This is a genomic window from Heliomarina sp. (assembly GCF_052826185.1).
Genome location: NZ_JBRBUI010000044.1, coordinates 1 through 52,342, shown reverse-complemented (window position 1 = coordinate 52,342; position 52,342 = coordinate 1). Strand labels below are relative to the sequence as shown.

The 52,342-nt window shown below is 59.5% G+C and carries 67 protein-coding genes, 1 tRNA gene and 2 pseudogenes; 50 read left to right on the top strand and 20 right to left on the bottom strand.

The window, feature by feature from the left end; genetic code table 11:
* Positions 1–153: 153 nt before the first annotated feature.
* From ACU0FH_RS12270 to ACU0FH_RS12230, 9 genes are all read left to right on the top strand, one after another.
* Positions 154–690 (top strand): hypothetical protein, encoded by a 537-nt coding sequence (locus ACU0FH_RS12270; RefSeq protein ID WP_446194872.1) that lies wholly within the window; start codon positions 154–156, stop codon positions 688–690.
* A gap of 8 nt (positions 691–698) precedes the next feature.
* On the top strand, positions 699–1,052 hold the full coding sequence (locus ACU0FH_RS12265; protein ID WP_446194871.1) for a hypothetical protein: 354 nt from the start codon (positions 699–701) through the stop codon (positions 1,050–1,052).
* A 267-nt stretch (positions 1,053–1,319) separates the two neighbouring features.
* Positions 1,320–2,162, top strand: coding sequence for a 50S ribosomal protein L2 (rplB, locus tag ACU0FH_RS12260; RefSeq protein ID WP_088635284.1), 843 nt, complete (start codon positions 1,320–1,322; stop codon positions 2,160–2,162).
* Between the two features lie 3 nt (positions 2,163–2,165).
* On the top strand, positions 2,166–2,444 hold the full coding sequence (rpsS, locus tag ACU0FH_RS12255; protein WP_238373050.1) for a 30S ribosomal protein S19: 279 nt from the start codon (positions 2,166–2,168) through the stop codon (positions 2,442–2,444).
* Between the two features lie 3 nt (positions 2,445–2,447).
* Positions 2,448–2,828, top strand: coding sequence for a 50S ribosomal protein L22 (gene rplV / locus ACU0FH_RS12250; RefSeq protein ID WP_088635286.1), 381 nt, complete (start codon positions 2,448–2,450; stop codon positions 2,826–2,828).
* Positions 2,828–3,535, top strand: a complete 708-nt coding sequence (rpsC, locus tag ACU0FH_RS12245; protein WP_088635287.1) for a 30S ribosomal protein S3 — start codon at positions 2,828–2,830, stop codon at positions 3,533–3,535. Before rplV ends, rpsC begins: the two co-directional genes overlap by 1 nt.
* Positions 3,536–3,547: 12 nt before the next feature.
* Positions 3,548–3,961 carry a 50S ribosomal protein L16 gene (gene rplP, locus ACU0FH_RS12240; protein ID WP_238373049.1) on the top strand — a complete coding sequence of 138 codons (414 nt, stop codon included), beginning with the start codon at positions 3,548–3,550 and terminating at the stop codon, positions 3,959–3,961.
* 269 nt (positions 3,962–4,230) lie between these two features.
* Positions 4,231–4,749, top strand: coding sequence for a DUF421 domain-containing protein (locus tag ACU0FH_RS12235; protein WP_446194869.1), 519 nt, complete (start codon positions 4,231–4,233; stop codon positions 4,747–4,749).
* Positions 4,750–5,051: 302 nt separating this feature from the next.
* Positions 5,052–5,936: a DMT family transporter gene (locus ACU0FH_RS12230; protein ID WP_238373047.1), complete on the top strand. Its 885-nt coding sequence runs from the start codon at positions 5,052–5,054 to the stop codon at positions 5,934–5,936.
* Here ACU0FH_RS12230 and ACU0FH_RS12225 read toward each other — a convergent pair.
* Positions 5,917–6,537, bottom strand: coding sequence for a 2OG-Fe(II) oxygenase family protein (locus tag ACU0FH_RS12225; RefSeq protein ID WP_446194868.1), 621 nt, complete (start codon positions 6,535–6,537; stop codon positions 5,917–5,919). The two genes, ACU0FH_RS12230 and ACU0FH_RS12225, sit on opposite strands and share 20 nt — an antisense overlap.
* Before the next feature lie 226 nt (positions 6,538–6,763).
* Here ACU0FH_RS12225 and rpmC point away from each other — a divergent pair, with 226 nt between their 5' ends.
* The 14 genes from rpmC to ACU0FH_RS12155 all read left to right on the top strand — a co-directional run bounded on the left by rpmC (position 6,764) and on the right by ACU0FH_RS12155 (position 12,779).
* Positions 6,764–6,970 carry a 50S ribosomal protein L29 gene (rpmC, locus tag ACU0FH_RS12220; protein ID WP_238373045.1) on the top strand — a complete coding sequence of 69 codons (207 nt, stop codon included), beginning with the start codon at positions 6,764–6,766 and terminating at the stop codon, positions 6,968–6,970.
* An 11-nt stretch (positions 6,971–6,981) separates the two neighbouring features.
* On the top strand, positions 6,982–7,212 hold the full coding sequence (gene rpsQ, locus ACU0FH_RS12215; RefSeq protein WP_088635292.1) for a 30S ribosomal protein S17: 231 nt from the start codon (positions 6,982–6,984) through the stop codon (positions 7,210–7,212).
* 81 nt (positions 7,213–7,293) lie between these two features.
* Positions 7,294–7,662 carry a 50S ribosomal protein L14 gene (gene rplN, locus ACU0FH_RS12210; protein ID WP_088635293.1) on the top strand — a complete coding sequence of 123 codons (369 nt, stop codon included), beginning with the start codon at positions 7,294–7,296 and terminating at the stop codon, positions 7,660–7,662.
* Complete coding sequence (rplX, locus tag ACU0FH_RS12205; protein WP_446194867.1) at positions 7,662–7,973, top strand: 50S ribosomal protein L24; 312 nt, start codon at positions 7,662–7,664, stop codon at positions 7,971–7,973. The genes rplN and rplX overlap by 1 nt, the downstream gene beginning before the upstream one ends.
* The gene (gene rplE / locus ACU0FH_RS12200) at positions 7,966–8,529 is read left to right on the top strand and encodes a 50S ribosomal protein L5 (protein ID WP_088635295.1); all 564 of its coding nucleotides are present in this window, start codon (positions 7,966–7,968) and stop codon (positions 8,527–8,529) included. Before rplX ends, rplE begins: the two co-directional genes overlap by 8 nt.
* Before the next feature lie 18 nt (positions 8,530–8,547).
* Entirely contained in the window at positions 8,548–8,853 is a 306-nt protein-coding gene (gene rpsN, locus ACU0FH_RS12195; protein ID WP_238373043.1) for a 30S ribosomal protein S14, read from the top strand.
* 13 nt (positions 8,854–8,866) lie between these two features.
* Positions 8,867–9,259 (top strand): 30S ribosomal protein S8, encoded by a 393-nt coding sequence (rpsH, locus tag ACU0FH_RS12190; protein ID WP_238373042.1) that lies wholly within the window; start codon positions 8,867–8,869, stop codon positions 9,257–9,259.
* Between the two features lie 10 nt (positions 9,260–9,269).
* Entirely contained in the window at positions 9,270–9,803 is a 534-nt protein-coding gene (gene rplF, locus ACU0FH_RS12185) for a 50S ribosomal protein L6 (protein ID WP_238373041.1), read from the top strand.
* Between the two features lie 11 nt (positions 9,804–9,814).
* Positions 9,815–10,174 carry a 50S ribosomal protein L18 gene (rplR, locus tag ACU0FH_RS12180; protein WP_088635299.1) on the top strand — a complete coding sequence of 120 codons (360 nt, stop codon included), beginning with the start codon at positions 9,815–9,817 and terminating at the stop codon, positions 10,172–10,174.
* A 119-nt stretch (positions 10,175–10,293) separates the two neighbouring features.
* Positions 10,294–10,875: a 30S ribosomal protein S5 gene (gene rpsE / locus ACU0FH_RS12175; protein ID WP_088635300.1), complete on the top strand. Its 582-nt coding sequence runs from the start codon at positions 10,294–10,296 to the stop codon at positions 10,873–10,875.
* Between the two features lie 5 nt (positions 10,876–10,880).
* Positions 10,881–11,069, top strand: coding sequence for a 50S ribosomal protein L30 (gene rpmD / locus ACU0FH_RS12170; protein ID WP_088635301.1), 189 nt, complete (start codon positions 10,881–10,883; stop codon positions 11,067–11,069).
* A gap of 235 nt (positions 11,070–11,304) precedes the next feature.
* Positions 11,305–11,520 (top strand): DUF1127 domain-containing protein, encoded by a 216-nt coding sequence (locus ACU0FH_RS12165; protein WP_446194865.1) that lies wholly within the window; start codon positions 11,305–11,307, stop codon positions 11,518–11,520.
* Between the two features lie 275 nt (positions 11,521–11,795).
* The gene (locus ACU0FH_RS12160; protein WP_446194864.1) at positions 11,796–12,035 is read left to right on the top strand and encodes a DUF1127 domain-containing protein; all 240 of its coding nucleotides are present in this window, start codon (positions 11,796–11,798) and stop codon (positions 12,033–12,035) included.
* Positions 12,036–12,233: 198 nt separating this feature from the next.
* Positions 12,234–12,779, top strand: coding sequence for a chloramphenicol phosphotransferase CPT family protein (locus tag ACU0FH_RS12155; RefSeq protein ID WP_446194863.1), 546 nt, complete (start codon positions 12,234–12,236; stop codon positions 12,777–12,779).
* Positions 12,780–12,874: 95 nt separating this feature from the next.
* Here the strand turns inward: ACU0FH_RS12155 and ACU0FH_RS12150 are convergent, their stop codons facing one another.
* Positions 12,875–13,072 (bottom strand): hypothetical protein, encoded by a 198-nt coding sequence (locus ACU0FH_RS12150; protein WP_446194862.1) that lies wholly within the window; start codon positions 13,070–13,072, stop codon positions 12,875–12,877.
* A 78-nt stretch (positions 13,073–13,150) separates the two neighbouring features.
* Here ACU0FH_RS12150 and ACU0FH_RS12145 point away from each other — a divergent pair, with 78 nt between their 5' ends.
* The 8 genes from ACU0FH_RS12145 (at position 13,151) to rplQ (ending at position 19,550) form a co-directional block, all read left to right on the top strand.
* Positions 13,151–13,750, top strand: a complete 600-nt coding sequence (locus ACU0FH_RS12145) for a TetR/AcrR family transcriptional regulator (protein ID WP_446194861.1) — start codon at positions 13,151–13,153, stop codon at positions 13,748–13,750.
* A 403-nt stretch (positions 13,751–14,153) separates the two neighbouring features.
* A complete protein-coding gene (gene rplO, locus ACU0FH_RS12140) occupies positions 14,154–14,627 on the top strand; it encodes a 50S ribosomal protein L15 (RefSeq protein WP_238373022.1) in 474 nt (157 codons plus the stop codon).
* A 109-nt stretch (positions 14,628–14,736) separates the two neighbouring features.
* Complete coding sequence (gene secY, locus ACU0FH_RS12135) at positions 14,737–16,101, top strand: preprotein translocase subunit SecY (protein WP_238373021.1); 1,365 nt, start codon at positions 14,737–14,739, stop codon at positions 16,099–16,101.
* Positions 16,098–16,760 (top strand): adenylate kinase, encoded by a 663-nt coding sequence (locus tag ACU0FH_RS12130; protein ID WP_238373020.1) that lies wholly within the window; start codon positions 16,098–16,100, stop codon positions 16,758–16,760. Before secY ends, ACU0FH_RS12130 begins: the two co-directional genes overlap by 4 nt.
* Positions 16,761–17,061: 301 nt before the next feature.
* A complete protein-coding gene (gene rpsM, locus ACU0FH_RS12125) occupies positions 17,062–17,430 on the top strand; it encodes a 30S ribosomal protein S13 (RefSeq protein WP_238373019.1) in 369 nt (122 codons plus the stop codon).
* Between the two features lie 12 nt (positions 17,431–17,442).
* Positions 17,443–17,832: a 30S ribosomal protein S11 gene (rpsK, locus tag ACU0FH_RS12120; protein WP_088635308.1), complete on the top strand. Its 390-nt coding sequence runs from the start codon at positions 17,443–17,445 to the stop codon at positions 17,830–17,832.
* A 116-nt stretch (positions 17,833–17,948) separates the two neighbouring features.
* The gene (locus ACU0FH_RS12115; protein ID WP_238373018.1) at positions 17,949–18,965 is read left to right on the top strand and encodes a DNA-directed RNA polymerase subunit alpha; all 1,017 of its coding nucleotides are present in this window, start codon (positions 17,949–17,951) and stop codon (positions 18,963–18,965) included.
* Between the two features lie 165 nt (positions 18,966–19,130).
* Entirely contained in the window at positions 19,131–19,550 is a 420-nt protein-coding gene (rplQ, locus tag ACU0FH_RS12110; RefSeq protein WP_446194859.1) for a 50S ribosomal protein L17, read from the top strand.
* Positions 19,551–19,620: 70 nt separating this feature from the next.
* Here the strand turns inward: rplQ and ACU0FH_RS12105 are convergent, their stop codons facing one another.
* Both ACU0FH_RS12105 and ACU0FH_RS12100 read right to left on the bottom strand, forming a co-directional pair.
* A complete protein-coding gene (locus ACU0FH_RS12105) occupies positions 19,621–20,091 on the bottom strand; it encodes a host attachment family protein (protein WP_446194857.1) in 471 nt (156 codons plus the stop codon).
* Between the two features lie 42 nt (positions 20,092–20,133).
* Positions 20,134–20,367, bottom strand: coding sequence for a hypothetical protein (locus ACU0FH_RS12100; RefSeq protein WP_446194855.1), 234 nt, complete (start codon positions 20,365–20,367; stop codon positions 20,134–20,136).
* Positions 20,368–20,486: 119 nt separating this feature from the next.
* Here ACU0FH_RS12100 and ACU0FH_RS12095 point away from each other — a divergent pair, with 119 nt between their 5' ends.
* The 11 genes from ACU0FH_RS12095 to ACU0FH_RS12045 all read left to right on the top strand — a co-directional run bounded on the left by ACU0FH_RS12095 (position 20,487) and on the right by ACU0FH_RS12045 (position 31,162).
* A complete protein-coding gene (locus ACU0FH_RS12095) occupies positions 20,487–21,881 on the top strand; it encodes a trypsin-like peptidase domain-containing protein (RefSeq protein ID WP_446194854.1) in 1,395 nt (464 codons plus the stop codon).
* A gap of 3 nt (positions 21,882–21,884) precedes the next feature.
* Complete coding sequence (locus tag ACU0FH_RS12090; protein WP_446194852.1) at positions 21,885–23,207, top strand: replication-associated recombination protein A; 1,323 nt, start codon at positions 21,885–21,887, stop codon at positions 23,205–23,207.
* A gap of 4 nt (positions 23,208–23,211) precedes the next feature.
* Entirely contained in the window at positions 23,212–23,553 is a 342-nt protein-coding gene (locus tag ACU0FH_RS12085; protein WP_446194850.1) for a RidA family protein, read from the top strand.
* A gap of 54 nt (positions 23,554–23,607) precedes the next feature.
* Positions 23,608–23,988, top strand: coding sequence for a fluoride efflux transporter CrcB (crcB, locus tag ACU0FH_RS12080; protein WP_446194848.1), 381 nt, complete (start codon positions 23,608–23,610; stop codon positions 23,986–23,988).
* Positions 23,985–25,040 carry an RluA family pseudouridine synthase gene (locus ACU0FH_RS12075; RefSeq protein ID WP_446194846.1) on the top strand — a complete coding sequence of 352 codons (1,056 nt, stop codon included), beginning with the start codon at positions 23,985–23,987 and terminating at the stop codon, positions 25,038–25,040. Before crcB ends, ACU0FH_RS12075 begins: the two co-directional genes overlap by 4 nt.
* Positions 25,034–25,711 (top strand): HAD-IA family hydrolase, encoded by a 678-nt coding sequence (locus ACU0FH_RS12070; RefSeq protein WP_446194844.1) that lies wholly within the window; start codon positions 25,034–25,036, stop codon positions 25,709–25,711. The genes ACU0FH_RS12075 and ACU0FH_RS12070 overlap by 7 nt, the downstream gene beginning before the upstream one ends.
* A complete protein-coding gene (locus ACU0FH_RS12065; protein WP_446194842.1) occupies positions 25,708–26,427 on the top strand; it encodes an ATP12 family chaperone protein in 720 nt (239 codons plus the stop codon). Before ACU0FH_RS12070 ends, ACU0FH_RS12065 begins: the two co-directional genes overlap by 4 nt.
* Before the next feature lie 237 nt (positions 26,428–26,664).
* On the top strand, positions 26,665–27,681 hold the full coding sequence (locus ACU0FH_RS12060) for an amino acid ABC transporter substrate-binding protein (protein WP_238373007.1): 1,017 nt from the start codon (positions 26,665–26,667) through the stop codon (positions 27,679–27,681).
* Positions 27,682–27,820: 139 nt separating this feature from the next.
* Positions 27,821–29,059, top strand: a complete 1,239-nt coding sequence (locus ACU0FH_RS12055) for an amino acid ABC transporter permease (RefSeq protein ID WP_446194839.1) — start codon at positions 27,821–27,823, stop codon at positions 29,057–29,059.
* 1 nt (position 29,060) lies between these two features.
* Complete coding sequence (locus ACU0FH_RS12050; protein WP_446194837.1) at positions 29,061–30,359, top strand: amino acid ABC transporter permease; 1,299 nt, start codon at positions 29,061–29,063, stop codon at positions 30,357–30,359.
* Between the two features lie 11 nt (positions 30,360–30,370).
* Positions 30,371–31,162, top strand: a complete 792-nt coding sequence (locus ACU0FH_RS12045) for an amino acid ABC transporter ATP-binding protein (RefSeq protein WP_446194836.1) — start codon at positions 30,371–30,373, stop codon at positions 31,160–31,162.
* Between the two features lie 161 nt (positions 31,163–31,323).
* Here ACU0FH_RS12045 and ACU0FH_RS12040 read toward each other — a convergent pair whose 3' ends face one another.
* The 11 genes from ACU0FH_RS12040 to rpmH all read right to left on the bottom strand — a co-directional run bounded on the left by ACU0FH_RS12040 (position 31,324) and on the right by rpmH (position 40,331).
* Positions 31,324–31,827, bottom strand: coding sequence for a SixA phosphatase family protein (locus tag ACU0FH_RS12040; protein WP_446194835.1), 504 nt, complete (start codon positions 31,825–31,827; stop codon positions 31,324–31,326).
* The gene (locus ACU0FH_RS12035; protein WP_446194834.1) at positions 31,824–32,471 is read right to left on the bottom strand and encodes a ferredoxin; all 648 of its coding nucleotides are present in this window, start codon (positions 32,469–32,471) and stop codon (positions 31,824–31,826) included. The genes ACU0FH_RS12040 and ACU0FH_RS12035 overlap by 4 nt, the downstream gene beginning before the upstream one ends.
* A complete protein-coding gene (gene argB / locus ACU0FH_RS12030) occupies positions 32,472–33,335 on the bottom strand; it encodes an acetylglutamate kinase (protein WP_088635325.1) in 864 nt (287 codons plus the stop codon).
* An 88-nt stretch (positions 33,336–33,423) separates the two neighbouring features.
* Complete coding sequence (gene yihA, locus ACU0FH_RS12025; protein WP_446194833.1) at positions 33,424–34,074, bottom strand: ribosome biogenesis GTP-binding protein YihA/YsxC; 651 nt, start codon at positions 34,072–34,074, stop codon at positions 33,424–33,426.
* Positions 34,074–34,817 (bottom strand): MOSC domain-containing protein, encoded by a 744-nt coding sequence (locus tag ACU0FH_RS12020; RefSeq protein ID WP_446194832.1) that lies wholly within the window; start codon positions 34,815–34,817, stop codon positions 34,074–34,076. Before ACU0FH_RS12020 ends, yihA begins: the two co-directional genes overlap by 1 nt.
* Positions 34,814–36,631 carry a membrane protein insertase YidC gene (gene yidC, locus ACU0FH_RS12015; RefSeq protein ID WP_446194830.1) on the bottom strand — a complete coding sequence of 606 codons (1,818 nt, stop codon included), beginning with the start codon at positions 36,629–36,631 and terminating at the stop codon, positions 34,814–34,816. The genes ACU0FH_RS12020 and yidC overlap by 4 nt, the downstream gene beginning before the upstream one ends.
* Positions 36,632–36,944: 313 nt before the next feature.
* Positions 36,945–38,486 carry a putative bifunctional diguanylate cyclase/phosphodiesterase gene (locus tag ACU0FH_RS12010; RefSeq protein WP_446194828.1) on the bottom strand — a complete coding sequence of 514 codons (1,542 nt, stop codon included), beginning with the start codon at positions 38,484–38,486 and terminating at the stop codon, positions 36,945–36,947.
* A gap of 90 nt (positions 38,487–38,576) precedes the next feature.
* Entirely contained in the window at positions 38,577–39,419 is an 843-nt protein-coding gene (gene ttcA / locus ACU0FH_RS12005) for a tRNA 2-thiocytidine(32) synthetase TtcA (RefSeq protein ID WP_446194826.1), read from the bottom strand.
* A 51-nt stretch (positions 39,420–39,470) separates the two neighbouring features.
* A complete protein-coding gene (gene yidD, locus ACU0FH_RS12000) occupies positions 39,471–39,689 on the bottom strand; it encodes a membrane protein insertion efficiency factor YidD (protein WP_446194825.1) in 219 nt (72 codons plus the stop codon).
* The gene (gene rnpA, locus ACU0FH_RS11995) at positions 39,686–40,033 is read right to left on the bottom strand and encodes a ribonuclease P protein component (protein ID WP_446194823.1); all 348 of its coding nucleotides are present in this window, start codon (positions 40,031–40,033) and stop codon (positions 39,686–39,688) included. Before rnpA ends, yidD begins: the two co-directional genes overlap by 4 nt.
* 163 nt (positions 40,034–40,196) lie before the next feature.
* Positions 40,197–40,331, bottom strand: coding sequence for a 50S ribosomal protein L34 (gene rpmH / locus ACU0FH_RS11990; RefSeq protein WP_027241708.1), 135 nt, complete (start codon positions 40,329–40,331; stop codon positions 40,197–40,199).
* 295 nt (positions 40,332–40,626) lie between these two features.
* Between rpmH and ACU0FH_RS11985 the strand changes: the two genes are divergently transcribed.
* The 5 genes and pseudogenes from ACU0FH_RS11985 to ACU0FH_RS11965 form a co-directional block, all read left to right on the top strand.
* Entirely contained in the window at positions 40,627–41,352 is a 726-nt protein-coding gene (locus tag ACU0FH_RS11985; protein ID WP_446194822.1) for a TVP38/TMEM64 family protein, read from the top strand.
* 2 nt (positions 41,353–41,354) lie between these two features.
* Positions 41,355–42,773, top strand: coding sequence for a dihydrolipoyl dehydrogenase family protein (locus ACU0FH_RS11980; RefSeq protein ID WP_446194821.1), 1,419 nt, complete (start codon positions 41,355–41,357; stop codon positions 42,771–42,773).
* 16 nt (positions 42,774–42,789) lie between these two features.
* Positions 42,790–44,175 (top strand): sensor histidine kinase, encoded by a 1,386-nt coding sequence (locus tag ACU0FH_RS11975; protein ID WP_446194820.1) that lies wholly within the window; start codon positions 42,790–42,792, stop codon positions 44,173–44,175.
* 54 nt (positions 44,176–44,229) lie between these two features.
* Positions 44,230–44,306 (top strand) — tRNA-Arg (locus ACU0FH_RS11970).
* A gap of 214 nt (positions 44,307–44,520) precedes the next feature.
* Positions 44,521–45,118 (top strand): annotated as a pseudogene (locus ACU0FH_RS11965) (transposase); the annotation flags it as partial.
* Positions 45,119–45,462: 344 nt separating this feature from the next.
* Here ACU0FH_RS11965 and ACU0FH_RS11960 read toward each other — a convergent pair.
* On the bottom strand, positions 45,463–45,858 hold the full coding sequence (locus tag ACU0FH_RS11960) for a RidA family protein (RefSeq protein WP_446194819.1): 396 nt from the start codon (positions 45,856–45,858) through the stop codon (positions 45,463–45,465).
* 87 nt (positions 45,859–45,945) lie between these two features.
* Here ACU0FH_RS11960 and ACU0FH_RS11955 point away from each other — a divergent pair, with 87 nt between their 5' ends.
* Positions 45,946–46,284: a helix-turn-helix transcriptional regulator gene (locus tag ACU0FH_RS11955; protein ID WP_446194818.1), complete on the top strand. Its 339-nt coding sequence runs from the start codon at positions 45,946–45,948 to the stop codon at positions 46,282–46,284.
* Positions 46,285–46,290: 6 nt separating this feature from the next.
* Positions 46,291–46,689, top strand: coding sequence for a helix-turn-helix transcriptional regulator (locus ACU0FH_RS11950; RefSeq protein ID WP_446194817.1), 399 nt, complete (start codon positions 46,291–46,293; stop codon positions 46,687–46,689).
* A gap of 1,402 nt (positions 46,690–48,091) precedes the next feature.
* On the opposite strand, the gene ACU0FH_RS11945 is transcribed toward ACU0FH_RS11950, so the two are convergent.
* The 3 genes from ACU0FH_RS11945 to ACU0FH_RS11935 all read right to left on the bottom strand — a co-directional run bounded on the left by ACU0FH_RS11945 (position 48,092) and on the right by ACU0FH_RS11935 (position 50,177).
* Positions 48,092–48,775, bottom strand: coding sequence for a glutathione S-transferase family protein (locus tag ACU0FH_RS11945; protein WP_446194816.1), 684 nt, complete (start codon positions 48,773–48,775; stop codon positions 48,092–48,094).
* Between the two features lie 63 nt (positions 48,776–48,838).
* Complete coding sequence (locus tag ACU0FH_RS11940; RefSeq protein ID WP_446194815.1) at positions 48,839–49,726, bottom strand: NAD(P)/FAD-dependent oxidoreductase; 888 nt, start codon at positions 49,724–49,726, stop codon at positions 48,839–48,841.
* Positions 49,716–50,177, bottom strand: a complete 462-nt coding sequence (locus tag ACU0FH_RS11935) for an RrF2 family transcriptional regulator (RefSeq protein ID WP_446194814.1) — start codon at positions 50,175–50,177, stop codon at positions 49,716–49,718. Before ACU0FH_RS11935 ends, ACU0FH_RS11940 begins: the two co-directional genes overlap by 11 nt.
* 522 nt (positions 50,178–50,699) lie before the next feature.
* On the opposite strand from ACU0FH_RS11935, the pseudogene ACU0FH_RS11930 reads away from it, so the two are divergent.
* Positions 50,700–52,134: pseudogene (locus ACU0FH_RS11930) on the top strand (IS1182 family transposase).
* Between the two features lie 16 nt (positions 52,135–52,150).
* Here the strand turns inward: ACU0FH_RS11930 and ACU0FH_RS11925 are convergent.
* On the bottom strand, positions 52,151–52,342 hold a 192-nt coding region (locus tag ACU0FH_RS11925; RefSeq protein WP_446194813.1), incomplete at its 5' end, for a hypothetical protein.

Genomic DNA, 52,342 nt, shown 5'->3' with positions numbered 1-52,342 from the left:
GTGAGGGCAGGGGAGACCCTGCCGAACGTTAGAAATGAGAAAGCCCCTCGCCGGATGGCGGGGGGCTTTTTTGTTGAACGATGATGTTCTATTGCGCTTCCGTATTGTTGCCAATACTAAAGGACCGTATTTGAACGAAAGTGTACAGCTTCCATGATAATTGCAATTTTTGTTATCGGCATATCGCTCGTGCTTTTGGTAACCGGTTGTGTTTTTGCTCCTAGTTTCTTCTTTGGTGATCTTGCCAAGGATATTTGGTCGTTCGTTGGGGTTTTCCTGAGCTATATGGGCGCTTTTTTTTCTACATACGCTCTTCTTGAGGTTCGGGCGCTTGGCAAAAAGTATTTTGCGAAGCAAAGGCTGCCTGAGCTGAAAAAAGAATTATCAGAAATAACCCGAAAACTTGATTCTCTGAAGGAGAGGACATTGAAAGACATATTGGGTGAGGGGTTTGCAGGGACCATAAGAGTCATTTTGAAGCAGCTGGAAAAGACAAGGGCACCTGGATTCACCGAAGTCGTAACGAAAACGAAGAACTACTGCAGTTCGGTGGAAAGTGCCGTCGCGGCTGCTCCAGATCAATCTGTACTACTCAGAGACGTCGAAAATTTTTGGCTATTATATACCGCATTGACCGAGTTGATTGATGAGATAAATGCCTATGAGAAAGAAGCGAGGGCAAGTTTATGATCTACTCAATGCAGGACTGGCGGAAGGCTATCACAAACTTGATGCAAAAGACTTCAACTGGGGACCTGAATTGGTCTTTCTCACAAATATTCATTGCAGACGCAGGGGATATTGTCGAACGTTCATTCGAAGCGAAGTTAAAAGAAAAAGTCTATGTTGTATCGAAGGTGCGTACTAAATATTATATTGATGAAGACGAATTTGTTTGGAATTTCTATTTTGATTTGAGTATTTTTGACGACTCGTTTGAACCGCGAAGGATTGCTTCAGCGCCTCCAGAACTAAGTATACTTTCAAATCTTTTTAGGGTCGTGGAAGATAGCTTCGCATTCAAGAACGATGCGCTTGGCGATTTGCTCTGATCTGCAAGAGCATGACAACTTTTGCTCAATTAAAGCCACCCCTTGCCACCCTCACCCATCCCTGCTAGACGCACCCAATCACGCGGCCCCGGGATTCGTTCCGGGGTCTCGTGCTTATTGAACCTGGGGACCTTCGGGGCCCTGTAACATAGGGTAGTCTGTCAGCGGCGGCCAATTCCAATCGTCCGGCAAGTACCCAATACATAGCTGCCCTACGTCCCCGCGCGGGAAACGACGGCAGCGTTTGCTAAACGGAAGACAGAAAGCATGGCACTCAAGTCGTATAAGCCGACGACGCCGGGCCAGCGCGGGCTGGTGCTGATCGACCGTTCGGAGCTGTGGAAAGGACGCCCCGTCAAATCCCTCACCGAGGGTCTGACGAAGTCGGGCGGCCGGAACAACACCGGACGTATTACGTCGCGTCGCCGCGGTGGTGGGGCAAAGCGCCTCTATCGCGTTGTAGATTTCAAGCGGAACAAGTTCGACGTATCGGCCGTCGTTGCACGGATCGAATATGACCCGAACCGGACCGCGTTCATTGCCCTGATCCAGTACGAAGACGGCGAGCAGGCCTATATCCTCGCGCCGCAGCGTCTGGCAGTCGGCGACAAAGTCGTCGCGGGCACCAAGGTCGACATCAAGCCGGGTAACGCGATGCCGTTCTCGGGCATGCCGATCGGTACCATCGTGCACAACATCGAGATGAAGCCCGGCAAGGGTGGTCAGATCGCACGCGCCGCGGGCACCTATGCTCAGTTCGTCGGCCGTGACGGTGGCTACGCCCAGATCCGCCTCTCCTCGGGCGAGCTGCGCATGGTCCGCCAGGAATGCATGGCAACTGTCGGTGCGGTTTCGAACCCCGACAACAGCAACCAGAACTACGGTAAAGCCGGCCGCATGCGCCACAAGGGCATCCGCCCCTCTGTGCGTGGTGTCGTGATGAACCCGATCGACCACCCTCACGGTGGTGGTGAAGGCCGTACCTCTGGTGGTCGTCACCCGGTTACCCCTTGGGGCAAACCGACCAAAGGTGCCAAGACCCGGAACAAGAACAAAGCGTCCAGCAAGCTGATCATCCGCTCGCGGCACGCCAAGAAGAAAGGGCGCTAAGACATGTCTCGCTCTGTTTGGAAAGGTCCTTTTGTCGACGCTTACGTGTTGAAAAAGGCCGAGGCGGCCCGCGAAGGCAGCCGTCACGAAGTCATCAAGATCTGGTCGCGCCGCTCGACGATCCTGCCCCAGTTTGTGGGCCTGACGTTTGGCGTCTACAACGGCAAGAAACACGTTCCTGTCAACGTCACGGAAGACATGATTGGTCAGAAGTTCGGTGAGTATTCGCCGACCCGGACCTATTACGGTCACGCCGCTGACAAAAAAGCGAAGCGGAAATAAGCCATGAGCAAGGACAAGAATCCCCGCCGCGTGGCCGATAACGAAGCAATGGCAAAACTGCGTATGCTCCGTACGTCCCCGCAAAAGCTGAACCTGGTCGCCGCGATGATCCGTGGCAAGAAAGTCGATCGCGCCCTGACCGATCTGACCTTCTCGAAAAAGCGGATCGCCGAGGATGTGCGCAAGTGCCTGCAGTCCGCCATCGCGAACGCCGAAAACAACCACAACCTGGACGTGGACGAGCTGATCGTCGCCGAAGCCTATGTTGGCAAGAACATGACCATGAAGCGCGGTCGCCCGCGTGCCCGTGGCCGGTTCGGCAAGATCGTCAAGCCGTTTTCCGAGATCACCATCAAGGTGCGTCAAGTTGAGGAGCAAGCCTAATGGGTAACAAAGTCAATCCGATTGGCATGCGCCTTCAGGTCAACCGCACCTGGGACAGCCGCTGGTATGCCGACACGAAAGATTACGGCGATCTTCTGCTCGAAGACCTGAAGATCCGTGATTTCATCAAGGATGAATGCAAGCAGGCCGGTATCGCCCGCGTGATCATCGAACGTCCGCACAAGAAGTGCCGCGTCACGATCCACACGGCCCGTCCGGGTGTCATCATTGGCAAGAAAGGCGCAGACATCGAAACGCTGCGCAAGAAGATCGCCAACATGACCGACAGCGAGCTTCACCTGAACATCGTCGAAGTGCGCAAGCCGGAACTCGACGCCGCGCTGGTGGGTGAATCCATCGCGCAGCAGCTCGAGCGTCGTGTGTCCTTCCGTCGCGCGATGAAGCGTGCGGTGCAGAACGCGATGCGCATGGGCGCCCTCGGCATCCGTGTGAACCTCGCCGGTCGTCTCGGCGGTGCGGAAATCGCGCGTACCGAATGGTACCGTGAAGGCCGCGTGCCGCTGCACACCCTGCGTGCGGACATCGATTACGCTCACGTCGAGGCGCAAACCGCCTACGGGATCATCGGGATCAAGACCTGGATCTTCAAAGGCGAGATCATGGAACATGATCCCTCCGCGCGTGAACGTAAGGCACAGGAACTCCAGGACGGTCCGGCCCCGCGTGGCGCCGGTGGCCGCCGCTAAGGAGAAAGAAAGATGCTTCAACCTAAGCGTACAAAATACCGCAAGCAGCACAAAGGCCGCATCAGCGGTCTCGCCAAGGGCGGTTCTGACCTCAACTTCGGAACGTTCGGCCTCAAGGCCCTCCAGCCCGAGCGTGTGACGGCACGTCAGATCGAAGCGGCACGCCGCGCGATGACCCGCCACATGAAACGTCAGGGCCGTGTCTGGATCCGGATCTTCCCGGATACCCCGGTGACCTCCAAGCCGACCGAAGTGCGGATGGGTAAAGGTAAGGGCTCCGTCGATTACTGGGCATGCAAGGTCAAGCCCGGTCGCGTGATGTTCGAACTGGACGGCGTAAACGAAGAAATCGCCCGCGAAGCCCTGCGCCTCGCCGCGATGAAGCTGCCGATCAAGACTCGCGTCGTCGTTCGCGAAGACTGGTAAGCGGTCCGGAGGCAACTCCGATCAGAAACAGGAAACCCCCGTCGTGCAAACGGCGGGGGTTTTGTTTTGTGCTTTCCTCAATGCGCCCGGGGACGGTGAACAAAAAATGCTTTGGTGCGTTCATTCCCTACAGGTCGAATTTGGCGCGAAGCCACGGCCTGACACATGGGGAATTGTGCCAATCGAAAACGTGATCGAAACATCCGCGCGCTTGCGCGGCAACTGGCTGCCCGTCAGCATCCTGAGAGTCGTAAAGCAGGAGCCCCGCCATGTTCTTTGATCAACCGTTTGCAGATAGCCTTGCCTCCGGTGTCATCCTCGCTACGATCGGCGTCTTCTGGGTTATCTTCGTCGTCCGGGTGGTTGGCCTGCGCGCCTTTTCCAAGATGACGGCTTTTGATTTCGTGGTCACGGTGGCCATCGGCTCGCTTTTGGCAGGGGCAAGTCAATCCTCCGAGTGGCCCGCATTTGTTCAATCGCTGGGCGCCATCGCCGCTCTCTTGGGTGTCCAGTATATAATGGCCAGGTTGCGCATTGCCTCGGACACCCTCGAAACCGTGGTCCAGAATGCGCCCGTCCTGCTGATGCGAGATGGTGAAATCTTTGACGATGCGCTGCGCGCGACACGGGTGGCCAAGGATGATCTGGTCGCCAAACTGCGCGAGGCCAATGTGCTCGATTATTCCGAAGTCCGGGCCGTGGTGCTTGAGACAACCGGAGATATCTCTGTCCTCCACGGACCGACCTTGCAGGAAAGCCTTCTCGATGGAACGCGACGCGTCCAATAGCCCCGGTCAGGTCACATGCAAAAGGCGCGCGGACGGACGGCATTTCATGCTAATAACTAGACGGGAATCGGCCAGACCCGGATTTATTACATGAAGAGGCGCGCAGGACGGGACAATTGGCCACCGTCGTTTCAGCGCCTTGATTTTCATCCGTCGAGCGCTTTGGGCGTTCATATTTAAAGCGAAGTTCTGACCGTTGCCTGAGAAGCAAACACTTGGTGTGGCAATCGTTTTATTCGGTAAGCAATTGTTGACACTCGAGCGTCCTTCTCGGCAACTTCAGATAGAAACAGGGGTAAGTGATGAGATTAGTCGGCGTTCTGGCCGTCGTTCTGGCGGCAGTTCTTTGGGGAACAACTGGCACGGTGCAAAGCCTGCTGCCCGAGGGTCGCGATCCCCTTGCCGTCGGCGCGCTGAGGCTTCTCGTCGGGTCAATCGCCCTTCTTGCCATCGCCTACGCCCAGAAATACGACATCACCAAGATGCCCGATCTGCCTTGGCCGGGGATCGTCTTTGCCGGCATCGCCATCGGCTTTTATAACCTTCTGTTCTTCTGGGGGGTGACTCTCGCCGGCGTCGGCGTCGGCACGGCTGTAACCATCGGCAGCGCACCGGTATTCGCCACGCTTTATGAATCGCTGCAAAGCAACCGGACACCGAACCGGATGCGCGTTTTCGGGCAGGGGATCTCGATCACCGGGGTCGCCATGCTCTCGACGCTCGGCAGCGGCGACCGGCCCTATCTTGGCATCGTGATCGCGCTGTTGGCCGGGGCCTGCTATGCGGCCTATTCGCTTGCCACCAGCCGGATCAGCGACAAGGCTCCGACGACCGTCATTGCGGCCAGCACCTTCAGCATCGCCGCTTTGGTAACACTGCCGATCCTCGCCTTCGTGCCACTTGGCTGGGCATTGGATGGCAGCGCGCTGATGGGCATCGCCTTCCTTGGCGTCGCCGCCACCGGTCTTGCCTATGCCTTCTATACCTGGGGTCTGAACTACGTGACCGCCTCGACCGCCGTGACCCTTGCCCTGATGGAGCCGGTCACCGCATGGGTGCTGGCGATCTATATCGTGGGCGAACCGGTCACCTATGAAAGCATGATCGGTGCGGGTCTTGTCCTTGCCGGGCTGGTGACGGTCACCCTGATCCCGGCACGGCGCAAGGTCAGTCCCATCGGTAGTTAAAGCTGACGCTGATCCGCTCGTCCTCCGAGCGGTTCATCGGCACCTCGTGACGCAGCCAGCTTTCCCAAAGCAAGACTTCGCCCGGTTCCGGCGCAACATAGATAAAGCTGCGCAATTCGCGGCGCGCATCCTTGCGGCGGGGCGGGGCGGCCATCATCATCGCATGGCGCGGGTCTTCAAATTTGATCGCGCTCGCATCCTCGGGCATCGTCACATAGGTCGTACCGCTGATGACGCTGTGCGGATGGATATGCGATCCATGGCTCCCATCCGGCGCAAGGATATTGATCCAGAGATCGTCCAGCACCAGCTTGCGCCCGTCGAGATCGAATTCGAGATCTTCGAGAAAGGCCGACACATGTTGATCCAGCGCCTTGGTCAGATCCTTGAAGATCGGGAACCGCCAGCCAAGATCGGTCAGCGAGGCATAGCTCGTATAACCGGGATAGCCGTTCTCTTCGCACCAGTCCTGCCCCGCTTCATCATCCTCGGCGATGGACCAGCAAGAGCCTTCCAGCTCGTCGCGGTCGATGGCAGGACCGAACTCCGACAGGGCGGCGCGGTAAAGGCGGGTGGCGAAAAGCGACTCGATCTGTGACATGGGGCTGTGATAGCGCAGGGTCACAGCCAAGGCGAGAGGGCAAAATCGCCAGTAAATGCGGGTTATTTCGCCGGTTTACCGGCAAATGCCCCGGCGGGGACAGACAGGGGTTGCTTTATGGGCGCCTGGCGTCTAAATGGCCCTCTCATCATGAACTCCACTGGAATCACGGTGACCCTCGCGCAGAGGCAAGGGGCCTGCCAGTGATGTTGAAAGGAAGGGCGACATGAACGCCAAGGAACTGAATGACAAGACTCCGGACCAGCTCCGCGAAGAACTTGCCAACCTGAAAAAAGAAAGCTTCAACCTGCGCTTTCAGCAGGCCACCGGCCAGCTCGAAAACCCGGCGCGGATCCGTGCGGCGCGTCGTAACGCTGCCCGCGTGAAGACCATTCTGAACCAGAAAGCCGCAGCCGCGGCGTCGCAAGAATAAGGAGCCGATAGATGCCCAAACGTATTCTGCAAGGCACCGTCACCAGCGACGCCAACGCACAGACCGTCACCGTTTCGGTCGAACGCCGCTTTACGCACCCGGTTCTCAAAAAGACCATTCGCCGGTCCAAGAAGTACCGCGCGCATGACGAGAAGAACACCTACAAGACGGGCGATACCGTGCGCATCATCGAATGTGCACCCAAGTCCAAAACGAAACGCTGGGAAGTTCTGGAAGCGTAAGCTTCCCGGACTTTTTCAGTTTGAGCGAAACCCTGGGGCAGAGCGAATGAGAGCCTGTCCCCAAAGGTCGGGAGAAACCATATGATCCAGATGCAGACCAATCTGGATGTTGCTGACAACTCCGGCGCACGCCGAGTTCAGTGCATCAAGGTCCTGGGTGGGTCCAAGCGGAAATACGCGGGTGTCGGCGACATCATCGTAGTATCCGTCAAGGAAGCCATTCCGCGCGGTCGTGTTAAAAAGGGCGATGTCCGTAAGGCCGTCGTCGTTCGCACCGCCAAGGAAGTTCGTCGCGAAGATGGCACCGCCATCCGCTTTGACCGCAACGCCGCAGTTATTCTGAACAATAACAACGAACCCGTCGGCACCCGTATCTTCGGGCCGGTTGTTCGTGAGCTGCGCGCCAAGAACTTCATGAAAATCATTTCGCTGGCGCCGGAGGTGCTCTGATGGCCGCTAAACTGAAAAAAGGTGACGAAGTCATCGTGCTTGCTGGCAAGGACAAGGGCAAGAAGGGCACTATCCAGTCCGTCGACCCCAAAGCCGGCAAAGCCGTTGTGGAAGGCATCAACGTTGCCATCCGCGCCACCCGTCAAAGCCAGACCAGCCAGGGCGGTCGTATCCCCAAGCCGATGCCGATCCAGCTCTCGAACCTGTCGCTCGTTGACGCAAACGGCAAGCCGACCCGCGTTGGCTTCAAGATCGAAGGCGACAAGAAAGTGCGCTTTGCCAAAACCACGGGGGACGTGATCGATGCTTGATTCTGAAAACTACACCCCGCGTCTGCGTACGGTCTTCAACGACACCATCAAGGCGGCGATGAAGGAAGAGTTCGGTTACTCGAACGACATGATGATCCCGCGCCTGGACAAGATCGTCCTGAACATCGGCGCTGGCGCCGAAGCTGTTCGCGACACCAAAAAGGTGAAATCGGCTCAGGAAGACCTGACCGCGATCGCCGGTCAGCAGGCCGTCGTCACCAAGGCAAAGAAATCGATCGCCGGTTTCCGCGTCCGTGAAGACATGCCGCTTGGCACCAAGGTGACCCTCCGTGGTGACCGGATGTACGAATTCCTCGATCGCCTGATCACCGTTGCAATGCCCCGTATCCGCGACTTCCGCGGCGTTTCGGGCAAGAGCTTCGATGGTCGCGGCAACTATGCCATGGGCATCAAGGAACATATCGTTTTCCCCGAAATCAACTTCGACAAGGTCGACGAAGTCTGGGGCATGGACGTCATCATCACCACCACGGCAAAGACCGACGCCGAAGCAAAGGCGCTGTTGAAGCATTTCAACATGCCCTTCAATTCGTAAGCGCGGGAAGGATTAGACATGGCTAAGAAAGCAATGATCGAACGCGAAAAGAAGCGCGAACGCCTGGTGGAGAAATACGCCGCCAAGCGCGCCGAGCTGAAAGCGATCGTGAACGACGAAAGCAAACCGATGGAAGAGCGTTTCCGCGCGTCCCTCAAGCTGGCGAAACTGCCGCGCAACAGCTCTGCTGTGCGTCTGCACAACCGCTGCCAGCTGACCGGCCGTCCGCACGCCTACTATCGCAAACTGAAAATCAGCCGTATCGCGCTTCGCGACCTCGGTTCGTCGGGGCAGATCCCCGGCCTCGTGAAATCGAGCTGGTAAGGGAGGGCATAAGATGAACGATCCTATCGCAGATATGCTCACCCGTATCCGGAACTCGCAGCTCCGCGGCAAGTCGACGGTTATGACACCGGCGTCGAAACTGCGCGCTTGGGTTCTGGACGTGCTGAAAGACGAAGGCTACATCCGCGGCTACGAAGAGACGACCGGCAAAGACGGTCATCCGGCGCTGGAAATCAGCCTCAAGTATTACGAAGGCATCCCTGTCATTCGCGAGCTCAAGCGGGTTTCGACCCCGGGCCGCCGCGTTTACATGGGCGTCAAGGACATCCCGCAGGTTCGTCAGGGCCTTGGTGTGTCGATTGTCTCCACACCCAAAGGTGTGATGTCGGATGCAGCCGCACGCGAAGCCAATGTTGGCGGCGAAGTGCTCTGCACCGTATTCTAAGGAGGTCTGAATGTCTCGTATTGGTAAAAAACCGGTCGAGCTCCCCAGCGGCGTAACTGCTTCTGTTTCGGGCCAGACCGTCGAAGTGAAAGGCCCCAAGGGCGCCCGGACCTTCAAGGCAACCGACGATATCGCGATTTCGGTCGAAGATAACGTCATCACCGTGACTCCGCGCGGCAAATCCAAGCGCGCGCGTCAGCAGTGGGGCATGTCCCGCACGATGATCGCCAACCTGGTGACCGGCGTCACCAACGGCTTCAAGCGCGAGCTTGAAATCAACGGTGTTGGTTATCGTGCCCAGATGCAGGGCAATACCCTCAAGCTGAACCTCGGCCTGTCGCATGACGTGGACTTCACGGCGCCTGATGGCGTGACCGTGACCGCGCCCAAGCAGACCGAGATCGTGGTCGAAGGTATCGATGAGCAGCTCGTCGGTCAGGTCGCAGCGAATATCCGCGCCTGGCGTGCTCCCGAGCCCTACAAGGGCAAAGGGATCAAGTACAAGGACGAGTATATCTTCCGCAAGGAAGGCAAGAAGAAGTAAGGACCAGTCAGATGGCAAACAGCAAAAGACAACTGTTTCTGAAGCGCCGCCTGCGCGTCCGGAACAAGCTTCGCAAAGTGAACGCGGGACGTCTTCGTCTTTCCGTTCACCGTTCGAGCAAGAATATCAGCGTCCAGCTGATCGACGATGTGAAAGGTGTCACGCTCGCGTCGGCATCCACGTTGGAAAAAGATCTGGGCGTTGTGGGCAAGAACAACGTGGAAGCGGCCGCCAAGGTCGGTTCCGCAATCGCCGAGCGCGCCAAGAAGGCGGGCGTGGAAGAAGCCTATTTCGACCGCGGCGGTTTCCTCTTTCATGGCAAGGTGAAGGCTCTGGCCGACGCTGCGCGTGAAGGCGGGCTGAAGATCTAAGTGCAGACGGTCCTTCGGGGCCGTCTCGATGATCCGGGAGAGGGGCGCGCTGCGCCCCAATCTCACCAGGATTGAATGCATATGGCGCGCAGGCAGCGGGCCGAATGAAAGGAAGCCTTATGGCAAGAGATGACAACCGTGGCGGTAACCGTCGCAACCAGCGTGAGGAAGCCCCTGAATTCGCGGACCGCCTCGTCGCGATCAACCGCGTGTCCAAGACCGTCAAGGGTGGTAAGCGCTTTGGCTTCGCCGCACTCGTCGTTGTAGGCGATCAGAAAGGCCGTGTCGGCTTTGGCAAAGGCAAGGCGAAAGAGGTCCCCGAGGCCATTCGCAAGGCAACCGAGCAGGCCAAGCGTCAGATGATCCGCGTGCAGCTGCGCGAAGGCCGCACCCTGCACCACGACATGGAAGGCCGTCACGGCGCCGGTAAGGTCGTCATGCGCACCGCTCCGGAAGGTACCGGTATCATCGCCGGTGGTCCGATGCGTGCCGTGTTCGAGATGCTGGGCGTCAAGGACGTCGTGTCCAAGTCGATCGGTTCGCAGAACCCCTATAACATGATCCGCGCCACCATGGACGGTCTGCAGAAAGAAGCGAGCCCGCGCTCGGTTGCGCAGCGTCGTGGCAAGAAAGTGTCCGACATCCTGCCCAAGCGTGATGACGCGCCGCAGGCGTCGGCACAGGTCGCTGAGGAGGCTTGAGAAACATGGCTAAGACCATCGTCGTAAAACAGATCGGTTCGCCGATCCGCCGTCCCGCCAAGCAGCGCCAGACGCTGATCGGGCTGGGCCTGAACAAGATGCACAAGACCCGCGAACTCGAAGACACCCCTGCCGTGCGCGGCATGGTGAACTCGATCCCGCACATGGTCGAAATCATCGAAGAGCGCGACTAAGCCTTTTCGCTTCGTGCAAGTATCTGAACGCCCCCGGAAATCTCCGGGGGCGTTTTTCGTTGTCAGATTGGGGCGCGGGGCAGGGGACATAAACCATGCTGCAGGTGCATAACGGGCCTTCGTTTCTGTCAGTTGTTAGCGCAACCAAATCTCCTTATCTCACGGTCAAGACAATGAACCAAAGCTGACAAGAGCCGCGGAAAACCGTCCCGGCTAGAGACAAGGACAGAGACACATGGCACATGCACTGACCGCCAACACGATCACCTTTCCGATCATCGCCCGCCTGCGCGGCACCATCGAGAACTTCCGTGCTGACCGCGCGCTTCGTCGCGAATACGACGCCACCTGCGCTCAGCTCATGGCGATGAGCGATCGTGATCTGAACGATATAAACATACGCCGCGGCGATATCACCGACATCGTGCGCAAGCACGTCTACGGCGCCTGATCCATCCGAATTGCCCGGCTTCCAACTCCTCCCTCTCTGGAATGCCGGTGCTTCGGGAATGCCCTCGCTCCTAATCTCCTCCCTCAACGGGGCGGGGGCATCTCCCTCCCAAATCAGACAGTATCGCTGACCCATTCATGCAGGACGCGCATAGCGGCCAGACCGAAACGGAAATTGTTAGCCATCCCGCCGCAGCCTATGCTGCATTGCAGAATATATCGACGGCCCGGTGCGACAGGTAAGACGCCGGTGCCCAGACAGACAGGAATAAGATCATGACCACCATCACCCGTACCGCCATCGCTGCCCCGTCCTTTGCTGACCGCTTCCGTGCGCTCGTTGACTCGGTCAAGGCCGCTCAGGCCCGCCGCGCCGTTTACAAGCGCACCCTGAACGAGCTGCACAGTCTCAGCGCCCGCGATCTTGGTGATCTGGGTATCTCGCGCAACAACCTGCGCGCCATCGCCTACCAGGCTGCCTATGAGGGCGAGACCCGGCTGAACGGCCGCGCCTGATCCCTCCGCCTCCAAGGGCGGTACTCTTCCTTGTTAACCAGTGAGACCTCCTGTCCGCGACAGGGGGTCTTGTTTTTGGAGGTGTCCGCAAATCTTGTTGGTCAGCACGGCGGACATTCCCGACATTCAGCGCTAGAAACGTCACTAAGGGCGATGTCTTCGTGGTAGATGCGGCACCCCAGACACAGGAGCACGTGGATGGCCCAAATCATCTTTCTGCATGGGCCGTCTAGCAGCGGCAAATCCACCATCGCGCGGGCTTTGCAGGCGCAGATCGAAGTGCCCTTCTGGCACATCTCCATCGACCACCTTCGGGATGGCGGTGTCCTGCCAATGGCGCGCTTCAAGGCAGGCGAATTCGACTGGGCAGCTGCCAAACCCGCTTTCTTTGACGGATTCCATATGTCGCTGGCTTCTTACGCGAATGCCGGGAACAACCTCATCCTCGAGCACATCTTGGACAATGACCATTGGCTTCCGGACCTTCAGCATCTGCTGACAGGGCATGACATCTACTTCGTAGGGGTTCACTGCGCCCTACCGACCCTCTCGGCCCGAGAGATCAGCCGAGGCGACCGCCCCATCGGTAGTGCACAGCTCGATTTCGAAACGGTTCATCTCGGCAAGCGATACGATCTGGAAGTGCAGTCGGAAGATGGCCCTGAACATAACGTCAATTTAATCCTCGAAGGATGGCGCACTAGAAAGCGGGTGTCCGACTTTTTCGTGTCCTGCGACCTGTGAAGGTCAGCTTCGGTCTCTTTCCAGTCCTTAGCCGCGGTCTGTCTGGTGGTCCGGATTCCGGGACACAGTGAACTTTCGCCGCAGTTGCACAGATGTCAGCTTTGGGTTCGACGGATCAGCTTCATCCAGCGCGGCTGTTGCCACATCGCAATGCCACTCAGTGCGATGATTGGAAAGACGCCAAACTGGATCAGCGCCTGAAACGCCAAATTGCTACTGAGCGTCGGACTGTAAACATACGCTCCAATCAGAAGTGCAACTGCCAAATGGGTATATCGAAATGGCTTGCGCATTTTGTTACTCCCTATTGCGTGGCCTTAGATAACTCGATATTGCCAGTGTCAATATACCTGTAACTGGACAGTGTCAATATGCCAAGAAAGAAGGACTACCATCACGGAGGCGTTAAGACGGAGTTGATCAATGCCGCAGTGAAAGCGTTAAAGACCCAGTCTCTGGAAGCCGTAAGCATGCGCAAGCTGGCGGCTGCGATTGGGGTAAGCCACAACGCGCCCTACATGCACTTCAAAGATAAGGAAGCGCTTTGGCTCGCGATCTCGGATGCCGGCTTTGAACGTTTGAGCAAGGAGATCAATCGAGAGATCGCGATGCATTCGCTTTGGAGGGAGCGGTTGGTTGCTGGCTGCAAGGCCTATGTGAGATTTGCCGAAAACAATCGCGAGTACATGCTCGTGATGTTCCGCCCATCGACTCCGGGTATTGTACGAACACTTTCACCAAAAGGAGCAGAAGCGTTGGGGCTATTGATCCGCGAGCTGACAGCCGGAGCAGCGTCAGGTGAGATTGAAAACACGGACCCTGAGAAACTTGCCGTATTGATCTGGCTCATGCTTCACGGTTTGACAATGGCAAAGCTTCAGATTGGCGGGGAGCGCGGTCCGTTGCGGCAACTCGGCAGTGAAGACCGAATTGGCTGGATGTTAGATAAGGTACTTGCAATGCATAGCTGAGAAGCTGTCATTCGTGGACTGCCCGGCATCTGTCTTTCTGGGCTCGAAGCGGTCCTTCGATGCTCGTGGCCCAAGACGACTTGCGGACACCGCATTTTTTTCGATGCCATGAAGGGGGCGCTGCCCCCATCGGCCATGGGCCGATTCCCCCGGAGTATTTTCGGCAAGAGGAAAAGACTGGAGCGGGGAGGCGATTGCGCGCGTAATCCGACGCCAGGACAGGATGCCGCGCGCGGGTTTTCGGGCCTTGAAACGGGGGCGGGCTGGGCGTATACGCCCGTGGTGGCCTCGATCGGGGCGACTCGTCTATGGCGATCCGGCGCACCGGGCGCCTTTTATCAAGAAACGCCGAGGTCGGCCGCTCCCGTCGCTGGGGGCCGCATCCGGCAAAGGAGAAGCGACAATGAAACTGCACGAACTTCACGACAATCCTGGCGCAACCAAACGTCGTCAGCGCGTTGCCCGTGGTCCCGGCTCTGGCAAGGGCAAGATGGGTGGCCGTGGTATCAAGGGTCAGAAATCCCGTTCGGGTGTGGCGATCAACGGCTACGAAGGCGGCCAGATGCCGCTTTACCAGCGTCTGCCCAAGCGGGGCTTTAACAAGCCGAACCGCAAGGAATACGCGGTTGTGAACCTGGGCCTGATCCAGAAATTCATCGAAGCCGGCAAGCTGGACGCGAAATCCGCGATCACCGAGGATGCGCTTATTGCCTCCGGACTGGTGCGCCGCAAGCGTGACGGTATCCGCGTTCTGGCCAAGGGTGACTTTACCTCCAAGGCCACGATCGAAGTGACCGGTGCTTCGAAATCCGCTGTCGAGCTCGTCGAAAAAGCCGGTGGCTCGCTCACCGTCACATCCGCAGCTGCGGCAGAGTAATGGGTTGTGAGCGGCGCCTGCGCCGCTTACATAGACCCATGTTTTCCCTTGACGCCGCCCGGACCGGAAAACGGTTTAGGGCGGCGTTCTAGCAAAAGAGACCTGTTTCATGGTATCAGCAGCAGAACAGATGGCGGCCAATACAAGCTGGGCAGCGCTCGGCAAGGCCACCGATCTGCGCAACCGCATCCTGTTTACGCTTGGGCTATTGGTCGTCTACCGGCTGGGCACCTTTTTGCCGGTTCCCGGTATCGACGGCGCCGCTCTGCGCGAGTTCATGGAATCGGCGGGGCAGGGCATTGGCGGCATGGTTTCCATGTTCACCGGCGGTGCGCTGGGGCGGATGGGCATTTTTGCCCTTGGTATCATGCCCTATATCTCGGCCTCGATCATCGTCCAGCTGTTGACCGCGATGGTTCCCCAGCTCGAGCAGCTCAAGAAAGAGGGCGAGCAGGGGCGCAAGAAGATCAACCAATACACCCGCTATGGCACGGTGGTGCTGGCGACGGCGCAGGCCTATGGTCTGGCGGTTTCGCTGGAATCCGGTGACCTTGCGACCGATCCGGGCATGTATTTCCGCATCGCCTGCATGATAACCCTTGTCGGCGGTACCATGTTCCTGATGTGGCTGGGTGAGCAGATCACCGCGCGCGGCATCGGCAACGGTATTTCGCTGATCATCTTTGTCGGCATCATCGCCGAGGTTCCCGCCGCGCTGGCGCAGTTCTTTGCCTCGGGCCGGTCGGGCGCGGTAAGCCCGGGTGTGATCGTCGGTGTCATATTGATGATCATCGTCACCATCACCTTCGTGGTCTTCATGGAACGTGCCCTGCGTAAGATCCATATCCAGTATCCGCGCCGTCAGGTCGGGATGAAGGTCTATGACGGCGGTTCCTCGCACTTGCCGGTCAAGGTCAACCCCGCTGGCGTGATCCCCGCGATCTTTGCTTCCTCGCTGCTGCTCTTGCCGACCACCATCGCCACCTTCAGCCAGGGCGCGGCGCAGGGGTCGGTGATGAGCTGGCTGCTCGCCAACTTCGGTCCTGGACAGCCGCTTTATCTGCTGTTCTTCGTGTCGATGATCGTGTTCTTTGCGTATTTCTACACGTTCAACGTCTCGTTCAAACCCGATGACGTGGCCGACAACCTCAAGAACCAGAACGGCTTTGTGCCGGGGATCCGTCCGGGCAAGCGCACCGCCGATTACCTTGAATACGTGGTCAACCGTATCCTCGTGCTCGGCTCGGCCTATCTGGCGCTGGTCTGCCTGCTGCCGGAAATCCTGCGCGGCCAGTTCTCGATCCCGTTCTACTTTGGCGGCACCTCGGTGCTGATCGTCGTGTCGGTGACGATGGATACGATCCAGCAGGTTCAGAGCCATCTTCTGGCACATCAATACGAAGGGCTGATCGAAAAGTCGCAACTGCGCGGCCGGTCCAAGAAAAAAGGCAAGCGGAGTCCGACGCGTCGATGAATATCATTCTTTTGGGGCCTCCGGGCGCAGGTAAGGGTACGCAGGCGCGTACATTGGTGGAAAAGCGCGGGATGGTGCAGCTCAGCACCGGCGACATGCTCCGCGAGGCCAAGGACTCGGGCACCGAGATGGGCAATATCGTCGCCGACGTGATGGCGCGCGGCGGTCTTGTCACCGATGAGATCGTGATCGGCCTGATCCGCGAAAAGCTTGCGACGGTGAAGGCGAACGGGTTCATCTTTGACGGCTTCCCCCGCACGCTGGGGCAGGCCGATGCGCTGGACAAGCTGCTGGCCGACGAAGGCCAGAAGCTGGATCAGGTGATCGAGATGCGCGTCGATGACGCCGCGCTTGTTGCCCGGATCACGGCCCGGTCGACCTGTGCCAATTGCGGTGAAGTCTATAACGACAACACCAAGCCGATACCGGCAGATGGCAAATGCGCCAATTGCGGTGGCACCGAATTCAAGCGCCGCGCAGACGATAACGAGGAAAGCCTCAAGACCCGTCTGATGGAGTATTACAAGCAGACCTCGCCGCTGATCGGTTACTACTACGTCAAGAAGATCATCTGCCGCGTCGACGGGCTTGCCGATATCAAGACGGTCGAAGCCGAAATCGCCGAGGTTCTGGACCGCGTCGCCAAGGTCGACGCCTGAGGTCAATCTTTCTGCAAGGGGCCCGTGCGGCCCTTTGCCCGCCAGACGATGTTTCAGATTTCGTTTGCGCAAACAGTTCCGGAGATGCTCAAAACGCATCCTGTGTCAACTGGCTCTTGACGCTTCGGCGAAAACCCCATATCGACCCACATCTCGCAAGAGAATCAATTTGTGCGCGATTCTTTAACAGACCGCACGCAGACCACCTCATACTGCTGGGCCCTCTGGCGACACTGCCAGGGTCAAGCGTTGTGAAAAAAGGTTCTGGAGCTACGGAACCGCAACGAAAGGAAAGTGACACGTGGCACGTATTGCCGGCGTAAATATCCCGACTGCCAAACGGGTACCGATCGCGCTCACCTATATCACCGGAATCGGCCAGGCATCCGCCAAAGCCATCTGCGATGCCGTCGGTATCGACCAGACCCGCCGTGTGAACGAGCTGAGCGACAGCGAAGTCCTGTCGATCCGCGAACATATCGACGCCAACTTCACCGTGGAAGGTGACCTGCGTCGTGAAACCCAGATGAACATCAAGCGTCTGATGGATCTGGGCTGCTATCGCGGTCTGCGCCACCGCCGGAATCTGCCGGTTCGTGGTCAGCGCACCCATACCAACGCACGTACCCGCAAAGGCCCCGCAAAGGCCATTGCCGGCAAGAAGAAGTAAGGGGACGCACAGATGGCTCGCGAAAAGACACGCACCAAGCGTAAGGTTTCCAAGAACATCGCCGCTGGCGTTGCTCATGTGAACTCGTCGTTCAACAACACCAAAATCCTGATCTCTGACGTGCAGGGCAACGCGATCTCTTGGTCGTCCGCCGGCACCATGGGTTTCAAAGGCTCGCGGAAATCGACACCCTACGCAGCTCAGATGGCTGCCGAGGATGCAGGCCGCAAAGCTCAGGAACATGGCGTCAAGACGCTCGAAGTCGAAGTTCAGGGCCCCGGTTCGGGTCGTGAATCGGCGCTTCGTGCCCTGGCCGCTGTCGGTTTCAACATCACGTCGATTCGTGACGTGACGCCGATGGCCCACAACGGCTGCCGCCCGCCAAAGCGTCGCCGCGTCTGATACCAGATTTATAAACTGGGGCTGCGCAGCTTTTTGCGCGGCCCCATTACGTCATTTTAAACCTCGGGCGTCGGCACCTTCGTGGACATGGGGCGCGGACAGGAATGGAGGGACACATGATCCATAAGAATTGGGCAGAACTTATCAAGCCGACCCAGCTTGACGTCAAGCCGGGCAACGATCCCGCACGTCTCGCGACGGTCGTAGCTGAACCGCTCGAGCGCGGCTTTGGTCTGACGCTTGGCAACGCGCTGCGTCGCATCCTGATGTCGTCGCTTCAGGGCGCCGCCATCACCTCGGTCCAGATCGACAACGTGCTGCACGAATTTTCGTCCGTTGCCGGAGTACGCGAAGACGTAACCGACATCATCCTGAACCTCAAGCAGGTTGCCCTGCGCATGGAAGTCGAAGGCCCCAAGCGCCTCTCGATCAATGCCAAAGGCCCGGCAGTCGTCACCGCCGGTGACATCAGCGAAAGCGCCGGGATCGAGATCCTGAACCGCGATCACGTGATCTGCCACCTCGACGACGGCGCCGACCTGTTCATGGAACTGACCGTCAACACCGGCAAAGGTTATGTCGCGGCTGACAAGAACAAGCCCGAAGACGCCCCCATCGGCCTGATCCCGATCGACGCGATCTATTCGCCGGTCAAGAAAGTGTCCTATGACGTTCAGCCGACCCGTGAAGGTCAGGTGCTCGACTATGACAAACTGACCATGAAAGTCGAAACCGATGGCTCGATCACCCCGGACGATGCCGTAGCCTTCGCTGCGCGTATCCTTCAGGACCAGCTGTCGATCTTCGTGAACTTCGACGAACCCGAATCCGCTGGCCGTCAGGACGACGACGACGGGCTCGAGTTCAACCCGCTCCTGCTCAAGAAAGTCGACGAGCTGGAACTGTCCGTACGTTCGGCCAACTGCCTCAAGAACGACAACATCGTTTACATTGGCGATCTGATCCAGAAGACCGAAGCCGAGATGCTCCGCACCCCGAACTTTGGCCGCAAGTCGCTGAACGAGATCAAGGAAGTCCTGTCCGGCATGGGTCTGCACCTTGGCATGGACGTCGAGGACTGGCCGCCCGACAACATCGAAGATCTGGCGAAAAAGTTCGAAGACGCCTTTTAATTGATGCACGCCCCGATGTACGGGGGGTGTACAGGGGGTGCACAGATGTCACCCCCTGAAAAATGCCCGGAATAGGCCGGGGAAAAGACGGGCAATCCCGCCCCAACAGAACCGCTGACACGCATCGGCGGTCGTACAAAGAATAAGCTGAGAAGGAACTAGAAAATGCGTCACGCACGTGGTTACCGCCGCCTCAACCGCACCCATGAACACCGCAAGGCGCTGTTTGCGAACATGGCCGGCTCGCTCATCGAACATGAGCAGATCAAGACGACCCTGCCCAAGGCAAAAGAACTTCGCCCGATCATCGAAAAGATGATCACGCTCGCCAAGCGCGGCGACCTGCACGCCCGCCGTCAGGCTTCGTCCAAGCTGAAGGAAGAGCAGTACGTCGCGAAACTCTTTGACGTTCTGGGCCCGCGCTACAAGGACCGTCAGGGCGGCTACGTCCGCGTCCTCAAAGCCGGTTTCCGCTATGGCGACATGGCTCCGATGGCAATTATCGAATTCGTTGACCGCGACCGCGACGCTAAAGGCGCCGCAGACAAGGCACGCGTCGCTGAAATGGCAGACGCCGACGAATAAATCCTTCGGGATCTGGAATAAGAAAAGGCGCCCGAGAGAGGGCGCCTTTTTTCTTTCTATCCGACGTATGTCAGGTCAACTCGCTTTCACGTTCGTCGAGTTCCTTTTTGACCAGTTCCTCGATCTTGTTGATCGGGTGGTTGGTCAATGTCTTAGGAATTTCTGCGACGATCTTGTCGGTCACTTCCTTATGCATGTCGTCGCGCAGATTGCCCAACACCTGAGGCGAAGCCACAATGATCAGCCTTTCGAATTCGCCCTTATGGGCTTTTTCGTACAGGATATCAGACAGGTGGCTTGCAAAGCGTTCCTTTTGGAGCTCGTGCCAATCGGTGTCGTCCATCGAAGAACGCTGCTGCACGCCAGTGTCATTCATCCGTCCCGGCCGGTTTGCCGACTGTTCCCGATCCGAAGGGTTTTCCTGCTCTTCGCTCTCCATCATGTCGAGATTGGGGTTCTCGTGATCGGTAAGGTTGCGCAGGAACAATGCCTTTTCGCTATCGGTTACCACAACCCAAGTGTTTTCTATTATTTTGGCCATGATTGCCTCCATTAATGTCGCGTCTGGTCGAAACGGGGTGAGTTAGCTGCCGGTTCCGTGGTGACCGCCAAGATTTCCTTGGCCTTTCTCATCGGATTTATGAACGCGGGTCGTGCCGGCATCGTCGCCTTTTTCGGCGCGTTTCAGCAGGTCTCTGGTGCCGACCTTTCGTTCCAGATTGCCGCCTGCGCGGCCGCCTTGATCCGGCGTCTCGGTATCGTCGATGAATTTTTCGGTTTCGCGGGTTCCATCCTTCGAACGGTGTCTCTCAGCCATGTCGAGCCTCCTTTAGTGGTTCAGGGAAACAACCACTCGGCGCAGCGATTGTTCCACTGCTGATGGCTTGCAAACCCGGTCGGGCTGCGCATATCAGGGGCTATCTCGGAGGGTTACGAATGCGAAATATTCTGCTTGCCACCCTGCTTTTGGTCACACCGGCGCTGATCGCGCCGCCGGTCACGGCGGAAACCCGGATACCGCAGAGCGAGGCCGAAATCGCTCTTGGCTTTGCGCCGCTGGTCCGACGTGCCGCTCCGGCGGTGGTCAACATCTACGCGCGCCGTGTGGTCGAGGCGCAGGCCAGCCCCTTTGCGGGCGATCCGTTTTTCGAACAGTTCTTTCAGGGCTTTGGCAAGCCGCAACCGCGGGTCCAGAACTCGCTTGGGTCCGGTGTGATCCTTTCTGCGGATGGTATCGTCGTGTCGAATTTTCACGTGGTAGGACAGGCAACAGACATCCGCGTCGTGATGACCGACCGTCGTGAATATTCGGCCCATGTTGTGCTGGCCGATCAGGAATCCGATCTGGCGATCCTGCAACTCGACGGCGCGACCAATCTGCCGCATCTGGAGTTGCGCGATTCCGATCACGTCGAGGTCGGCGAATTGGCGCTTGCAATCGGCAACCCTTTTGGCGTTGGGCAGACCGTCACCAGCGGGATCGTTTCGGGGCTGGCGCGATCCGGCATGGCAACCGGTAATGCGCGCGGCTATTTTCTGCAAACCGACGCGCCGATCAACCCGGGCAATTCGGGCGGGGCGCTGATTGACGTGAACGGGGCGCTGATCGGGATCAACACCTCGATCCTCAGCCGCTCGGGCGGGTCGAACGGGATCGGCTTTGCCATCCCGTCAAACCTTGTCGCGGAATTCGTCAAGCAGGCCCGCGATGGCGAAGAGGGTTTCCAGCGGCCCTGGGCTGGCATGGCCGGTCAGCCGGTCGATAGCGACCTTGCCGCGTCGCTGGGGCTGAGCGTACCGGATGGAATCATCATCTCGGACCTCCACGCCGACAGTCCCTTTGCCGCCGCCGGGTTCGAGGTTGGCGACGTGATCACCCATGTGGCCGGTCAGCCGGTCAATTCGCCGTCCGAGATGATCTTTCGCATGACCGTCACCGGCATTGGCAATACGGCCATGGTGACCCGTGTCCGCAAAGGTCGCGCTGGCGAGATCGAAGTGGCGATGGAACCCGCTCCCGACACGCCCCCGTCGCAGGAACTCACGCTGAGCGACGACACGGTGCTGCCGCAGTTGCAGGTTGCGCGGATCAATCCCGCGCTGATCGCGCGCTATGGTCTGCCGCTTGATATCAACGGCGTCCTGATCACCGACACCGGCTCCTATGGGGCACGGGCCGGGTTGAAACGGCTCGACATCATCCGCGCGATCAACGGCGACCCGGTCGAGACGACCGCCGAAGTCGAAGAGGAGCTCAGCGATCCGGGCCGCTGGGTGCAGCTTGATCTGGAAAGGGCCGGACGATTGCTGTCGCTCCGGTTCCGGCTGTAACCGGTGGCCGATCTGTTCGACAAGGGAGAGGCGCCCGCCGAACCTGAACGCAACCGTCCGCTGGCCGATCGGCTACGGCCGCAGTCGCTGGGCGAGGTGATCGGACAGGAGCAGGTGCTGGGGCCGGATGCGCCGCTGGGCGCGATGCTCGCGGCGGGCAGTCTGGGCAGCCTGATCCTCTGGGGGCCGCCGGGCGTGGGCAAGACCACCATCGCCCGCCTGCTGGCCGACGCGAGCGATCTGCATTTCGTCCAGATCAGCGCGATTTTCACCGGTGTGGCAGATCTCAAGAAAGTCTTCGAGTTGGCCAAGATACGGCGGGGCAATGGGCAGGGAACCCTTCTGTTCGTCGACGAAATCCACCGTTTCAACAAGGCGCAGCAGGATGGATTCCTGCCCTACATGGAAGACGGCACCATCATGCTGATTGGTGCAACGACCGAGAACCCCTCGTTCGAGCTGAACGCCGCGTTGTTGAGCCGGGCGCAGGTCCTGGTATTGGAACGGCTTTCCCCGGCCGATCTGGAACGGCTGACCCAGCGGGCAGAGAAAGAGCTTGGCCGTCCGCTGCCCCTGACCGGCGCGGCGCGGGATACGCTGCATGAGATGGCCGATGGGGATGGGCGAGCGCTTTTGAACCTGATCGAGCAGGTCACCGCGTGGAAGATCGACACGCCGTTGGACCCGACGGCGCTTGGCGCGCGGCTGATGCGACGGGCCAGCAAGTACGACAAGTCGGGGGATGAGCATTACAACCTGATCTCGGCTCTGCATAAATCGGTGCGCGGATCCGACCCGGATGCGGCGCTTTACTGGTTCGCGCGGATGCTGACCGGCGGCGAGGACCCGCGCTATCTGGCGCGGCGCATCCTGCGTATGGCGATCGAGGATATCGGTCTTGCCGATCCGCAGGCCCAGACCGTCTGCCAGCACGCATGGGAAACTTATGAGCGCCTCGGCAGCCCCGAGGGCGAGCTGGCGCTGGCGCAGGCGGTTGCCTATCTCGCGCTCGCGCCGAAATCGAACGCGGGATACGTGGCCTATAAGGCGGCGATGCAACTGGCGAAAAAGACCGGATCGGCTCCGCCACCCAAGCATATCCTCAACGCGCCCACCTCGATGATGAAGGATCAGGGCTATGGCGCGGGATATGCCTATGACCACGATGCAGAGGATGCGTTCTCCGGGCAGAACTATTTCCCGGATGACGTCAAACGCCCGGTGCTCTATGCCCCGGTCGAGCGCGGATTCGAGCGCGAATTGAAAAAGCGGGTGGACTGGTTCGCAAAAAAGCGCGCCGAACGCCAGCGACAGGACAAGGAATGACCCCATGATCGAACGTTTCGACACCAACCAGCGGATGAGCCAGATCGTCAAGCATAACGACACCGTCTATCTCGCCGGTCAGGTCTCCAAGGGCGACAGCGTCGCGGCGCAGACCCAAGGCTGCCTCGACCAGATCGACGCGCTTCTGGCGCGTGTTGGCTCGGACAAGACCAAGATCCTGCAGGCGGTGATCTGGATGGCCGACATGGCCGATTTCGCCGAAATGAACGAAGTCTGGGACGCATGGGTGCCCGAGGGCAACGCCCCCGCGCGTGCGGCTGGCGAATCCAAGCTCGCGACCGAGGAGTTCCGCGTCGAAATCATCATCACGGCCGCCTGCGACTGACCCACGGGCAGGGCCGCTTGACATCCGGCCCCGCAGGGGCGAGGGAGCGCGATCATGATCCAGACCGTATCTCTTGTCGCCCTTGGCGGGGCTATCGGCGCCTCGCTGCGCTATCTTGCTGGCGTGGCGATCCTGCGGCTTATCGGCCAGCAGGCGATGCCGCTGGGCGTGATTACGGTCAATATCGTCGGCTCGTTCCTGATGGGCGTCTTCGTGAGTGCCGCCGCGCAAAAGGGCCTGACACATTACGCGCCCTTCGTGATGACGGGCATACTGGGCGGGTTCACGACGTTTTCGTCCTTTTCCCTTGAAACGATTACCTTGTTCGAACGGGGCGAAACCGGTTTGGCCGCCCTATATGTACTGTTGTCGGTGGCCGTTTCGATCGGTGCGCTGGCGTTTGGGATGTTTCTGACGAAAGGGCTCTGGGCATGAGCGGCGTACAGATGATCACGGTAGCGGATGATGACGGCGATCAGCGGCTTGACCGCTGGCTGCGCCGTATGTTCCCGCATGTCAGCCAGGGGCGTATCGAAAAGATGTGCCGCAAGGGCGAGCTTCGCGTCGATGGCGGGCGGGTCAAGGGCGCAACGCGGTTGATGCCCGGCCAGCAGGTACGCATCCCGCCGCTGCCCGACAGCGATAACCGTCCGGCCCCTGCGCCGACCCGGGTTTCCGAGGCGGATGCCAAGATGATCCGGTCTTGCGTGATCTATCGCGACGATCAAGTGATGGCGCTGAACAAACCGCCCGGGCTGGCTGTGCAGGGCGGATCGGGCCAGACGCGTCACGTGGACGGGCTGGCCGAGGCGCTGATGTTTGACCTCGACGAGAAACCGCGTCTTGTGCACCGGATCGACAAGGATACCTCGGGCGTTCTGCTGCTGGCGCGGACGCGTTCGGTCGCGGCGGATCTGACCGCCAGCTTCCGGCATCGCGAAACGCGTAAGATCTACTGGGCCGTGGTGGGGGGCGTGCCGCATCCCAAGGCCGGAACGATCAAGACCGGTCTGGTCAAGGCGGCGGGCCACGGGGCAAAAGGCGAGGGGGAGAAGATGGTCAATGTCCATCCCCGCGATATCGACGACACGCCGGGCGCAAAACGCGCGGTCAGCGAATATATGGTGATCGAGGCGGCGGCGAAACGGGCCGCCTGGATGGCGCTGACGCCGATCACCGGGCGGACGCACCAATTGCGCGCGCATATGGCCGAGCTTGGCCACCCGATCATTGGCGACGGCAAATACGGCGGCTCGGCGCAGGAAAACCTTGGCGATGGCTGGGGCGCGCAGCTTGGCGGTGACATTTCCAAGAAACTGCACCTGCATGCACGCTCGCTGACGATTGAACATCCCGTCTCCAAGGCCAAGCTGCATATCACCGCGCCTCTGCCCGATCACATGCAGCATACATGGGACACCTTTCAGTGGGACACCCGCGAAGTGCCGGAAGACCCGTTTGACGACGAAGCGTGGGAGCAATGGTGAAACTGGTCATTTTCGATGTGGACGGCACGCTGGTCGACAGCCAGGCCACGATCCTTGGCGCGATGACGGCGTCATTTGCCAGCCTCGACATGCCCGCGCCGGACCGGGCCGCGATCCTGTCGATTGTTGGCTTGTCGCTGGATCAGGCTATGTTCCGGCTGGTGCCCGAGCGCCCGCTGGAAGAGCGCGATGCGCTCGTCGCAGGCTATCGTAACGCCTATTCAACCCACCGCGCGCAGACCGGCGCGGCGGCGGGCTCGCCTCTTTATCCCGGTGCGCTCGACGTGATCGAAACGCTTGCCGCCCGCGATGACGTGTTGCTGGGCATCGCCACGGGTAAATCGCGGCGGGGCCTGACGGCGCTGCTCGCCGATCATGGGCTGGAGAAGCGTTTCGTGACGACGCAGGTGGCGGATGACCACCCGTCCAAACCGCATCCGTCGATGATCCTGACCGCGCTGGCCGAGTCAGGCTGCGAGGCCGGGAATGCCGTAATGATCGGCGATACGAGTTATGACATGGAAATGGCCCGCAATGCCGGTGTCACCGGGATCGGTGTCGGCTGGGGCTATCACGCGCCCGCAGAGCTTGCCAAGGCGACGCCGCATGTGCTGGACGATTTCGCCGGTTTGCCGGGGGTGCTCGAACAGATCTGGAGGGACACCGCATGAGCGAATGGAAAGCGCGCCGGTTCTGGAAGGCAGCCGAGGTCGCCGAGGCCGAGGGTGGGTATACGGTTCTCCTTGACGGTCGTTCGGTCAAAACGCCGAACAAGACGCTGCTGGTCGTGCCGGGGGCGGATATGGCGGCGGAGATCGCCCGTGAATGGGACGAACAGGAAGGGGTGATCAACCCGCTTTCGATGCCTTTTACCCGGTCCGCGAATTCGGCGCTCGACAAGGTCGCGCCGCAAAAGGCCGAGGTCGCCGATATGCTTACGGGCTACGGCGACAGCGATCTGCTTTGTTACCGTGCGGACGCACCCGACGAGTTAGTCGCTCGGGAAAGCGCTGCCTGGGATCCATTGCTCGACTGGGGTGCTGAAAATTTAGGCGCGCGACTCGAGCCGCGCGTTGGCGTCATGCACGCCCCGCAGGATGAAGCGGCCATGGCCCGCCTCTCCGCCCTTGTGCATGAAATGTCCCCTTTCGAACTGACCGGTTTTCACGATCTCGTCAGCCTTTCCGGCTCGCTGGTTATCGGTTTTGCGGCGGCGCGAAATGAGCGCGGAATCGACGATCTCTGGAACTTGTCGCGTCTGGACGAGCTCTGGCAGGAGGAACAATGGGGCGCGGATGACGAGGCGACCGAGATGGCCGAGATCAAGCATCAGGCCTTTGTTCACGCCAAACGATTCTACGATTTGTCGCGTCCCGACCAGGGGTGAGCCACGCGCGGGTGACGTAAGGACAGGTGTGATCGGGACCGTAACTCCTGCGCAAACAGGTGATTTTGCCGGGCTCGTGAAATCGTTTTGTTTGATCAGTCCCTTGACGTTTGTTGATGAATCCGCCCAAACTTAGGCGCACTAAGGGGGGAGTGAACACCCTTAGAATTTTCGTTCGGCATATAAAATGCCAACTAGTCGCCCGCTACGAGGCGGAAAAATCAGGAAGAGGTAAAAATGAAGAAATCCGTATTCTTAGGCGCGCTAACCGTTGCCGGCTTGGCAGCAGGTGCAGCGGCCGCAACGACGCTGGAAGACGTCAAGGCACGCGGTAAGCTGAACTGCGGCGTGACGACCGGTCTCGTTGGCTTTGCGGCGCCTGACGCCAATGGTGAGTGGAACGGTTTTGACGTTGCCGTCTGCCGTGCCGTCGCCGCCGCCGTTCTGGGTGACGCTTCCGCCGTCGAATTCGTTCCGACCACCGGCAAGACACGCTTTACCGCTCTCGCTTCCGGCGAGATCGACATGCTGGCGCGTAACACCACCTGGACCTTCTCGCGCGATGTCGACCTCAAGTTCGAATTCGTCGGCGTGAACTACTACGACGGTCAGGGCTTCATGATCCCGAAAGAGCTGGGCGTATCCTCGGCCAAGGATCTCGACGGCGCCACCGTCTGCATCCAGACCGGTACCACCACCGAGCTGAACCTCGCGGACTTCTTCCGCGCCAACAACATCAGCTACGAGCCGGTTCCGATCGAAACCAACGCCGAAGCGCAGCAGCAGTACCTTGCCGGTGCCTGCGACGTTTATACCACGGACGCTTCCGGCCTGGCCGCAACCCGCGCCACCTTCGAAGATCCGACTGCGCACGTCCTGCTGCCGGAAATCATCTCCAAAGAGCCGCTCGGCCCGCTTGTCCGCCATGGCGACAACGAATGGGGTGATATCGTGCGCTGGACCCTGAACGCCCTGATCGCTGCTGAAGAATACGGCGTTTCCTCGGCCAACATCGGTGAACTGGCAAGCGGCACCGACAACCCGGAAATCAACCGTCTGCTCGGCACCGAGGGTACCCTCGGCGAGATGCTCGGCCTTGACCTCGAATGGGCCAAGCGCGCGATCATGGCAAACGGCAACTACGGCGAAATCTTCGCAAAGAACATCGGTGAAACCACTCCGATCGGTCTGGCCCGTGGCCTGAACGCTCAGTGGACCGATGGCGGCCTGCTCTACTCGCCGCCCTTCCGCTAAGAACTCTTCGGGAAAGGCGCAGGATAACACCTGCGCCTTTTTCGCAATAAGACCAATAAGATAAACAACACACGATCTTCATTGAGCCGGGATATACCTGGCCGGCAGAAAAGATCGCAGAGCCAGACAGGGACGTCACATGACGACAATTACTGACCCTCCCAAGGGCGAATTCCGGCTATCTATGCTCTTGTACGACACGCGCTATCGGTCGATGACCCTGCAGGTCATCGCGGCGCTCGTGCTCGCACTTGCATTGGCCTATCTCTACCGCAACCTCGCCACCAACCTGAGCGAAGCCGGTCTGAACATTTCGTTCGAGTTTCTGGGCAGCCCTGCGGGCTATGACATCAACCAGACACTGATCGAATACACCAGCCGGTCCAGTAACCTTCGTGCCGCTATCGTCGGCATTCTCAACACGCTGCTGGTCGCCTTCCTCGCTTGTGTTACGGCGACGGTGTTCGGCGTTCTCGCCGGTGTACTGCGCCTCTCGAACAACTGGCTCGTGCGCAAGCTTATGGCGGTTTATGTCGAGGTCTTCCGGAATATCCCGGTCCTGATCTGGATCATCATCATCTTCACGATCATGACCGCGGTCATGCCCAGCCCCAGCGCTTTCCGCGGCGATGATCCCGACAGTTCGATGCTGTTCAATCTATTCGCCTTCACCAACCGGGGCGTTTATGTGCCCGGACCTTTTTTCACGCAGGGCATCGGCGGCGAAGAAGGCAGCATCTTCAACTGGCTGCTGGTAATCGCGGTTCTGGTCGGGTCCTTCTTTGCGACCCGCGCCGTGACGCACCGCGCGAACAACATTCAGGAAAAGACCGGCGTCCGCCCCAAGACGCTCTGGATCAATCTCGCCATCTGGTTCGTGCCGATCATCCTGCTTTGCATTCTGCTTGGGCTGTCATGGGATGTGCCCGTCCTCAAAGGCTTCAACTTTGGCGGTGGCCTCAAGGTCGGTGGTCCGCTGATCGCGCTCTGGTTCGCTCTGTCGATCTATACCGGGGCCTTCATCGCGGAAAACGTCCGTGCGGGTATTTTGTCGGTCTCGAAGGGCCAGACCGAAGCCGCGTCGGCGCTTGGCATACGTCCGCGCCGCGTGATGAGCCTCGTCGTGCTGCCGCAGGCGCTTCGGGTGATCATTCCGCCGCTGATCTCGCAATATCTCAACATCACCAAGAACTCGTCCCTCGCCATCGCGGTGGGCTATGCCGACATTACGGCAACGCTGGGCGGGATCACCCTAAACCAGACCGGGCGCGCCATTGAATGCGTGCTGTTGCTGATGCTGTTCTACCTCGTCATCTCGCTGCTGATCTCCGCGGGGATGAACGTGTACAACAACACCATCAAGCTGAAGGAGCGCTGAGATGTCCGATACACATGCACAGTCCGTTGCCTTCGTCCGCGACACGGCAATTCCCGCCGCCCCCGCGCCGGCCAATGAAACCGGCCCGGTCAAATGGCTGCGTGAAAACCTCTTTGCCACATGGGCCAATGCGCTGCTGACCATCGCCGCGCTTTTCGTCATCTACCTCATCCTGTCCGCGACCTTGCCGTGGATTCTGGGTGGTGTCTGGACCACCTCCTCGCTGTCGGAATGCCGCGAGGTTCTGGCCGGCGAGACAGGCGCCTGTTTCTCGGTGCTGTCCGAACGCTGGAACCAGCTCCTCTTCGGGTTCAAATACCCAAGCGAGTTGTACTGGCGGCCAACTCTCGCGCTGGTGATGCTTTTCGTCGCCGCAGCCCCGGTGCTGTTCTTCGATCTGCCGCGCAAGCTGCTCATCTTCACCGCGCTTTACCCGTTCATCGCCTTCTGGCTGATCTGGGGCGGCAGCATCCTTGTGCCCATCGTGGCCCTCCTTGGCGTGGTCGGCGGCTATCTCGTCTATAGCCGTTTTGTTACGCAGAGCTTTGCAACCGGGTTCTTCGGCGGCATCGTCGCGGCGCTGATCATATGGTATATCGGCGGTTTCATCACCGAGGCGCTGGCTCCGGCCAATCCGATGCTGGCGGCGGTACCCTCGCGCGATCTGGGCGGCTTCATGCTGAACCTGATGCTGGGTGTGACCTGCGTGTCCCTGTCGATCCCCCTTGGGATCGCCCTCGCGCTGGGCCGGCAGAGTTCGATGCCGCTGATCAAGGGAATCTGCGTCATCTTCATCGAGTTCATCCGCGGTGTGCCGCTGATTACGCTGCTCTTCGTAGCGTCGGTGATGCTGGCCTATTTCTTCCCGCCTGAGGCCAATGTCGACCTGTTCCTGCGGGTGGTGATCATGATCACCATGTTCTCCTCGGCCTATATCGCCGAGGTGATCCGGGGCGGTCTCGCCGCCCTTCCCAAGGGCCAGTACGAGGCAGCCGACAGTCTGGGTCTGGAATATGCTCAGGCCATGCGGCTGATCATACTGCCACAGGCGCTCAAGATCTCGATCCCCGGCATCGTCAACATCGCCGTGGGCCTGTTCAAGGACACGACACTCGTCTCGGTGATTTCCATGTTCGACCTCGTCGGCATGATCCGCGGACCAATCCTCGCCTCGACCGAATGGAACGGCGTCTACTGGGAACTCCTCGGCTTTGCAGCCCTGCTGTTCTTCGTCGTCTGCTACGGCATCTCTCAATATTCGCAGTGGCTTGAACGCCGTCTCGCGACAGATCATCGCTAAGGAGTTCCCTCATGGCTGACACCGCTGAAACCCAGAAAATCGAGACCTCCAAGATGGAGGTCTCCGACGAGGTCGCGATCTCGATCCAGAAGATGAACAAGTGGTACGGAGCTTTCCACGTGCTGCGCGACATCGACCTGACCGTGTACCGGGGCGAGCGCATCGTGATCTGCGGGCCTTCGGGCTCGGGGAAATCGACCCTCATCCGCTGCATCAACGCGCTCGAGGAACACCAGAAAGGCTCGATCACGGTCGATGGCACGCTCTTGTCCTCGGACCTCAAGAATATCGACAAGATCCGCTCCGAGGTCGGCATGTGCTTCCAGCACTTTAATCTCTTCCCGCATCTGACCATTCTCGAAAACTGCACGCTGGCCCCGATCTGGGTGCGCAAGACGCCCCGGAAAGAGGCGGAAGCGACAGCGATGCATTTCCTCGAAAAGGTCAAGATCCCGGATCAGGCGCACAAATACCCCGGCATGCTCTCGGGCGGTCAGCAGCAGCGTGTGGCGATCGCCCGTTCGCTCTGCATGCGCCCCCGCATCATGCTCTTCGACGAACCCACCTCCGCGCTCGACCCGGAGATGATCAAGGAAGTGCTCGACACGATGATCGAACTCGCCGAAGAAGGCATGACCATGCTCTGCGTGACGCATGAAATGGGCTTCGCACGGCAGGTCGCCAACCGGGTGATCTTCATGGACCAGGGCCAGATCGTCGAACAGAACGAACCGGAAGAGTTCTTCAAGAACCCGCAAAGCCCGCGGACCCAGCTCTTCCTGAGCCAGATTCTCGGCCACTAAGCTCTGAGCCCTCTAAATCCTAACGCCCCGGCTCCACGTCGGGGCGTTTCGCATTTCGCAAAACCCTAAACGCCCGCCAAACGTCGCCCTTTTCCTCTTGCGTAAAATACTCCGGGGGAGTCGGCCATCGGCCGACGGGGGCAGCGCCCCCTGCCGCCGTTTCAGCCGGTCTCGCCCATCAGCTCCCGCGGCACAACAAAATCCACCGCTTCACCACTGCCAAAGGTCACCGAGGCCCAGAAATTATCGGGGAAATCGACCACCAGCGTCGCGCCGGTGGGGTACTCGTCGAACCGGGGGTGATCCACCGGATCGCCCAGGATCATCTCGGCGAAACCGGCAATCCCCGGGTTGTGCCCGATCATGAGCACCGTATCGCCCTTGGCCTTGCGTAGAGATGACAGCATTGTCTCAATTCCGGCGTGGTAAAGAGAATCCAGCACCCGCGGCGCGACCGAGAGGTTCAGCCCGTCACAGGTCTGCTGCGTCCGCACCGCCGAGGAACAGAGGATTTCATCCGGCAGGTAGTCGTTCGCCCGCAGCCAGTCCCCCAGCAGCCGGGCCGAGATCACGCCCCGGTCGTTCAGCGGACGCTTGTGGTCATCCATGTCCGGTGTGGCCCAGCTGGACTTGGCGTGGCGCATCAGGATCAGGGTCTTGGTCATCGGCGGTGAAAAGCCTCCATATGAAGGGCGGATTGCGCCGCCGTGCGTCCGGCGCCGGCGCTGACCGGGCAGGCCAGCCGCACGGCGCAGCCGCGTGTCATGCAGGATTGCCGCCCTGGCCCGGTATCGAGATAGGCGTGGCAGGCATCCAGACGATATCCGTGCATATCACTCAGCGCGCCAACGGGACAGGCCGAAACACAGGGACGTGATTCACAGGAAACGCACGGGTTTTCCGAGGTCGGCGCGGGCAGGGGGATCGAACAGGTCAGATGCAGCGCTCCACGATAGGAAATCATCATCCCCACTCGGTCATGAACAAGCATCCCCACCGGACTCTGCCAGGCGCGCCCGGAATCGACCGCCCAGCGGATGAACGGCGCATAGGGCGGACCTCCAAAGGGAAAGATCGCTTCGGCGTCCAGCCGGGCCGCAAGCTCGCCGACAACGCGCTCTGACCAGCGATCCACCGGATCCGCTCCGTCGTCTTTTGCCTCGGGCGCCGTGCTGAACACGTCCCAGAACCCCGGACCGGCACCAAGTAGGATCATGCTGCGCCGGTCCTCTTCCAGCGCACCCATCACGATCAGCCCGGCCGCCTCGGCCAAAGCTGAAATCTCATCGTATTCGGGGTAACGGCTCACTTAGTCCGGTCGGATCAGCGATCCGGCCCCGTGCTCGGTAAACAACTCGAGCAGGCAGGCATTGGGCGCACGACCGTCAAGGATGACCACGGCGCGCACGCCCCCGTCAATCGCGTCCAGCGCGGTTTCCGTCTTGGGGATCATCCCACCCGCGATCGTGCCATCTTCGGTCATTTCGCGGATGTGGTGGGCCTTGAGCTCGGTCATGACCTCGCCGGCGGCATTCTTGACACCGGCCACATCGGTCAACAGCAGCAGCCGGTCGGCCTTGAGCGCGGCGGCAATTGCCCCGGCGGCAGTATCGCCGTTGATGTTGAAGGTCTCGCCGTTGCGCCCCATGCCAAGCGGCGCAATGACGGGAATGATCTCTTTCTCGGCGAAATCGCGCAGCAGGGCCGGGTTCACTTCGGTCGGCTTGCCAACCAACCCAAGCTCCGGGTCCTCGTGGTCGCAGACGATCAGACCGCCATCCTTGCCAGAAACGCCAACCGCCCGGCCGCCCTGTTCGGTGATGGCCTGCACGATCTGCGAATTGACGATCCCGCTCAGGACCATCTCGACCACTTCCATGGTCGCCGCATCGGTCACACGCTTGCCGTTCTTGAACTCGGACTTGATCTGAAGGCGTTCGAGCATCTTGTTGATCATCGGGCCGCCGCCATGCACGATCACCGGATTGACCCCGACCTGTCGCATCAGAACAACGTCGCGGGCGAATTCATCCATCGCCTCGTCGCTGCCCATGGCATGTCCACCCAGCTTGATGACCACGGTGGCGTCGTTATAGCGCTGCATATAGGGCAGGGCCTGGCTAAGTGTCCGGGCTGTATTGCCCAAGTCGCGGGTCATATCCTGAGATCTCATTTTAGCTCCCTTTGTCGCGTTATCCGAAAAGGCAGCATGCGGCGCAAGGCCCATGTCGGGCGCGACGCCGGGAATGGGCCGGAACGCGCTATTCGAGCGTTGCGATGATCGAGCGCAAGGTCGGGATGCCCCAGCCCTTTTCGGACGAGGTCATAACGATCTCGGGGTAGGCGGCAGGGTGCTTGGATAGCGCGTCGCGGACCTGAGACAGAACCTTGTCGCGTTCCTTGTCCTTGACCTTGTCGGCCTTGGTCATCACGCATTGAAAGGTCACGGCAGAGCTGTCGAGCAGCTTCAGGATCTCCTGATCCACGGCCTTGATCCCGTGGCGCGTGTCGATCAGCACAAAGGCACGCCGCAGGGTAGGGCGCCCCGAAAGATACTGTTTCAGCAGGCGCTGCCATTTCTCGACCTTGTCCAGCGGCGCGTTGGCATAACCATAACCCGGCAGGTCGACGAGATAGAGTTCGGGCCCTTGGGTGAAAAAGTTGATCTCCTGCGTCCGTCCCGGCGTGTTCGAGGCGCGTGCCAGCGCCTTGGTGCCGGTCAGCGCGTTGATCAGGCTGGATTTGCCGACGTTCGAGCGCCCTGCAAAGCAGACCTCAAGCCGGTCCGCAGGCGGCAGGCCCGACATTGCGACCACGCCCTTGAGGAATTCCGACTGCCCGGCAAAGAGCTTGCGGGCATGTTCAAGTGTGGCATCGTCGGGCGCTTCGGCCAGCGGAAAGGGCAGTTGCATCAGATAACCTCCACCCGGTCGCCCGGGCGGATCGTACCTGGGGTGATGACTTCGGCGCGCACGCTGAAATCCTGATGTCCAAAGGCGTTCAGCGCGGCGAGCGTATCAACATCGTGTTTGCCGGTATCCGGGTTCGATTTGGTCGATGGGCATCTTTCGGTCCGCTCATGTACCCGCAGTACCGCTTCACCGATGCGTACATCCCGGTCCACCCAGGCAAGCTCTTCCCACGCGTCGATGCCATCGAACCAGATATTACCGCGCCAGCGCAGGATCGACAGCTCGTGACCGACCTGCTTTTCCACCTCACGGTGCGAGGCCATGTTGCACAGGGTCACCGAGGCAAGCTTTGTATCTGTCATGCCGCGCCCCGGAACACGTACGATCCGCGCCGGTGCGGCGCGCCCCTCTGGCACCAGCGGCGCAACCCAGTCAAGGAAGGCCTGCGCCTCCGTGTCAGGATCGAAATTCAGATCGCTCAGCTCGGGGTGAAACAGCGTGACCTTGTTATTCGCGTCGTCCAACTGCGCCGAAATTGCCATCAGCGCCGGATTGCGGGACACGATGCTGAAGCTTTGCGGGCGGGCCCAGGCTGTATTGTCGGCCTTGGAATTTTCGTGGGCAACGGCCCATACCCGGTCGCCGGGCACGGTCATCCCGGCGGCCAATGTCACCTCGCTCAGCTCTTCGCGCCCGTGACTCTTTATCGGGTGTCGCCAGATCGAGGTGACGGTTCCGGTCATTTCTTTTCCGCCTTGGGTTTGCGTTTGAAGCCCGACTTGATGTTGCCAAATACGTCCGGCTTATAGCCCTGGCTGCGCATGATCAGGTACTGCTGGGTAAAGGTGATCGTGTTGTTCGCGATCCAGTACACCACCAGCCCGCTCGCAAATCCGCCCAGCATGAACATGAACACCCAGGGCATCCATGCAAAGATCATCTGCTGCGTCGGATCGGTCGGCGCCGGGTTCAGCTTTTGCTGCAGGAACATCGATATACCCAGCAAGAGTGGCAGGATGCCGATAAAGATCAGCGCCATCATCGATCCGGGATCCGGTGCGCCCCAGGGCAGCAGACCGAAGAAGTTGAAGATCGAGGTCGGGTCAGGCGAGGACAGATCCTGAAACGGGCCAAAGAAGGGCTCGTGGCGCAGTTCGATGGTGACAAAGATCACCTTGTAGAGCGAGAAGAAGATCGGGATCTGCAGCAGGATTGGCAGACAGCCCGCCGCCGGGTTCACCTTTTCCTTCTTGTAAAGCTCCATCATGCCCTGCTGAAGCTTTTGCCGGTCGTCGCCGGCATTTTCCTTCAGCTTTTCCATCTGCGGCTGCAATTCCTTCATCTTCGCCATCGAGACGTAGGATTTGTAGGCCAGCGGGAACAGGACCGCCTTGATGATCAATGTCAGGCCGATGATCGACCAGCCCATGTTGCCGATCAGCTCATGGATATGGTGAAGCAGCCAGAAGATCGGCTTGGTCAGGAAAAAGAACCAGCCCCAGTCGATGCTGTCGATGAAACCGACAACGCCGCGGTTTTCGTACTTGCGGATGGTTTCCCATTCTTTGGCACCGGCGAAAAGCTGGGTGGTGACAATCGCCGAGTCGCCATCGGTCACGGTTTGAGTCGGCAGCACGGCCTCGGTCTGGTAGATATCGCGGCGCTCGTCATATTTCGCGACCGATTTGAACGCGGTGCCGGGGGCGGGGATCAGCGTCGACATCCAGTAATGGTCGGTGAACCCGATCCAGCCGTTCTCGGCGACCTGCTCGACTTCGGCGCGCGCGCCTTCGTTCGCGTTCATCTCGAAATCGGGGATATTCTTGTAGGTCACCTCTTCGAGCGTGCCGTCGGACATGCGAACGATGCCTTCATGCAGGATGAAGAATTTCTTCAAGTCCGCCGGTTCACCGTGACGGGCCAGCACGCCATAGGGGGCAAGTCCGACTGTCCCGCCCGAGGCGTTTTCGACCGACTGGGTAACAGTGAACATGAAATCTTCGTCGACTTCGATGGTGCGGCGGAAAGTCAGGCCGTTATCGTTGGCCCAGCGCAGCGTGACAGGGCTGTCGGTGCTCAGCGTCTCGCCGCTTTCGATGGCCCATTCAGTCTTGGGCGAAGGCACGTCGTCCGGAGACAACCCGGCACCGGGCGCCCAGCCGTAAAGCGCGTAATAGGCGTTGGGTGTACCGGCGGGGGCCAGAACCTGAACGATGGGCGAGGCAGGGTCGACATCGACATGGTAGTCCTTGAGGAACAGCTCGTCGATGCGTCCCCCGATCAGAGAGATACTGCCGCGCAGACGCGGCGTTTCGATGGCGATGCGCGGGGCGTTCGCAACGGCCTGCTCGGTCTCGCCCACGATCGCCGTGGTGCCCTGTTCGGTCGTGGCGGTGGCGGGAACGCTTGCTGTCGATCCAGTCTCGGCGGTCTGGCTTGTCTCCGTCTCGGTCGGGTTCTGCTGCGGCGGTTCCGGTGGGAACAGAAACAGCCAGACCAGGATCACCAGCCCGGAAAGTACAGTTGCGAGGATTAGATTCTTGTTCTGATCGTCCATTGGGGACCGGCACCTTCGTCCATGTATGACACCGGTGGGTTCAACAGAGTGCGGCCAGAAAGGTCAAGCCGAATCCGGGTGACATAGGGCCGCGAGGGCCAATTGCAGGGCATAAAACAAGGGAGACCGCGATTCATGCGAAATCCTGCCGGTCGGAGGGTGGGGTGTCAGGTTCCGTTGTGGAACGTGGTTCGCAATGTGACGGACCGGTGCAGTCATCCCCGTTCGGGTGCCGAGGGCGAAGATTCCCGCCAGATAACGCGGGGAGTCCAGCGGACGTTGAGCCAATCTGCCTTGAAGTCTTATTCGGCGATTAGCCGGTGTCGCGGCGCAGGATCGGGGTGTCGATCAGCGTCACCCGATGGGCAGTCAACCAAGAGAGTGTTTTTTCAAACGGCATCGGCCGCGCGATACCAAAGCCCTGTACGTGATCGCATCCAAGCTGTGCCAGTATCACATGTTCACCGGCGGTCTCGACACCTTCCGCAAGCGTTTCGATCCCGAGCCGTTCCGCCATGGTGAGGATGGCCCCGATCATGCGCTGTTGTTCAGGGTCGAGATCTGCGCGCAGGACAAAGGATCTGTCGATCTTGATCCGGCTGATCGCAAAGCGGCGGATCGAGGCTATCGAGGCATGACCGGTGCCGAAATCGTCGAGGTCGATGTGACAGCCCAGCTTGCCCAGCCCCAGCACATTGCGCGTGACCATGTCGTCAGAGCAGCTTGTCACCACGGTTTCGAGTATTTCGACGCAAAGCCGCTCGGGCGTCAGATCGAACCGGTCGATTTCCCATTTTATGCGATCCACCAGCGTCGGGTTGCGCAATTCATCCGTAGCAAAATTCACGCCGACCATTGGGACATCGAATCCGGCCTCGTCCCAGGTCTTCACCGCGCCAAGCGCATGCTGCAACATGATCTGGCCAAGCCGTTCCCCCAACCTGGCCTCTTCGAGGATCGGCAGGAATTCATTCGGAGGGATCATGCCGTGTTCGGGGTGGTTCCAGCGTGCAAGCGCCTCGAACCCCGTCACCTTTCCCGTGTCCGAAGATACCTGAGGTTGATACCAGGCTATGATCTGGCCGTTTTCGAGGGCATCTGCGGCTTCGTCATGCAGCGCGCGCCGGGTCCGTACCCGGCGATGCAGTTCCAGCGAGAAGGCCCGGATTGCAGAGGGCCCGTTCAGCTGGGCGTCGGCGAGTGCGGTCGCGGCTGCGGCGATCCAGTCATCGGAAGTCTTGCCAGGCGCACGGCTGCGCTGGCAAAACCCGATGGAGCAGGAAAGATAGAGTGACATGCCGTCCAGTTGAATCGGGTCTTCGAGCGCGGCCTGTATGCGCCCAGCCAGGCTGATGCAGATTTCGAGATCAAGCTGCTGTATCGGGCTGGTACAGACGCCAAAACGGTTGTCGCCGAGACGGGCAAGCGTATCGCTGGCCCGCAGAAAGCCCTGGATACGCTGGCCGCATTGCACGACCACCTGATCCGCCGCCGCCTGCCCGTGCAGATCGACGAGATCGCGATAATGGTCGATATCTATCAGAATACAGACCGATTTGAGCCGTGTTGCGCCGGTTCTTGCGAAGATATCCGCCGCGATTCGTTCAAACCCGTCCCGCATGATCAACTCGGTGATGCGGTCACGCCCGCCCGCGCCGCCGATCCCGTGCCGGGAATAAAGCCCGGTCGCGGCAAAGAGCAGGGGCAGCCCAAGCGCGGTCAAAAGGAGAGCGATTTCTCCACCGAACCAGAAGGCGGCAAGCGAGATGGCCGGGAGAAAGGCAATCGACGATGGCCCCGAGATCATCGGTGCAATCCAGTCCCGCAGTTTTACCAGGCTGTCGGGAATTCGCATGTCCTACCCTTCTTGATGCAGCTTGCACCAAGTGACACTAGGCAGGCCCGATCACCGCCCGGTTAACGTCCTGGGGATTTTTGCGACGAATTAGTCGGGAATTTTCGCTGTATCCCTCATCAGCCCTGCGAAATCGAAAAGCTGCGGGTCGAGCAGGTGCGAGGGCCGGGCATTCATCAGCGCCCGGAACATGACCTGACGGCGGCCGGGGCTGTTGGCTTCCCATGTATCAAGGATCTGCTTGACCTGCTGGCGTTGCAGCCCGTCCTGGCTGCCGCAGAGATCGCAGGGAATGATCGGATAGTTCATATCGCGGGAAAACCGCTCGCAATCCGCCTCGGCCACGTGGGCGAGGGGGCGATACACGAACAGATCGCCCTCTTCGTTCAAGAGCTTGGGCGGCATGGTCGCAAGACGTCCGCCGTGGAACAGGTTCATGAAGAAGGTTTCGAGGATGTCGTCCCGATGATGGCCAAGCACCACGGCAGAGCAGCCTTCCTCGCGTGCGATCCGGTAGAGATTGCCGCGCCGCAACCGCGAGCAGAGCGCGCAAAAGGTCCGGCCCTGCGGGATCTTGTCCATCACGATCGAATAGGTGTCCTGATATTCGATCCGATGGGGGACGCCCATTTTTTCGAGGAATTCGGGCAGCACGGTTGCCGGAAAACCCGGCTGACCCTGATCTAGGTTGCAGGCGAGAATGTCTACCGGCAGCAACCCGCGCCATTGCAGTTCATGCAGGACGGCAAGCAGGGTGTAGCTGTCCTTGCCGCCAGAGAGGCAGACGAGCCAGCGCGCGCCGCGTTCGATCATGCCATATTGTTCGATGGCTTCGCGCGTCTGCCGCACGATGCGTTTGCGCAGCTTTTTGAACGCGGTGCTCGACGGCGCCCCGGCAAAAAGTGGATGTATATCGTCGTTATCGTCCAGCATGTGCGAGCTTTAGTCGAGCGCCCCGGTCCGGGCAAGGGCGCGTGATGATTGTTAGGGCACGTTGTCGATGCCGGACCCGCCCAGAGGGTGACAGCGTCCGATCCGGCGCAGGGCAAGCCAGCCGCCTTTCAGCCCGCCATGCTTTTCAATCGCTTCCAGCGCATAGGCCGAGCACGTCGGCTGGTAGCGGCAATTGAAGCCGACCCAGGGCGAGAATATCAGCCGATAGGCCCGTACGGGCAGGGCGACGATATGGCCAAGCGGGGTCATGGGCGGGCATGCAGCTTGCGCAGCGCATAGCGCAGGTCGTTCTGAAGGTCGGTGAAATCGCGTTCGGCCGTTGCACCGGCCCGTCCGATCAGCACGTAATCCCAACCACTTTGTCCCGCATCGGGCAGGACCAGCCGCGCCGCTTCGCGCAACCGGCGCTTGGCACGGTTGCGGGCCACGGCATTGCCGACCTTTTTGGAACAGGTGAACCCGACACGAATGCCGTCATCATCTTCGGGCCGCTTGCGGGCCTGTACCATCATCGAAGACGTGCCCTGTCGCCTCGCACGGGCGGCGGCGAGGAAATCGGCGCGTTTCTTCAGAATGGCAAGTCCGGAACTCATCGCACAGCCTCCTGCCTGCGGGAGTAATCCGCATTCAGTCGGCGAGCGTGCCGGGTTCCGGACAATAAAAGAGGCACCGCCGGAGGTCGTTTCCCAGTGCTGGTTGGTCCAGCGCGGAAAACCTCCGGCGGTGCCACGTCAATCCGTTCCCGAGGCGCGTTGTTTACGCGCTCAGTTCCTTGCGGCCGCGGGCGCGACGTGCGTTCAGGATCTTGCGGCCGGCTTTGGTAGCCATGCGCGCACGAAAGCCGTGCCGCCGCTTGCGGACAAGATTAGAAGGTTGAAAGGTGCGTTTCATGGCGCTCTCTCCAGTTTCGGGCGGGATGTGGCGCGGATTCGCCGGACCCCGGGTATAAGAAGCCCGGTCTCTACTGTGGGTTTCACGGCAAGTCAAACCCTTCGGCAGAGAAATCGACAGCGCGTGAAACATTTCGCCGTTTCAGAGGCGGCAATTCCCCTTATTCCTCAAGTTATTCGGGAAATTTCGCTTCGCAAACCCATATTTGATCAAAGAAACGTCAATCCCCTGTTCCAGCCCTGGCGATTGCAGCATGAAGAATCCGGGCGGACAAAAGCGAGGCAAGGGCAGATCAATGGCAGAATCGATGCAGTCTCCGGGGTGGCGGCGGTACATACCCATCGCCATCATCGCTGCGGTCGCGCTGATCGGTGCCTTTACCCTGCGCGATTACCTGAGTTTCGAGACCCTGCGCGACAACCGGGAATCGCTGCTGCAGTTCCAGCGCGACAACCCGCTGCTTCTGGGTGCGGTTTTCGTGGCGATCTACGTGACCATCGTTTCCTTTTCCCTGCCCGGTGCGGCGGTTGCATCGGTGACGGGTGGCTTTTTGTTCGGACTGCCGCTGGGCACGGCGCTGAACGTCCTATCCGCTACCATCGGGGCCTCGGTCATATTCCTTGCCGCGCGCTGGGGGCTGGGTGCGGCGCTGAGCGCCAAGATCGACGCCTCCGAAGGGCGGCTACGCCGGTTGCGCGAAGGACTGCGCGAAAATGAGATCAGTGTGATGCTATTGTTGCGGCTGGTGCCTGCCGTTCCCTTTTTCGTGGCCAATCTGCTGCCAGCGCTGGTCGGGGTGCGGTTCGCGAATTTCTTCTGGACCACGGCGCTGGGCATCATTCCCGGCGCGTTGGTCTTCACCTCCATTGGCGGCGGCCTTGGCGCGGTTTTCGACCGAGGGGAGACCCCCGATCTTTCCCTGTTGTGGGAGCCGCGGATCATCGGTCCGATCCTTGGTCTTTGCGCCCTTGCGGCGCTCCCAATGGTCATCAAGGCATTTCGGGGCGGAAAAGGGGTTTGAGAATGGAACGGATAAAGACGGATATCCTCGTGATCGGTGCCGGTTCCGCCGGGCTTTCGGTTGCATCCGGTGCGGTTCAGATGGGGGCCAAAGTGGTCCTGCTTGAAGGCCACAAGATGGGCGGCGATTGTCTGAACTATGGCTGCGTCCCGTCCAAAGCCCTGATTGCCAGCGCCAAGGCCGCCCATCAGCAGGCGCATTCGGCACCCTTCGGTGTGGCTAACGTAAAGCCCGATGTCGACTACAAAGCTGTCATGCAACATGTCGCCGGGGTGATCGACACCATCGCGCCTGTCGACAGCGAAGAGCGGTTCGAGGGGCTGGGCGTAAAGGTCATCCGCGAATTCGGCCATTTCATCTCGGAAAACGAGGTGCAGGCCGGGGATACGATCATTTCAGCCAGACGCATCGTCATCGCCACCGGCTCGCGCCCGATGGTGCCGCCGATCAAAGGCTTGGACAGTGTTGAATACCTGACCAACGAGACGCTGTTCGATCTGCGCGAAAAGCCGGAACATCTGCTGATTATCGGAGGCGGCCCGATCGGAATGGAAATGGCGCAGGCGCATCGCCGTCTAGGCGCGCGGGTCACGGTGATCGAAGGCAGCAAGGTGCTGGGCAGGGGAGACCCGGAACTGGTGCGTTACGTCACAGATGCGCTGACCGGGGAAGGTGCAGATATCGTCGAAGAGGCCAAGGTCTCCTCTGTTCAGCAGGTCGACGAAGGCATTCGGGTCAGCTGCGAAGACGGCCGGGTGTTCACCGGCTCACACCTTCTGGTCGCAGTGGGTCGCGTTTCGAACATTGAAAAGTTGAACCTCGGGGCGGCCGGAGTCGAGACGGCCGACAAGGGCATCCGCACCGATGACGGCCTGCGCACCACAAACCGCCGCGTCTATGCTATCGGCGACGTGGCGGGCGGTATGCAGTTCACCCACGTGGCCGGTTATCACGCCGGAGTCGTGATCCGGTCGCTGCTTTTTGCACTGCCGTCCAAGGCCAAGACCGATCACATCCCGCAGGTGACCTATTGCGACCCGGAACTGGCGCAGATCGGCCTTACCGAAGAGGGTGCACGTGCGATGTACGGAGATCAGACAGAATGTGTACGGTTTTCATACGCCGAAAATGACCGTGCCCAGGCCGAACGCAAAACGGAAGGGATGATCAAGGTGGTGGTGGTCAAGGGGCGCCCGGTGGGAGCCTCTATCGTCGGGCATCAGGCGGGCGAGCACATCAACCTCTGGGCGCTGGTTCTGGCGAACAAGATGAAGATGTCGCAGATCGCGGGCATGGTCTCGCCCTATCCGATCATCGGTGAAATCAGCAAACGTGCCGCCGGGGCCTATTTCTCACCTAAACTGTTTGGTAACAAAACGGTCAAACTCGTGGTTGGGGCTATTCAGAGATGGCTGCCCTGAAGATGGAACTGGCTTGATGCTGAACACGCTGTCCGGGCGCATTCTGGTTTTGACCACGCTGTTCGTGATGCTGGCCGAGATTTTCATTCTCGTGCCTTCGGTATCGCGATACCGTGAAGTCTACCTGAGCGACCGGCTCGAACGCGCACAGATCGCATCGCTGGCGCTGCTGGCCGACGATATGATCGACATGGATCTGGAGGCCGAGCTTCTGGAAAACGCCGAGGTGTTCAACGTCGTTCTTCGGCGCGATGAAATGCGGCAACTGGTGCTGTCCTCGCCCATCCCGGATTCAATCTCCGAAACCTTCGACATGCGCGAATCCAGCGCGCTGGGTCTGATGAAGGACGCGCTGAAACGGCTGGTGACGCCGGGGAACCAGATCATCCGGGTTATCGGCGCACCGGTTCGCGACGCCGGGCTTCTTATTGAAATAACGATGGAATCCGGCCCCTTGCGGCAGGGCATGATCGATTACGGCATTCGCGTTCTGACCCTCTCTGTCATCATCTCGCTGATTGCAGCGATGCTGCTGTTCCTTGCGGTGCGCATGTTGCTGGTCAAGCCGATCAAGCGCGTGATCGGCAATATGAAACGCTATGCGGCGGACCCCGAAGATTCGCGGGGGATCATCGAGCCCGGCGCAGGTATCCGGGAATTGCGTGAAGCCGAAGAGGCACTTTACGGTCTCCAGACCGAATTGACCCATGCGCTGCGGCAAAAGGAACGGCTTGCGCAACTGGGTGGCGCCGTCGCCCGCGTGAGCCATGACCTGCGCAATATCCTCGCTTCGGCACAGCTCTTCACCGACCGGATCGAGACCAGCGAGGATCCGCTGGTGCGTCGCATGGCGCCCAAGCTCGTGAATTCGATTGCCCGGGCGATTTCGCTCTGCGAAAGTACGCTGGCTTTCGGCCGGGCCGAAGAGCCCGGGCCGACCTTGTCAATGGTGCGTCTGGTTTCGGTCGTGGATGACGTGATCGCCAGCGAAAGCATCGCCGTCGAAGACAGCGGCAGCACCCTGACACGGGATGTACCAGGCGACATGATGCTTCGTGCCGATCCCGAGCAGTTGTTCAGGGTGATTCTGAATCTCGTACGCAACGCGCATCAGGCGCTGATCTCCGCTCGCCGCAACGGCGTCGTGACAATCTCGGCGCGGGATACCGAAGAGGCATGGTATATCACCGTTTCCGACACCGGTCCCGGGCTACCCGCCAAGGCCCGGGAACATCTTTTCCAGCCTTTTCAGGGTGGTGCACGCAAGGGCGGGTCCGGCTTGGGCCTTGCGATTGCATCCGAACTGGTACGCGGTCACGGCGGCGCGTTGCGGCTGGTCACCTCGACGGATGAAGGCACAACCTTCGAGATCCGGCTGCCCAAAGGGCAAGACATCATTTAACTTCAAATCGGGGGTTGCAAACCCCCCGCGCCTTGTCTACATCCCGCCCTCAGTGGACCGATAGCTCAGCTGGATAGAGTACTTGACTACGAATCAAGGGGTCGGGGGTTCGAATCCTCCTCGGTCCGCCACTACCATCTGAAAAGATTAATTAAATTGACGATGCTTTTAGCGCACCCGCCAAAAAGCCCGCCAACCTAATTTCGCTTGGATGCTACACGCTGCAACATCTATCGTCGTTGACGTAGGTAGCGAGTTCTGGGTCAAGTTGCCTCTTTAACTCGCATAGGATTGCCATCGTTTTGTATCAAAGTCTTTGTGCGTTCCATGCTGGGTCTGATCTAAAGAAAGCGTCATGATATTGACCCAGAAAGGCTTACCGCAGGCAGCGCCTATGGGTCAGGGCCGATGCTGGGATGGCTGGTTGATCGTGAAATCAATCCCCGCATTCCTGTGCTGGACAAAGTAGGCCGTACAGAAGGCACATGGAGCCGCACTGACTTTAATTAGGACCCTGAGAGCAAACAGTACATCTGACCTGAAGGCGAGCCACTCAGGCAGTTTCGGCGCATTTACTCGGACCCGAACCGTGATCCGACTGGCAAAGCTATCGCCAAATATCAGGCGTTGAAGCACACCTGCCAAGCCTGTCCATCGAAAATGAAATGCTGACCAAAAGCCGATGCCCGCAAGATTATGCGCGAAGAGCACGAAGATGCCGGTCATGTTGCCCGCGACATCGCAAAGGCGAAACAAAATGCGATCTCAATGCGGCTCCACCAAAAGGTCGAGATTCTCTTTGCCCACCTCAAAACGATTCCCCGGGTTGGGCAGGCTACGACTACGTGGGCCATGCGGTGCAAATGACGAATTTCTCCTCGCCGCAACCGCCCAAATCCTTCGCGAATTAGTCAAGATCTTTCCTGCACTGCAGCAAACGCGCAAAGTCTACAAGAGAGGCACTCGCGCTCAGTTCGTACCGTCATTTTCTGCGCAGGCAACACGTTGCTTTTCCAAAGAATGGGCGGACAAACGACCTTCGCTGCGTCCCGCACGAACGGCCGCGATGCGCAGAAAGCGCCCTTTGCAAAGTTGCGGTGGCGTCGCCTGCTGGAGCGACGTGACCGGCCCTATCCGGACATTCGCCAGGCTGGTACTCGCTGCGTCGCAGCTTCCCCGAACCGACCCTTCGCGGCAACGTGCAGCATCGTCTTCAGGCCCGAGGTCCGCAATGCGGGACCAAGCGGCCATTGATGGCGTCCCGCTCAATGGCCGCATTGGTGGATGTCAGGCCGCTGCTGTCGCTTCAATCTCGAACAGCAGTCCGGGGATGGCCAGACGTGTCACGCCCAGCAACGTCATCGGCGGGGCCACTTGGTGAGGACCGAACCGCATGCCCATCAGATCGAAATTCTTCAGCGCTTCGTCCACGTCAGTGGCATAGACGCCCAGCTTGACCACGTTGCCCAGGTTCATGCCCGCGCCTTTCAGGACCGCTTCCAAGTTGTCGAGCGCCAGGCTGATCTGCGCGCGCATGTCGCCGAAATGCTGCGGATTGCCTTCACCATCCACTGAGGTCTGACCGGCGCAGATCACTTGCCGCGTCGCGCTGTCGATCACTTCGGCCTGATTGTAGCCAAGCTTGATCGACCAGTCCCACGGGTTCACAGCTGTCCGTTCCATCTCGCAATCTCCTTGTTCTCAGTTGCCGGAATCGGTGTAGAAGGAAGCAGTGCCAAAATATGGCACCATTTTTGATAGTGTGCCGATATGAATGTGAGACTCAGACATGACGCTATCGTGCGCACCCTTCGCCGCAACGACACGTCCACGATTGATGCGCTGGCCGAGGAGGTGGGTGCGTCCCGCCGCACTGTTTTGCGCGACATCTCTGCCCTACGTGACGCGGGTTATGTCATCCATTCCGATGTCGGGCGCGGTGGCGGGCTGCAACTTGATCCGCAGTCCGTTCAGACGAGCGCGAAGCTGACGGTGCCGGAGGTCTTTGCCCTGTTGATCAGTGTCGCGGCGATGCGGGCAGCTGGCAACCTTCCGTTCTCCGAACTCGCCGATGCGGGCCTTGCCAAGATTGAGAAGGCCCTTCCTTAGGACAAGGTGAAGGATCTTCGAAACTTCCTGGATTGCCTGCATATCGGTCAGGTGTCGCCGCTTCAGGATCTGTCCGACATGGGCAGGATGGACCCGGACCTGCTCCCGGCTTTTGAACGGGCGTTCCTGGGGCGCCACCTCATCCGGTTCGATTATCGGGATGCGAAAGGGCGCAAGACCCGGCGCGAGGTGGAGCCGCAAGCCATGCTAATCCTGCCGCCGCTGTGGTATCTCGTCGGCTGGGACCAGACGCGTGACGATTTCCGGCATTTCAGGATGGACAGGATCAGCAATCCGGTAGCGATGGACGACACAGGTTTTCGCCGTCGGCATGTGCCGTTCGAAGATGATGTCTGTCCGTACAGCGAATTGCAGTCGGAGCGGCGAAGCAGTCATTCCTGGTAAATGCAGCATCCGCCAAATTGGGCTCAAACCCGACCTTCTCCGCACGGCAGCAAAGATTCCAACGGTTCCCGGGCTCGGGAAGGTCGGTTATGCTGACAAAGCTGCCACTAATCAGATCAGCTGCCGCTCAAAGCCGCAAAGACAAAGAATGTCCACGCCGCAGATGCCAAAACCACAAAGCGCAGCCAGCCGAAAACCGGCTGCCCACGGCGCTTTTGGCGAACATGGATAGGCCATGCGATTGCACAACATATGGTCGGCATGAAAAGCAGTCCTAAAAGCATGGCCGCATTTGCCAAACCAGTTAGATAGCGAGGATGTGTCCCGACTGTATCGGATGGAGGCGTGAAAACATCGGCAGAGATTGTCACCAATAAGCAGACACTAGCAGCCAACGCCACCGATGCTGCGACGTCCAAAATCCCCCAACTCGTGACACTAAATCCGGCAAATTGTCTCCCTCGTCATCACGCTAGTTCAATGCCTTTCCGTTGGCTATGGCCTCGACTGCGGGTTTTCTGAACTATCCCCGGGCTCTGACTAATGCCGACAGTGCGGACGAAGCTGCCATTTAGCCGAACCAGTTGAAAGGTCGCGTCTCAACCAATTTGATCTGGATGATTCGAAGATGGCACCGACGTTCATGTCCAGAGCGAAGTAACGACTATGATCCAGCCCAAAAAAATTCCGATTTTCAGGACATAGACCTTCCAAGGATAATCGGTGGCCGTTTTCCCGGAAACGTATCGGAAAAAGTAACCAGAAACAGTGCTATCAGCGCCATAGTATCGCTTCCATTTTTGGAAGCCAAACACCCCAAACACCGCCAGAGGCAGTAGGAGTGCGGCAACCAATCCAGTTAGAGCTATGACTTTCAATTGGCCCCCTTTTTTGAAACATTTATCCGCCAGCTTCGAGCGTACCAAACACCTGCTTAGCAGTCCTTCATGATCTATGCAGCATCAGGAAAAGTGGGCTCGAAGCGGACCTTCGCTGCGCTGCGCGGCCAAACGATTGGTCGCTCCTAACGCGCCGTCGCCTCCGGCCCTAACCCGACCTTGGGGCTGGCCGACCTCGCTGCGGCGCAGCTCCACCGAACCAGTCGTTCATGCGTCGCGCAGCATTTTTCTACGGCCAAGGTACGCTGTGCGGGACTTTCCGGCCATTCGGCGATTAGCTGGTGCAATTACAGCATGACGAAGGAGTTACTCGCAGCCGCAGCGCAGATCACGTTGGCGGTCGTTCAAGACCGCACCAAACCCAGGAGCCTGATGCACCTTGCGTCAGCGCCACCCCACCGATGCTGATAAAGTCGCCGTTTGGTGCTGAGTTGCTAAGGACGGCATTGATCCACAAACATCTTACCGGAGATCAGAGCAAAGAGGCTCGCAGATAAATGATATCATGCGGCTTTGGAAAGCTGGATGCCTGGCAACCCATAGGCCATGTCATGAAGCACCTTCGGATATTCCGGAGGTGTTGCACTCGCACGCTGGCTGAAGTCTTCGTACCAGCGGTCCAAGGCCGGGCAGTCTTCCGGCAGCGTTACCCCGTAGAACCTGTTTGCAAATTGAAAAGTTGCCATCGCCATGCAATCGGCGACGGTGACTTCATCTCCTGCCAGGAATGGTCCGCTGGTCTCTGAGACCAATACCTCGAGAATGGCCACGTGATGGAAGAAGGCATCTCGCGCCACGCGAGCAGCATCATGACTCTGCGGCTCGCGCATTGCGAAAACCGGGCTTGCATTGTGGCACCAGGTGCCGAAGTGAATGCAGGCTTCGTCGATGACGGACATAAGTTCACGGGTACGTGCGCGATCCCGCGCCGTCCGGCCAAGCATGCCAGGGCTGGGATGTATTTCTTCGAGATACTCGAGAATAGCGACCGACTGCCGGATTGCCGGGCCACCATCGGGGATGAGGATCGGGACGGTTCCGGAAGGGCTGACGGATTTCAGTTCGGCGGGTGGCCACTCTTGCATGGCGTCAAAGGCGATGCGCTCGATCTCGGCCAATCCCTTTTCAGCAAGGTAGATGGCAACACGGCGCGGGTAGAGGCCCCATGCAAGTTCATAGAGTTTCATGGTGTGTCCTTTCGCATTGTCTTCCAGCGCTTGCCGCGCATTAGCCCTGTTGGATTTCGAGCATCACTCGGGCCAGACCAGCGAGCGATGCAGCTGCATGCCTGCCAGCGCTCCATCCCCGACAGAAAGCGAGACGGAATGCGGAATCCGGGCAACATCTCCACAAGCGTAGATCCCCGGAACCGAAGTCTGTTTGGTCTCATCCGTCGAGATCATGAGACCGATCGGCGTTTCAGTGGTCTGACACCCGACTTGTAGATGGAGCGGGCTGGCCGGCGTCACGGTTGTCGCGACAAACAGCGCTGCGAAAGGGATCATCCGACCGTCCACCAGCTGAACGTCGGCTTCGCCCTCGATCTTCAGGATCGACGTCTCCTCAAGCACGACACCACGCTGCAGAAGGGATTGCCTGCTGGGATCTTTAAGCGTGACGGCCCGGTTGGTGAAGAGCGTCACATTCCCCCATTCGGAAAGAAGCTCGGCCTGATGAGCGGACATGGGACCGTTGCCTATGACACCAATCCGACCTTCGTTCAGTTCATACCCATGGCAGTACGGACAGTGGAAAACGGACTTCCCCCATTTGGAGCCAAGGCCGTCGATCTCGGGCAGGATGTCACGGACGCCGGTGGCAAACAGGACGCGGCGCCCGCGGATCTCAGTTTTGTCCTCCAGCTGGACGACGAAGGCATCGCGTACTCCATGTAGAGAAAGCGCCCGGGACTCGTGCCATTCGAGGGTTGGATAGGCTTCCAGCTGCGCGCGGGCATCCGCGGCAATCCGATCGGGGGATATGCCGTCCTGCCCTAAAAAGCCATGGGATTGGCTGGCGAACCGGTTGCGCCGTTGACAACTATCGACCACGCAGACCTTGCGGCGCGCGCGCAACAGTTGAAGCGCAGCTGCCATTCCCGCGTATCCACCGCCGACGATGATGACATCATGAGACATTCTTGTCCTCCCTGTCCTGTTGTTCCCGGTCGGCAAACCGCTGGGCGAAGTCCGTCGCCAGCTGCTGAAGAGTAACGCCCTCTAGTCGGCTCAAGAGGAGCGCCTCTGCTTCGGCAAAGGCATCGTTCAGTGACGCATTGACCACCTGTTCAACGAGACAAACCGGCATCTCATCGCGATTGCCAATCGCGAAAATCTGCGGTTGTCCCAGAGCGACGTGCAGATCTCTGAGGGTGATCTCAGCCAGATCAGCGGCGATATACCATCCACCCGCATGCCCCCGCTCCGAGGCCACGATGCCTGCTCGGCGCAATAATCCCAGGGTTCGCCGAACAACGACCGGGTTTGTTTGGAGACAAGCAGCAAGTTGTTCTGAGGTCATGGAAACATCGCGCTCGGCCATATGCAGCAGCGCGTGAAGCACGAGTGAGAGGCGACTATCACGTTTCATGTAACTATATGTGTTACGAATCATGTCGAGATGCAAGGCCAATTTGGGTTTAAGGCCTGTTAGCGCTCAGCATAAGCGAATGACCCCTGCAGCGATGGCAACGAACCGTCATTAAGAGCCAACTGAATCCAATAGAGAAAACAAAACCATGGGCCAGCCCCCCCCTACAACGGTCGGGATGACCGGATCGATTTCATACGAGCTGGGCGGCACTATCGCGGTCGCCAAACTGAGGAGCGTGCTCGGCAGCGTCCGCAATGGGCTCGGCGCCGCCATGCGGCGATGCAGAGCAAACCCCGATCTTGGTGTGCTCTGAATGTCGGCATCCACCCTTGCTCGGCGATTGGATCGTCGCAGCAGCGAAGGTCCGGAAACCGCCCTTTCGGTCGGACCCCTCGCAATCGCGGCACACATCGAGCCTTTGCAGCGAATGTCAGGAACGTCCGGATGGTGTTGAAAAACTACACTTGAGTGATGTCTTGGCTGCTGATTCACTTCACGTGAGGCATGGGAGAGCTGACGATGATGGGGTTGAGGCAGGTTGCGCAAGGCGCGCTGTTCTACGAGTTCACGATAGAAGACCATGTCCCGGAGGATCATTTGCTCAGGCGCATCGATCGTTTCGTCGAACTCGGTGACATGCGCCACCATCTCGGGCCTTTCTACAGCACGACGGGTCGGCCATCGATAGATCCCGAGCTGATGATCCGGATGCTGATTGTCGGCTACGCCTTCGGCATTCGGTCGGAACGGCGGCTTTGCGAGGAGGTTCATTTGAACTTGGCGTATCGCTGGTTTTGTCGGCACCTGGCCGATCCGGTGCCCGACCATTCGACCTTCTCGAAGAACCGGCACGGACGGTTCCGTGAGAGCAATCTGTTCCGACATCTCTTCGAGGCGGTGCTGGCGCGCTGCATCGCCGAGGGCCTGGTGGGTGGCGAGAGCTTCGGAGCGGATGCGTCGCTGATCAAGGCGGATGCCAGCCGTTATACCAAAGCGGATTTCTCGGAATGGTCGGCGGAAGACGGGGCCAGCCGAGCAACGCAGGAATACCTCGACACCCTCGATGGTGAGCGCAGGAACGCCACTGGTTCGAGAGAATGCGCGAACGCTTTCGGCGCAGCCACGCCCATGAAGCCGAAGGCGATCTCGCCTACCGATCCGGCCGCACGGTTTACCGGAGCCAACGGTGATAGACCCTTCTTCGCTTATAGCACCAACTACTTGGTGGTTCTGGATAACGCGATCATCGTCGACGTCGAGGCTACCGTTCCGATCCGGCAGGCCGAGGTCTGCGCCGTGCGTGACATGCTGACGAGAACCAGAGAGCGGTTCGACTTTCATCCGGACACGCTGGCCGCGGATACGGCCTACGGCACGGCCGAGATGCTCGGCTGGCTCGTCGACGAACAGAACATTGAACCGCACATCCCGGTCTTCCACTGCCCGACAGGCGATTGCGAAGCAATCTGCCGATAGGGACAAATCCGAGCGCAAGGACGGCGCTTATCCGGCCACCGACTTCGCCTACGATGAAGCGGCAGACGAGTACCACTGCCCCGGAGGCCATGCGCTGAAGCCCTACTGGCGGGACATCTCGAAGGGGCGACCAGAGTTCGGAAAGGACGGCTTCAAAAAATACTTGGCCCGAAAACAGGATTGCGCCGCCTGCGCCCTGAAACCCCGATGCACGCCCAATCAGACGACCCGCAAAATCTCTCGGTCAAGACACGAGCACGCGCGCCAAAAGGCGCGGGAGATCGCCACGACCGACGCATATGTTGCGTCGGGCTATGCCAGGAAGAAAGTCGAGATGCTCTTCGCCCACCTCAAGCGTATACCCGGTCTCGACCGCCTTCGCCTTCGAGGACCGAACGGCGCCAAGGACGAGTTCCACATAGCCGCAACCGTCCAGAACCTCCGCAAACTCGCCAAGCTGAGGCCGTCACCGGCGTGAGACATCAGCAGGAACGCTATGCCTGACTCGCCGGCCGGAAATTCGGCTCGAGTTTTTCAACACCATCCGGACAAAGCTGCCGTTCGGTGCCCATTATAGAGGGTCCGCTTTCATCTGACTTAAGATGCAGAGTATTCTCGAAACAATAAACCAAAGGATATTCGACGTGAACCCAGGCACCTTCGACAGCGTCAACATTCGGCGGCTG

Excerpts from the sequence above, each read along its gene's own strand:
- ACU0FH_RS12270 (WP_446194872.1), top strand. The coding sequence starts at position 154 with ATGATAATTGCAATTTTTGTTATCGGCATATCGCTCGTGCTTTTGGTA.
- ACU0FH_RS12265 (WP_446194871.1), top strand. The coding sequence starts at position 699 with ATGCAGGACTGGCGGAAGGCTATCACAAACTTGATGCAAAAGACTTCA.
- rplB (WP_088635284.1), top strand. The coding sequence starts at position 1,320 with ATGGCACTCAAGTCGTATAAGCCGACGACGCCGGGCCAGCGCGGGCTG.
- rpsS (WP_238373050.1), top strand. The coding sequence starts at position 2,166 with ATGTCTCGCTCTGTTTGGAAAGGTCCTTTTGTCGACGCTTACGTGTTG.
- rplV (WP_088635286.1), top strand. The coding sequence starts at position 2,448 with ATGAGCAAGGACAAGAATCCCCGCCGCGTGGCCGATAACGAAGCAATG.
- rpsC (WP_088635287.1), top strand. The coding sequence starts at position 2,828 with ATGGGTAACAAAGTCAATCCGATTGGCATGCGCCTTCAGGTCAACCGC.
- rplP (WP_238373049.1), top strand. The coding sequence starts at position 3,548 with ATGCTTCAACCTAAGCGTACAAAATACCGCAAGCAGCACAAAGGCCGC.
- ACU0FH_RS12235 (WP_446194869.1), top strand. The coding sequence starts at position 4,231 with ATGTTCTTTGATCAACCGTTTGCAGATAGCCTTGCCTCCGGTGTCATC.
- ACU0FH_RS12230 (WP_238373047.1), top strand. The coding sequence starts at position 5,052 with ATGAGATTAGTCGGCGTTCTGGCCGTCGTTCTGGCGGCAGTTCTTTGG.
- ACU0FH_RS12225 (WP_446194868.1), bottom strand. The coding sequence starts at position 6,537 with ATGTCACAGATCGAGTCGCTTTTCGCCACCCGCCTTTACCGCGCCGCC.
- rpmC (WP_238373045.1), top strand. The coding sequence starts at position 6,764 with ATGAACGCCAAGGAACTGAATGACAAGACTCCGGACCAGCTCCGCGAA.
- rpsQ (WP_088635292.1), top strand. The coding sequence starts at position 6,982 with ATGCCCAAACGTATTCTGCAAGGCACCGTCACCAGCGACGCCAACGCA.
- rplN (WP_088635293.1), top strand. The coding sequence starts at position 7,294 with ATGATCCAGATGCAGACCAATCTGGATGTTGCTGACAACTCCGGCGCA.
- rplX (WP_446194867.1), top strand. The coding sequence starts at position 7,662 with ATGGCCGCTAAACTGAAAAAAGGTGACGAAGTCATCGTGCTTGCTGGC.
- rplE (WP_088635295.1), top strand. The coding sequence starts at position 7,966 with ATGCTTGATTCTGAAAACTACACCCCGCGTCTGCGTACGGTCTTCAAC.
- rpsN (WP_238373043.1), top strand. The coding sequence starts at position 8,548 with ATGGCTAAGAAAGCAATGATCGAACGCGAAAAGAAGCGCGAACGCCTG.
- rpsH (WP_238373042.1), top strand. The coding sequence starts at position 8,867 with ATGAACGATCCTATCGCAGATATGCTCACCCGTATCCGGAACTCGCAG.
- rplF (WP_238373041.1), top strand. The coding sequence starts at position 9,270 with ATGTCTCGTATTGGTAAAAAACCGGTCGAGCTCCCCAGCGGCGTAACT.
- rplR (WP_088635299.1), top strand. The coding sequence starts at position 9,815 with ATGGCAAACAGCAAAAGACAACTGTTTCTGAAGCGCCGCCTGCGCGTC.
- rpsE (WP_088635300.1), top strand. The coding sequence starts at position 10,294 with ATGGCAAGAGATGACAACCGTGGCGGTAACCGTCGCAACCAGCGTGAG.
- rpmD (WP_088635301.1), top strand. The coding sequence starts at position 10,881 with ATGGCTAAGACCATCGTCGTAAAACAGATCGGTTCGCCGATCCGCCGT.
- ACU0FH_RS12165 (WP_446194865.1), top strand. The coding sequence starts at position 11,305 with ATGGCACATGCACTGACCGCCAACACGATCACCTTTCCGATCATCGCC.
- ACU0FH_RS12160 (WP_446194864.1), top strand. The coding sequence starts at position 11,796 with ATGACCACCATCACCCGTACCGCCATCGCTGCCCCGTCCTTTGCTGAC.
- ACU0FH_RS12155 (WP_446194863.1), top strand. The coding sequence starts at position 12,234 with ATGGCCCAAATCATCTTTCTGCATGGGCCGTCTAGCAGCGGCAAATCC.
- ACU0FH_RS12150 (WP_446194862.1), bottom strand. The coding sequence starts at position 13,072 with ATGCGCAAGCCATTTCGATATACCCATTTGGCAGTTGCACTTCTGATT.
- ACU0FH_RS12145 (WP_446194861.1), top strand. The coding sequence starts at position 13,151 with ATGCCAAGAAAGAAGGACTACCATCACGGAGGCGTTAAGACGGAGTTG.
- rplO (WP_238373022.1), top strand. The coding sequence starts at position 14,154 with ATGAAACTGCACGAACTTCACGACAATCCTGGCGCAACCAAACGTCGT.
- secY (WP_238373021.1), top strand. The coding sequence starts at position 14,737 with ATGGTATCAGCAGCAGAACAGATGGCGGCCAATACAAGCTGGGCAGCG.
- ACU0FH_RS12130 (WP_238373020.1), top strand. The coding sequence starts at position 16,098 with ATGAATATCATTCTTTTGGGGCCTCCGGGCGCAGGTAAGGGTACGCAG.
- rpsK (WP_088635308.1), top strand. The coding sequence starts at position 17,443 with ATGGCTCGCGAAAAGACACGCACCAAGCGTAAGGTTTCCAAGAACATC.
- ACU0FH_RS12115 (WP_238373018.1), top strand. The coding sequence starts at position 17,949 with ATGATCCATAAGAATTGGGCAGAACTTATCAAGCCGACCCAGCTTGAC.
- rplQ (WP_446194859.1), top strand. The coding sequence starts at position 19,131 with ATGCGTCACGCACGTGGTTACCGCCGCCTCAACCGCACCCATGAACAC.
- ACU0FH_RS12105 (WP_446194857.1), bottom strand. The coding sequence starts at position 20,091 with ATGGCCAAAATAATAGAAAACACTTGGGTTGTGGTAACCGATAGCGAA.
- ACU0FH_RS12100 (WP_446194855.1), bottom strand. The coding sequence starts at position 20,367 with ATGGCTGAGAGACACCGTTCGAAGGATGGAACCCGCGAAACCGAAAAA.
- ACU0FH_RS12095 (WP_446194854.1), top strand. The coding sequence starts at position 20,487 with ATGCGAAATATTCTGCTTGCCACCCTGCTTTTGGTCACACCGGCGCTG.
- ACU0FH_RS12085 (WP_446194850.1), top strand. The coding sequence starts at position 23,212 with ATGATCGAACGTTTCGACACCAACCAGCGGATGAGCCAGATCGTCAAG.
- crcB (WP_446194848.1), top strand. The coding sequence starts at position 23,608 with ATGATCCAGACCGTATCTCTTGTCGCCCTTGGCGGGGCTATCGGCGCC.
- ACU0FH_RS12075 (WP_446194846.1), top strand. The coding sequence starts at position 23,985 with ATGAGCGGCGTACAGATGATCACGGTAGCGGATGATGACGGCGATCAG.
- ACU0FH_RS12070 (WP_446194844.1), top strand. The coding sequence starts at position 25,034 with ATGGTGAAACTGGTCATTTTCGATGTGGACGGCACGCTGGTCGACAGC.
- ACU0FH_RS12065 (WP_446194842.1), top strand. The coding sequence starts at position 25,708 with ATGAGCGAATGGAAAGCGCGCCGGTTCTGGAAGGCAGCCGAGGTCGCC.
- ACU0FH_RS12060 (WP_238373007.1), top strand. The coding sequence starts at position 26,665 with ATGAAGAAATCCGTATTCTTAGGCGCGCTAACCGTTGCCGGCTTGGCA.
- ACU0FH_RS12055 (WP_446194839.1), top strand. The coding sequence starts at position 27,821 with ATGACGACAATTACTGACCCTCCCAAGGGCGAATTCCGGCTATCTATG.
- ACU0FH_RS12050 (WP_446194837.1), top strand. The coding sequence starts at position 29,061 with ATGTCCGATACACATGCACAGTCCGTTGCCTTCGTCCGCGACACGGCA.
- ACU0FH_RS12045 (WP_446194836.1), top strand. The coding sequence starts at position 30,371 with ATGGCTGACACCGCTGAAACCCAGAAAATCGAGACCTCCAAGATGGAG.
- ACU0FH_RS12040 (WP_446194835.1), bottom strand. The coding sequence starts at position 31,827 with ATGACCAAGACCCTGATCCTGATGCGCCACGCCAAGTCCAGCTGGGCC.
- argB (WP_088635325.1), bottom strand. The coding sequence starts at position 33,335 with ATGAGATCTCAGGATATGACCCGCGACTTGGGCAATACAGCCCGGACA.
- yihA (WP_446194833.1), bottom strand. The coding sequence starts at position 34,074 with ATGCAACTGCCCTTTCCGCTGGCCGAAGCGCCCGACGATGCCACACTT.
- ACU0FH_RS12020 (WP_446194832.1), bottom strand. The coding sequence starts at position 34,817 with ATGACCGGAACCGTCACCTCGATCTGGCGACACCCGATAAAGAGTCAC.
- yidC (WP_446194830.1), bottom strand. The coding sequence starts at position 36,631 with ATGGACGATCAGAACAAGAATCTAATCCTCGCAACTGTACTTTCCGGG.
- ACU0FH_RS12010 (WP_446194828.1), bottom strand. The coding sequence starts at position 38,486 with ATGCGAATTCCCGACAGCCTGGTAAAACTGCGGGACTGGATTGCACCG.
- ttcA (WP_446194826.1), bottom strand. The coding sequence starts at position 39,419 with ATGCTGGACGATAACGACGATATACATCCACTTTTTGCCGGGGCGCCG.
- yidD (WP_446194825.1), bottom strand. The coding sequence starts at position 39,689 with ATGACCCCGCTTGGCCATATCGTCGCCCTGCCCGTACGGGCCTATCGG.
- rnpA (WP_446194823.1), bottom strand. The coding sequence starts at position 40,033 with ATGAGTTCCGGACTTGCCATTCTGAAGAAACGCGCCGATTTCCTCGCC.
- rpmH (WP_027241708.1), bottom strand. The coding sequence starts at position 40,331 with ATGAAACGCACCTTTCAACCTTCTAATCTTGTCCGCAAGCGGCGGCAC.
- ACU0FH_RS11985 (WP_446194822.1), top strand. The coding sequence starts at position 40,627 with ATGGCAGAATCGATGCAGTCTCCGGGGTGGCGGCGGTACATACCCATC.
- ACU0FH_RS11980 (WP_446194821.1), top strand. The coding sequence starts at position 41,355 with ATGGAACGGATAAAGACGGATATCCTCGTGATCGGTGCCGGTTCCGCC.
- ACU0FH_RS11975 (WP_446194820.1), top strand. The coding sequence starts at position 42,790 with ATGCTGAACACGCTGTCCGGGCGCATTCTGGTTTTGACCACGCTGTTC.
- ACU0FH_RS11960 (WP_446194819.1), bottom strand. The coding sequence starts at position 45,858 with ATGGAACGGACAGCTGTGAACCCGTGGGACTGGTCGATCAAGCTTGGC.
- ACU0FH_RS11955 (WP_446194818.1), top strand. The coding sequence starts at position 45,946 with ATGAATGTGAGACTCAGACATGACGCTATCGTGCGCACCCTTCGCCGC.
- ACU0FH_RS11945 (WP_446194816.1), bottom strand. The coding sequence starts at position 48,775 with ATGAAACTCTATGAACTTGCATGGGGCCTCTACCCGCGCCGTGTTGCC.
- ACU0FH_RS11940 (WP_446194815.1), bottom strand. The coding sequence starts at position 49,726 with ATGTCTCATGATGTCATCATCGTCGGCGGTGGATACGCGGGAATGGCA.
- ACU0FH_RS11935 (WP_446194814.1), bottom strand. The coding sequence starts at position 50,177 with ATGAAACGTGATAGTCGCCTCTCACTCGTGCTTCACGCGCTGCTGCAT.